The sequence below is a fragment of the Streptomyces sp. NBC_00086 genome (assembly GCF_026343255.1).
In the GTDB taxonomy this organism is placed as follows: domain Bacteria; phylum Actinomycetota; class Actinomycetes; order Streptomycetales; family Streptomycetaceae; genus Streptomyces.
Map to the genome: position 1 here is coordinate 4,338,256 of NZ_JAPELZ010000001.1, position 57,671 is coordinate 4,395,926.

Here is a 57,671-nt window from a genome sequence, read left to right on the forward strand (position 1 = left end):
CATCTGCTCGGCGTACGGCTCCCAGTCGGTCGCGCAGTGCAGGATCGCCCCGGGCGCCATGCGGGTGGCGGCCAGCGCGAGGAACTCCGGCTGGATCAGGCGCCGCTTGTGGTGGCGGGCCTTGGGCCAGGGGTCCGGGAAGTACACGCGGAGCCCGGCGAGGGAGTCCGGGGGCAGCATCTCGCGGAGCAGGATGATGGCGTCCCCGTTCGCGACGCGCACATTGGTCATGCCGCCCCGCTCGGCGAGGGCGAGCAGATTCCCCTGCCCGGGGGTGTGCACGTCGGCGGCGAGGATCCCGGTCCCCGGGTCGGCGGCGGCCATCTGCGCGGTGGCCTCGCCCATGCCGAAGCCGATCTCCAGGACGACGGGAAGCCCGTCGAACATCTCCTTGAGATCGATCACGTGATGCCCGTCGATGTCGAGCCCCCAGGTCCCCCAGAGCCGCTTCAGGGCTTCGCCCTGCCCGGTGGTCACCCGGCTGCGACGGGGCTGGAAGCTCCGGATCCGCCGCTCGTGGTGCGAACCGGCCGGATCGGGCGAGGGCCCGTCGGGAAACCGCGGCTCGGTGCGCCACTTCGGGGGCACGTAGCTGGAGGTCGCCTCCGGCGCGGGCTCGGCGGCGGGATTCTGGGGACTCAGAGACTCAGACACAATCCCCGGATTCTACGCGCGCCCGCTCCCACCGGCTGTGCGGCACCATCCCGGCCGGCGCTTGAGGCGCGGGGTCTGGGCACTTTCAGCCGTCCGGCGTTTGAGGGCCGGGGTCTGGGGCGGAGCCCCAGGGGCACTTCAGCCCGTCCGGCGTTTGAGGACCGGGTCAGGGCGGAGCCCTGGGAACGGTGGAAGGGCGGGGAGGGGACTTGCCCCGCAGGGCCGGGGTTCCGCTGCCGCGACCCGCGACCCGCGACCCGCGCTCCGCGACCCGCGCTCCGCGCCCGCGCAGCGGGGACCCGGGGCAGCCCCCGGGGGTCAGGCCGCCCGGAGCGACGCGAGCGCCCGCGCGGCAATCTCCCGCCCGATCGGCAGCGAAGCGGTAGCCGCAGGCGACGGCGCGTTCAGCACGTGCACCGCCCGCTCCCCCTCCCGGATCAGGAAGTCGTCCACCAGCGTCCCGTCCCGCAGCACGGCCTGCGCCCGCACCCCCGCCGCCGCAGGCACCAGATCCTCCCCGCGCACCGCGGGCAGCAGCCTCCGTACCGCCTCGACGAACGCCGCCTTCGACAGTGACCGCCGCACCTCGCCCGCTCCGTACCGCCAGTGCCGCGAGGCCATCCGCCAGGATCCCGGCCAGGCCAGCTCGTCCGCGAGGTCCCGCGGCCGGATCACGCCCCAGCCGTACCCCTCGCGCGCCAGCGCCGGCACGGCGTTCGGCCCGACGTGGACCCCGCCGCCGATGCCCCGGGTCAGGTGGACGCCGAGGAAGGGGAACGCCGGGTCCGGCACCGGATAGACCAGCCCGCGCACCAGCTCGGGCCGGGCCAGGTCGTAGTACTCGCCCCGGAAGGGCAGGATCCGCATCCCCGGGTCGTCTCCGGCCAGCCGCGCGATCCGGTCGCACTGCAGCCCCGCGCAGTTCACGAGCACCCGGGCGCGCACGACGAGCCCGTCGCTCGTCCGCACGGCGATGCCCGAGGCCCGCCGCGAGATCAGATCGACCGCGCCGCCGTAGACGATCTCGGCCCCCGAGGACTCCGCGAGCTGCCGGGCGACCCGTCCGTAGTCCACGATCCCCGTGGTCCCGACGTGGATCGCCGCGAGCCCGCGCACTTCGGGCTCGTACTCCGAGATCTGCGTCGGCCCCAGCTCCCGCACCGGGATGCCGTTCTCCCGGCCCCGCTGTACGAGCGCGTGCAGTCGCGGCAGCTCGTCCCGCTCGGTGGCGACGATGAGCTTGCCCGTCACCTCGTGCGGGATGCCGTGCTCCGCGCAGAACTTGACCATCTCGGCCGCGCCGCGCACCGCGAAGCGCGCCTTGAGCGAGCCCGGCTTGTAGTAGATCCCGCTGTGGATCACACCGCTGTTGCGGCCCGTCTGGTGCCGCGCGGGACCGTCCTCCTTCTCCAGGACGACCACCCGGGTCCCCGGAGCGAGCCCCGCGAGGGCATGCGCCGTCGACAGGCCTACGATCCCGCCGCCGATCACCAGCACATCGCAGTCCAGCCTGCCCATGCCGCCCACGCCGCCGCCCACACTGACACCTCCCACCCCTGCATAGTGCACCCCGCCACTGACAACGGGGCCACGCGGGGCCTATGCCGGGGTTACCAGCAGAGGCCTGGCCCGCTCGCGCAGTTCGGCGACGCGCGGTTCGTTCCCGTACGGTTCCAGCCGGTGCAGGAGGTCCCGTACGTACTCCGTCGTCCGCGCCGACGAGATCCGCCCCGCGACCTCCACCGCCCGGGTTCCCGCCGCGCACGCCGCGTCGAGGTTCCCGGACTCCAGCTCGGCCACCGCGCTCACGACGAGCCGCAGCCCGTGTGATCGTACGTACTCCTCCGTCGGCCGGGACAGTGCCTGTTCCGTGAAACGCCTTACCTGGCGCGGGAGTTTGAGGTCCCGGTAGCACTCGGCCGCGTCCGCCGCGAAGCGGTCGTACGAGTAGAAGCCCAGCCAGGTCGGATCGGCGTCGCCGTCCCGGGCCCGTTCCAGCCAGCCCTCGGAGGCCCGCAGCGCCGCCCCGGCGGCCGCCGAATCGCCCGCCTTCGCGTGCGCCCGGGCCTCGACGAGGCGGAAGAAGCTCATCGTCCGCGCCGTGGCCAGGCCCCGGTTGCGCTCGACCGCGGCCTGCGCGAGGTCCACGCCCTCGTCGGGGAAGTCCCGGTAGGTGGCCTGCAGGGACATCGACGCCAGCACATACCCGCCGAGCGGTACGTCCGCTGCGGCGCGGGCCAGGCGCAGCGCCTGGATGTAGTAGCGCTGGGCGGCTTCCTGCTGACCGGTGTCGAAGGCCATCCAGCCGGCCAGCCGCGTCAGTTCGGCGGTGGCGCCGAAGAGCGCGCGGCCCACCTCGTCGGTGTAGGAGCCGAGCAGCAGTGGCGCCGCGTCCACCCGCAGGCATTCGGGGACCATCGAGGAACGCCAGTCGCCGCCGCCGTACTTGGAGTCCCAGCGGCGGGCGTCCTCGGCGGCCTCGCGCAGCTTGGTCACATCGCTGTGGCCCACGCGCTGCGGGCCCCCGGCCTCGGGGGCGGGCGCAGCGGGCGCGGCCGGAGCGGGCGCCGGTGGCGTTTCACCCGAAGGCTGGGCGGGCACACCCCCGACATGGGCGCCGGGAGGCGCCGGTAGGCCTTCCGGCGGGGCCGCGCCCGGCACCGCTTCGCGTGCCACCGGTTCGCGTGCCACGGAGCTGTCGGCAGGAGATATCAGCCAGCGTGAGGCCGGCGTCGCGTACGCCGATACCGAGAAGGAGCCGGCGAGCGACTGCCAGATCCCGCCACCCCCGCGCCGGCCGGCGAGGTCGAGCCGGTAGAGGTCGGTGGCCGAGCGCACGGCCGCGCCGACGTCGCGCGGGAAGGCCAGCCCCACTTCGGGCGCCGGATCCGCGTCCGCGAGCCCGATCTCGTGCAGCGGCACGGGCCGGCCGAGCTTCGCGCCGATGGCGGACGCGATCAGGTGCGGGGCGGCGCCCTGCGGCACCATTCCCTTCGACACCCACCGGGCCACCGAGGTCTTGTCGTAGCGGAGGGTCAGACCGCGCTGAGCGCCGAGGTCATTGACCCGCCGGGCCAGCCCGGCGTTGCTGATGCCCGCGAGGGCGAGGACGGCGCCGAGCTTCTCATTGGGCTCGCGGAGCTCCCTGGACATGCGCCACCCCTCGTCACACGCGGAACGCAGACGCCGCCGGGGCATAGGCGCCCGGCATTTCGTAAACCCAGCGTAGTTCCCCGCCTCCCAAGCGTTAAGGCCCCCTGTTCCGTATGGCGGGATTGTTGTCCGTATGCACAGTCGGGCGCGGGCCCGGGGCCGGGGCGCACGTCTCGGCGCGTGCTCCACCCGTGTGGCCGTGCGCCCACCCGTGCGCTCTGGCCGCTGCGGGGGCCCGGCGATTCGATGTGCGGTGCGTGGGTCGGCCCACCGCGTGGACCGGGCGGGCCGGGGGATGCCGCTGCCTCAATCCCCGCGGGTGGCGGAACGGTCCGGGGGGTGGATACCGCCCTCCGGACCGCGCTCCGCGGGACGGACCCGGGCGGCGCGACCGCAGGGCGGCGCGCAGGCTCGGCGCCGGCTCCGCGCAGGGCCCTCAGTACGGCCGAAGAATGGCCGAAACCGACCTATGGGGCGGTCGGAACGGAACGCCAAATACCGCATGGCCGGGGCGTGTTCGTTTATACGTGCGCCCCCCTTACCCACTCCCGCACGCCTGTCTCGTGGCAGCATGGACCCCGAGCCACCCGGGGTCCCTCCGGCCGTGCCCAGAGCGCCGGCCGCACGGTTCGCACCCCGGTCAGGTGCCCACGGGCTGGGGAGGCGGCGGTGCGCTGGTTGGTGGGTTGGAGCAGTATCGCCGCGAGTTTCGGCACGGCCGGACGGGTCGCGGGGCACGGCGCTGCGCACGCCTACGACCAGGGCGGATACGGCTCGGGCGACTACGGATCGGCCGCGGGCAACGGCTCCGCGAACGGCTACGGCTACGGGAACGGCTCCGCGAACGGCTCCCGCCCCGACGGATGGGGCGACGGCCCGGTCCGCGGCGGGCTCGCCGACGCCGGCCACCCCGACGAACCGGGCGCCGCCGCGGCCGACCGCACCGTGGTCCCCGTCGGCGCCCAGCTCCTCTGGGGCGACCCCGACCCCCTGTGGGCCGTCGGCGACTGGCGCCCCGACGAGATCCGCACCCTCACCGCCGACCCCGCGGACCCCTTCACCCGCCTCGCCGTCCTCGGCTGCTGCGGCGCCACCGACGAGGAACTGCGCCGCGCGCTCTACGCCGCCCGCGGCGGCGCCCTGCGCCACCTCACCCAGTGGCCCGGCAGCTACACGGCCGTCGTCCAGGCCGGCCGCCGCATCACCGTCGTCGGCGACCTGGCCGGTGCGCGACCCGTCTTCTACACGCCCTGGGCGAGCGGGACCGCGTACGCCACCGCCGCCCTCCCGCTCGCCGACCTGATCGAGGCGCAGCTCGACATCGGCCATCTCGCCGCCCTGCTGGCCTGCCCCGACAGCCCGGAGGCGCTGGGCGACGGCACACCGTACGTCGGCGTACGCCGCATCCCGCCCGGCCACGCGCTGATCCTGCGCGAGGGCTCGCGGGAGATCACCGGGTACGAGCCGGTGGCCTCCCTCGCGGTGGCCGCCCCCACGGCCGACCCCGAGCTCGCGGTGGAGGGCGTACGGGAAGCTTTGGTCGACGCGGTGCGCGCCCGGCTCACGGCTCCGCGGCATGCTCCCGAGACGCTGCCCTACGACCCCGGGCCCGTCCCCGGAATGGGCCCGGCCGACCGCCGGGCCGCCCGCGGCGCCCCCGCGCCCGTCCCCGGAGTCGGCGCGGACCTCTCCGGAGGCAGCGCCTCCGCGACCCTCGCGCTGCTCGCGGCCGGCCTCCCGGGCGCACCCGGCGCCCTGCTCGGCCGCACCGGCGAACGCCTCCTCGCCGTCACCTTCAACGACCTGGCCACCCCCCAGGGCCGCGAACCCGAACTGGCACGCGCCCACGCCATCGCGTCCGACCCCCGCCTGCACCACGTGGTCGTGGCCGCCGCCGAGGAAGCCCTCCCCTACGCCGACCTCGACGGGCCGCTGACCGACGAACCGGGCCCCTCCCTGGTCTTCGCCGCCCGCGAACGCCGCCGCCTCGCGGCCGGCTCGGCGGACCACTTCACCGGCCACGGAGCCCGCCAGGTCCTCGACGCCCACCCCGCCCGGCTCGCCGACCTCCTGCTCGACCGACGCCGGCGCCACCTGCTGCGCCCCACCCTGGCCCTCGCCCGCTCCTCCCCGTCCGGGGGCGACTCCCTCCGCGTCCCCTTCCTGGTCCCCCTCACCGTGTACTCGGCGGCCCGCCGCCTGGCCCGTACGCCGTACCGCGCCGGCATGGAGGCGGCGGCGGCCCGGCTGCGCGACGGAGTCCCGGCCGCGGGACCCGGCTCCCCCGTGGACGCCTCGCTCGCGGCCCTGACCTGGTCCCGGCCCGGCCCGGCGGCGGCCTGGCTGACGGGGGAGGCCCTGGCCGAGGTATCGATCCGCCTCACCGTCGCCGCGGGCCGCCCGCCCCTCTCGCTGCGCCCCGGGGAGGCCCGGGCCCGCGCCGTCCTGGCCCGGCACGCCGCCGACCACCGGGTCTTCGAGCAGGCCGTGGAGGTCCGCAGCCAGCGGCTGCACGCCCCGTTCCTGGACAACCAGGTCGTACGGGCCGCCCGGGCCCTGCCCGAATCCCTCCGCGTGCAACCCGGCGCCCGGGCCGCGGTCCTGCGCGGTGTCCTGTCCTCGGCCGGGGTACGGGACCTCCCCCCGGGGTGGGGCGCGACGGCCCACGCCCCGAACGAATCGGCGACCCGCCTGGGACTGCGCGCGGCCCTCCCGCGACTCCTGACCCTCTTCACGTCCCCGCTCCTGGCGGACGCGGGCCTCATCGAAGCCCGGGTCGTGCGCCAGGCCCTCCTCGACGCGGCGGACGGCCGCCCGGTCCCGCTCGACGGAATCGCCGAACTCGTCTCGATGGAACTGTGGCTGACCCGCCTCCTGGCCCGCCGGGGCACCTGCTGGACCGGCACCTCCACCCCCCGCCGCAGAGCCGTCCCCACGGGAGTCCCCCTCCGCCGCCCGGCCCTGTCCTGACCGCTGGTCCCCGACCACTGGTCCGGGCCCTGAGCAACGCGGTGCGGCGACCGTGCAGTAGGGCGGGCAGCAGCCCCCGCAGTGCTACCCGCAGCTGCCGCGGCGGGCCGTCCCCGTGGCAGCAGCCTCAGCAGCCCCCGCGGTGCTACCCGCAGCTGCTGTGGCGGGCCGCCGTCCCCGTGGCAGCAGCATCGGCAGCCCCCGCGGTCCTACCCGCAACAGCCGCGCCGGGCCGCCGTCCCCTCGGCGCGCTGTCGCAGCGGCCCGCACGCCCGCCCTCGCCCGCCGGGAGCAGAGGCGCACCCATGCCGCCGCGCAGGGCACCAGCAGCGCCACCAAGATCCCTACCGAGCATCCCCGACCCGCCAGTCCTTTGGCCGCCCAAAGGCAGTCGGCCAAGGCCACGCCCCCGAACCTCCCCGACCCGCCAGGTGCCCACCGGTATCGCCCTGACGCGGGCCTGCCACATCGGCGAGCCCGTCGCCCTTGGCGCCGGTGGCCCCGCACCCGGCAGACATGCCCCGCGCACCGCGTACGAGCTCGCCCGTACCGAGGCGGGCGATCCCGCGCTGCTCCCGCAGCTCACCGCCGGGCGTCCGCCGAGTCCGTACGCGCCTCGCGGCCGCCCCTGTCCGGCCGCGCCGGGCAACCCACTCGCTCGCGGAAGGCACATCGGCACGGACGCACGCCGCCCCGCGCGGAACCGCGAGGCCTACGCACGCGGCGGGAGAACCGGAGCGCGTGGCACCCCCGGCCACCACCACCCACCCTCAGCGGCAGCTGATGACGGAGTCGGCCCAGCTGGCCAGCGTCGGCAGGCGGCCGCCCCCGGCGCGCTCCACGACCAGGCGCAGCGTCTTGTGCCCGGAGAGCGAGACGGACACGTTCGCCGCCGAGTCCTCGTAGCCCAGGGCCCGGGACTGCCACAGCCGCTGCCCGTCCGCGTACACGGAGAAGCGGACCGTGCCGTTCGTGAACACCGACATGCCGTCCACACCGGCCCGCGCGGAGAAGCTGACGCAGCTGCGGTTGAGGGTGATCTCCACGGAGGAACGGGAGTTGACCGTGATCCCGTGCGTGAAGTACTGCCCGCCGATCACCGGCGCCCAGCGCTGCCACACCCAGCTGCTGCGCCAGGTCTCGATCTCGGGGCCGTCGTGGTTCCCGTACGCGGACTGGCCCAGCGAGGACAGCCGGAACCCCTGCGGAGGCTTCGGCGCCGGCGGCTTCGGCTTGGGGGGCGGTACGGGACTCGGCGTGGGACTCGGCTTCGGACTCGGGGCCCGGCTGGGACTCGGAGCGGGCGAGGACCGCTCCGGGCTCCGCGAGGGCGTGGGCGCGGCCGGCGCCACGGACACCGGCGGCGCGGGCGTCTGCTTCTTCGGGGGCGGTACGGATGCTCGTGCCGCCGGCGGCTGCGCCCGCGACGGGCCGGGCTCCGGCGCGGCGGGGGCCGGACTCCGCGGCACCGGCACGGCCACGCCCGGCGCCGGGTTCGCACGGACCGTGGGAGCGGCGTCGTCACCGGCCAGCGCGAACACCACCCCGGCGGCCGCGGCCACCACGACCCCGGCGGCGATGGCCGCCTTGGCCGGCAACCCCAGCCCCTCCGAAGCCACGGCTCCGCCGACCCCACCGGCCCCACCTCCACCGGCGGCCCCGCCCGCGGCCCCGGCTCCGGCGGCTCCGGCACCAGCCGTAGACCCGCCCGCGGCTGCGGCAGCGGCCCCGGCACCACCCGCGGCGACGGCCCCGCCGGCCACCACTCCGGCCGCCTTGGCGGCGTACCCGGCGGCGAACCACCCGATGACGGCGACCGGCAGCAGCGCGGGAATGCCCGCATTGACGTCCTTGAGCTCCCCGGCGGCCAGCCGGCACCGGGCACACTCTTCGAGGTGCTTGCGCAGCCCCCGCTCGGCCCGCATCCGCAAGCCCCCGCGGGCATAGGCCCCCAGCCGGTCGGCGTACCGGGCGCAGTCCCCGCCGGAACTCAGCGCGGTGCTCACATGGGCCTGGAGGTACGCCTGCTTGAGGCCCTCGCGGGCCCGGCTGGCCAGTACCGCGGTGGCGTTCGCGCTCAGCCCGAAGAGCGGGGCGATCGCGCTCGGCGACGCCTCCTCGACGGTGGTGTGCCAGAGCACCGCCTGCCACCGCTCGGGCAGGCTCCGGAAGGCCTGCATCGCGAGGGTCTGCTCGGCCTCGTGCATGGCGCGCACATCGGCACCGAGTTCGAGGGTGTCGTCCCCGGCTCGTACGGGCAGCCCGCCCGCACCGTCGCCGGACCCGGAGGCCTGCTCCGCGAACAGCGCGAAGTCCTCGACCAGATGCTCCCGCTTGGCCGTCTTCGCCCAGGCGGCGGCGACCCGGCGCACGGTGGTCAGCAGGTAGGCGCGCACCGACTGGTCCGGACCCGCCCCGCCCCGTACGGCCTGGAGCGTCCGCGCGAACACCTCGGCCGTCAGATCGTCGGCGGTGTGCCCGTCGCGACAGCAGGTACGGGCATAGCGGCGCACGGCATCGGAGTGGCGGCGGAACAGTTCCTCGTAGGCCCCGTCGTCACCGCCGCGCATCCGGGCAATCAAGTCCCCGTCGGAAGGCGGGAGTTCCCCGCTCGCTCCGGCGGCGTGCCGGCCGCCCGGTTCGCGCTGCGCCGGGACCTGCCGCGCGGGCAGGCTGCCCGCCTCGACCTCGCCGCCGACGCCACCGTGTGGCTCTTCCCGCCCGTCAACGCTCATCGCGGAAGCCCTCGCACGACACACTCAACCGGTACACCGATCCAGCGTGTCACACGGCGGCTATGCGCCGAACCGGTCTCCACACCTTCCACCCGTCCGGGCAAGCCCCGACGAATCGCCGTACGGACCCTCACCCGTTCGAGCGAGAGCCCCCGGGAAGGAGCCGGTTGACGCCCACCACCGGAGCGAACCCTCCGACCTGCGCCGACCCGAGCCGACCTCCGACCCGAGCCGACCTGCGCCGCCCACCAACCCGGCCTGCGCGCCCCGGCCCTACACCGTCCGGGACCGCAGCCCTTCGAGCAGGATGTCGAGCAGCCGGGCGGAAGCCGCCGCCTGCTGCGCCGCGTCGGGCAGCGCGGGCGCGGCCGTCGCTATCACCAGCAGCACATCGGCCACCGTGACATCGGCGCGCAGCGCACCGGCCTCCCGGGCCCGGTCGACGAGGCGGCCGACGACCTCCAGCAGCTCGCCCGCGCCCGCGTCCTCCGAGGGCTCGTCGTCCAGGCCGGTCCGAGCGGCGCCGACGACCCGCAGATCGGGCGCACCGCCGGCCGCGACGACCTGACGCTGGTGCGGAACCCGCGCGGCCTCGCCGTCCGTCCCCTCGGCCCCGTCCTCACCGGGCCCGTCGACCCGCAGCACCTGCGGAGGCAGCAGCCGCCCGGCGCCCGAGGCGACGGAGGTGCGCAGGAAGCGCGACAGCGCCTGCCACGGCTCCTCCTCCTGGCCGAGAGCCGTGCGGGCCTGCTCGGTCAGTCGCGAGGTCTCCTCCTCGGCTATCCGCCGGACCAGGACGTCCTTGCTGGGGAACCGCCGGTACACGGTGCCGACGCCCACCCGTGCGCGTCGTGCGACGTCCTCCATCGGAGCCCCGTACCCGAGCTCGCCGAAGACCTCGCGCGCCGCGCGAAGTACGTGTTCGAGATTGCGCTGTGCGTCGACGCGCAACGGCGTGGAGCGGCCCACGCCGTGCGTGGTGGGACCGCCGGCCATCAGCCGCCCATGACCGTCGGTCGCGGAAGCGGCCGACGACAGAGCGGTGGCAGAAGCATGGAAATCGGAAATGTGCATATGTATCCCCCGGTAATCATTTGTCTCCCCCCGGAGACACTCCCCGCCTTCATGTCGAGGGGGGCCACGGTCATGAGGGCCCTGGTCCTACTCCTCGACGAGTTACGAACATAGTTGAGCCAGAGTCAATTCAGAAGAGGCAGCCCCGGACGGACCACCGCCCGATCGGAGCATTCACCCCCAATTTTCCGTTCGAAGCCCCCAGAATCACTCATTCCGTACCGTCTGACCTGCGCACCTTCCCCTCCATCCGCACCCCCCGACAACCTCGCCCCGCCGTCCCCTCCGGTCACACAATTTGTCGGGCCTGTGGACAAACTCCCAGCCACGTTGCGTCATGGGACGGTGAAGGCTGCTAACTCCCGGGGCACGGCCCCCGGTCCCCCGCCCCGTACGCGGATCCTCATCGTCGGCGGCGGCTACGTAGGCATGTACACGGCGCTCCGGCTCCAGCGAAAGCTGAGAGCCGACGAGGCCGAGGTCACGGTGGTCACTCCCGAGCCGTACATGACGTACCAGCCCTTCCTCCCCGAAGCGGCCGCCGGCTCCATTTCCCCGCGCCACGTCGTGGTCCCGCTCCGCCGCGTCCTGCCGAAATGCCGCATCGTCATCGGCGAAGCCCGGCACATCGACCACGCCGCCCGGACCGCGACCGTCACCACCCTCGCCACCGACGAGGAAGGCGAAGGCCCCGTGGAGATCGAGTACGACGAACTGGTCCTCGCCCCCGGCTCCGTCTCCCGCACGCTCCCCATTCCGGGACTCGCCGAATACGCCATCGGATTCAAGACCGTGGAAGAGGCCATCGGCCTGCGTAATCACGTCATCGAGCAGATGGACATCGCCTCCTCCACCCGCGATCCCGCCCTGCGCGACGCCGCCCTCACCTTCGTCTTCGTCGGCGGCGGCTACGCGGGCGTCGAGGCCCTCGGCGAGCTGGAGGACATGGCCCGCTACGCCGCCCGCTACTACCACAACGTCAAGCCCGAGGACATGAAGTGGGTGCTGGTCGAGGCCAGCGACCGGATCCTCCCCGAGGTCGGCCCGGAGATGGGCACCTACACGATCCGCGAACTGCGCCGCCGCGGCATCGACCTGCGCCTGGAGACCCGGCTCGAATCCTGCGAGAACCGGATCGCCGTCCTCAGCGACGGCGCCCGCTTCCCCACCCGCACCGTCGTGTGGACCGCCGGCGTCAAACCGCACCCGATCCTCGCCGCCAGCGACCTGCCCAAGACCGACCGCGGCCGCCTCGCCTGCACCTCCTTCCTCACGGTCGAAGGCGTCGAGCACGCCTGGGCCGCCGGGGACGCCGCATCCGTCCCCGACATCACCGCCCCGGAGAAGGGCGTCGCCTGCGCCCCCAACGCGCAGCACGCCGTCCGCCAGGCCAAGGTCCTCGCCGACAACCTCGTCTCGTCCCTGCGCGGCGGACTCCTCACCGAGTACGCCCACAAGTACGCGGGATCCGTGGCCTCCCTCGGACTCCACAAGGGCGTCGCCCACATCTACGGCCGCAAGCTCAAGGGCTACCCGGCCTGGCTCATGCACCGCGCCTACCACCTGAGCCGCGTCCCGACCCTGAACCGCAAGACGCGCGTGCTCGCCGAGTGGACGCTCTCCGGCCTCTTCAAGCGTGAGATCGTCTCGCTGGGATCCCTCGAACACCCCAGAGCAGAATTCGAACTCGCGGCGGGCGGAGGCCCCAAGGACCCTCCGAAGAAGAGCGAAGGCTGATGCTGTCAGTCCCGTCGGTCACACTGGACGTGTGACCATAGGTGGGCTCACACCTGCACAGAGTGACATCAGCGTGACATCCGAGTGCCACCCGATCGCCACCGAGTGACACAGCGACCACGAGCGACACCACGAGGCTTGAACGCAGTGAACTTCACGCGCTGGAGCGCCCGGTTCCCCGGAACGCAGCGTCGCGCCGCCGCCCGGTCCGAACACGCCGCCGCCCAGGCCAAACGGGGCGAGGGCTCGGTCCCGGCCGCCCGCGGCGCCGCCGGCCATTCCGCGACAGGCCAGGACGGCTGCCCCGCCGACCCCACGGTCCGCGGCACCGGTTCCGTCCCCGGCACCGGCTGCGCGCCGGCCGCCGCCGACGGTACGGCGACGCCCGCACCCTCCCTCGACGAGCTCTCCGTACGCGACGTCCTCGACCGCCTCCCGGCCCTCGTCGCCCTCGTGCACGGCCCCGAGCACCGCGTCGCCTACGTCAACGACGCCTACACCGCCGGCTTCGGCGCCCGCGCCCCCGGCTCCCCGGCGCACCTGGCCCTCCCCGAGCTGGGCGAGCTCGGACTGCTCCCGCTCCTCGACCAGGTCCAGCGCAGCGGCAAGCCCCGTACGGCCAAGAACCGCACCGCACCCGGCGGCACCAGCTCGTACACGGTCACCTGCACCCCGATCGAGTTCCCCAAGACCAAGGCCGACGCCGACGGGTCCCACGCGCGCACCCACACCCACACCGGCTCCGACGGCGAAGCGGAAGCCCACACCGGCACCGGCGTCCTGATCCACCTCGCCGACGTCACCGACCACGCCGAGGCCGTCGAACGGCTGCGCGCCAGCGAGCGCCGCCAGCGCGAGGCCGCCGTCACCCTCCAGCGCTCCCTGCTCCCCCAGGAGCTCGAACAGCCCGACGACCTGCGCGTCGCCGCCACCTACCAGCCCGGCGGCACCGAAGCCGCCGTCGGCGGCGACTGGTACGACGTCATCACCCTCGGCGCCGGCCGCACGGCGCTCGTCATCGGCGACGTCATGGGCCGCGGCGTCCGCGCCGCCGCCGTCATGGGCCAGCTCCGCACCGCGGTCCGCGCGTACGCCCGCCTCGACCTGCCGCCGCACGAGGTCCTGCAGCTCCTCGACGGACTGGCCGCCGAGATCGACGCCAGCCAGATCGCCACCTGCGTCTACGCCGTCCACGACCCCAACGAGGGCCTGCTCGCGTACGCCTCCGCCGGACACCTCCCGATCCTCGTCCGCGACGAGGACGGCACCGTCCGCCGCGCCGCCGACCCCACCGGCCCGCCGCTCGGCACCGGTGGCTGGCTGCACACCTCGGGCACGATCGCGCTGGGCCCCGGCTCCACCGCCGTCCTCTATACAGACGGCCTGGTCGAGCGCCGCGGCGAGGACATCGACGAAGGCGTCGCCGCTCTGGAACGCGCCTTCTCCGGCGCCCAGGGCAGCCCGGCCGTCATCTGCGACCGCCTGATGCGCGCCCTCGGGGTCGACGCCGACCACGACGACGACGTCGCCGTGATGGTCCTCCAGCAGCCCGCCCGCACCGGCGCCGACGCCGAGCTCTTCCACAACGCCGCCCTCGAACTCCTCGGCGGCATCGAGGCCGCCCCGCGCGCCCGCGCCTTCGCCCAGGGCGTCCTCGCCTCCTGGCGCTTCCCGGTGGAGCTCTGCGACCTCGGAGTCCTGGCCGCGAGCGAACTCGTCGCGAACTCCCTCCAGCACGGCACCCCGCCCATGCGCCTGCGCCTGCGCCGCACCGACCGCCGGCTGATCATCGAAGTCACCGACGGGGACGACCACCTCCCGCGCCGCCGCCGCGCCGAACCGGCCGACGAGACCGGCCGCGGCATCTCCATCGTCGCCACCATCGCCTCGGCCTGGGGCTCCCGCCGCACCCCGGGCGGCGGCAAGGCCGTCTGGTGCGAGTTCGCCCTCCCCGACAAGACCCCGTAGCCGCACACGCAGAAGGCCCCGGTCCACGGACCGGGGCCTTCTGCGTTCCACCTCTACCTCTACGCGGGCACGCGCTCGGCGTCCTGCACCCGCTTCACCACGACGGTGCTTCCGGCCAGCGACGGGTTGTCCTGCACCGGCGTCAGCTGCTTGCCGAGCCGCAGCGCCAGCCCGGCGATGCCGAGCGAGACCAGGACGAAGATCCCGATGTAGAGCATCGGCACACCCGCGGCCAGCGGCACGCCGAGCGGCCCGAGCGCCAGCGCCAGCTGCTTGACCAGTGCGAAGGCCGAGTTGTACTGGCCCACGGACCCCTCCGGCGCCAGATCGGCCACCAGCGGCGCCAGCGTCGGCGACAGCATGGCCTCGCCGATCCCGAAGAGGGCGTACGTGGTCACGAACGCGGCGGCGGCCATGACCGCGCTGCCGTGCCCCAGCCCGGAGAACGCGGCGATGATCCACGCCACGGTCCACAGCAGACCGACGAGCGCGATCACGCGGGACCGGCGGTGGTTCTCCACCAGCCGCAACACGACGAACTGGGCGAGCACGATCGCACCGGTGTTGGCGGCGAGCGCGAAACCGAGGGTGGACGGGGAGATCCCGGCGGCCTCGGTACCGAAGGCGGCGAGACCCGACTCGAACTGTCCGTAACAGGCGAAGAACAGAACGAACCCGAGCACGCAGAACTGCACCATCGCCTTGTGCTCCATCAGCCGCTTCCAGCCGCTGCCCGCCTGGGCGGCGTTCTTGGCCAGGGCGGTGCTGATGGCCGGCACCTGAGGCATCCGCACGGTGGCGATGACCCCGGCCAGCACCAGGAACATCACGGCCTCGATGCTGAAGAGCAGGGTGAAGCTGCCGGGACGGCTCTCGTCGACGATGAGCCCGCCGATCAGACCGCCGATGCCCAGACCCAGGTTCTGCATGAAGAACTGGAGGGCGAAGGCACGGGTCCGGGTGGACGGGGTGGAGCACCGCACGATCATCGTGGCCAGCGCCGGCTGCATGACGGCTTGGCCGGCACCCAGCGCGAGCGCGGAGAGCAGGATCGCGACCACGCTCGTGGAGAGCCCGAGCGACAGCGCGCCGAACGAGGCGACGACGGCCGCGCCGATGACGACGGGGACCGGACCGCGCCGGTCGATCACCCGCCCGGTGAAGGGCAGCGCGAGAAGCGCACCGAGGGCGAACGCCATGAACGTTCCCGTCGCCCACATGGGATCCAGTTCTCGCACCTTCGCCGCGTAGACGTAGAGGAACGGAACCGTGAATCCGATACCGAACGCGGTCAACGCGTTCCCGGCCTGGATCCTCCGCATCGCAGCGCCCATCACCTTGGTCACTTCTCACCACCTTGATTGCTGAAGCTTGAAGACTTCATACCTAAAGTTCGATGCTTAAGACTACACATCGAAGGAGTTAGACGCCAACGGGCTTCATGCGATACTTCGGACCATGGGTGACACCCCCGACGGCACTGCGCCCGTCCACGAGCCGAGCCTCGACGAACAGATCGCCGTCTATCAGCGCGAGTTCCAGGACCTCGACCCCCAGGTCGAGAAGGTCGTCTCGGCCCTCAGCCGCCTGAACCGCCGCATGAACGTCGCGTACGGCCGCCAGACGGCGGCCCTGGGCATCAGCAACGCGGAGTGGGAGGTCCTCAAGGCCCTCGTCCTCTCCGGAGACCCGTACCGGATGGGCCCGAGCGAGCTCGCGAAGCAGCTGGGCCTCACGCCGGCGGCGATGACCCACCGGATCGACCGCATGACGGCGGAAGGACTGGTCACGCGCGAGCGGGACGAGAACAACCGCGTCCGCGTGATCGTGGAACTCACCGCGGAAGGCCGCAGCAAGTGGCTGGACGCGATGCGCGCGGCGACGGTCTTCGAGGAGGACCTCCTCCAGGACCTCTCCACGGCGGAGCGGGGCGTACTGGGCGACATGCTCACCCGCCTCCTGGACCGCGTAGAGGACCTCCAGTCCCCGCACTGACCGCCCAACGGCCCGGCACCGACCTCCGGGTTGACACGGGCCCCGCGGATCCGTAAGGTTCTTCGAGTTGTCCCTGAGCCGAAAGGTTTCGGAGACGACGAATCCCGCCGCCTCGTTGCGGCACCCAACTCAGCAAGATCTCCCACTGGGAACGCATTCGGCATGCCCGAATTCATTCCTGAAGGCCGATTATGAATCGCCTGGGAAATCCACTAGAGTTCGGGAGTCGGAAGGGCCCAACAGCCCCGAAGACAAACCCCGCTGACTGGGAGTCAGGCCCGAAAGAGTCTGATAGAGTCGGAGACACAAGAACGAAGGAAGCGCCCGGAGGAAAGCCCGAGAGGGTGAGTACAAAGGAAGCGTCCGTTCCTTGAGAACTCAACAGCGTGCCAAAAATCAACGCCAAAAAGTTGATACCCCGTCCATTTCGGTGGATGAGGTTCCTTTGAAAAAGACCTGTGAGGTCGCGGCTTCGGCCCTGACACTTGCAGGCAATTACACAGCGAGGACGCAGTGGACGGTCGGTCTTATTCCGACATGACTGTCCCGCTCTAAGTGCGTGTGCACCGGATTACCGGTAAACATTCATGGAGAGTTTGATCCTGGCTCAGGACGAACGCTGGCGGCGTGCTTAACACATGCAAGTCGAACGATGAAGCCCTTCGGGGTGGATTAGTGGCGAACGGGTGAGTAACACGTGGGCAATCTGCCCTTCACTCTGGGACAAGCCCTGGAAACGGGGTCTAATACCGGATAACACTCCTGCCTGCATGGGCGGGGGTTAAAAGCTCCGGCGGTGAAGGATGAGCCCGCGGCCTATCAGCTTGTTGGTGGGGTAATGGCCCACCAAGGCGACGACGGGTAGCCGGCCTGAGAGGGCGACCGGCCACACTGGGACTGAGACACGGCCCAGACTCCTACGGGAGGCAGCAGTGGGGAATATTGCACAATGGGCGAAAGCCTGATGCAGCGACGCCGCGTGAGGGATGACGGCCTTCGGGTTGTAAACCTCTTTCAGCAGGGAAGAAGCGAAAGTGACGGTACCTGCAGAAGAAGCGCCGGCTAACTACGTGCCAGCAGCCGCGGTAATACGTAGGGCGCAAGCGTTGTCCGGAATTATTGGGCGTAAAGAGCTCGTAGGCGGCTTGTCACGTCGGATGTGAAAGCCCGAGGCTTAACCTCGGGTCTGCATTCGATACGGGCTAGCTAGAGTGTGGTAGGGGAGATCGGAATTCCTGGTGTAGCGGTGAAATGCGCAGATATCAGGAGGAACACCGGTGGCGAAGGCGGATCTCTGGGCCATTACTGACGCTGAGGAGCGAAAGCGTGGGGAGCGAACAGGATTAGATACCCTGGTAGTCCACGCCGTAAACGTTGGGAACTAGGTGTTGGCGACATTCCACGTCGTCGGTGCCGCAGCTAACGCATTAAGTTCCCCGCCTGGGGAGTACGGCCGCAAGGCTAAAACTCAAAGGAATTGACGGGGGCCCGCACAAGCAGCGGAGCATGTGGCTTAATTCGACGCAACGCGAAGAACCTTACCAAGGCTTGACATATACCGGAAAGCATTAGAGATAGTGCCCCCCTTGTGGTCGGTATACAGGTGGTGCATGGCTGTCGTCAGCTCGTGTCGTGAGATGTTGGGTTAAGTCCCGCAACGAGCGCAACCCTTGTCCTGTGTTGCCAGCATGCCCTTCGGGGTGATGGGGACTCACAGGAGACCGCCGGGGTCAACTCGGAGGAAGGTGGGGACGACGTCAAGTCATCATGCCCCTTATGTCTTGGGCTGCACACGTGCTACAATGGCCGGTACAATGAGCTGCGATACCGTGAGGTGGAGCGAATCTCAAAAAGCCGGTCTCAGTTCGGATTGGGGTCTGCAACTCGACCCCATGAAGTCGGAGTTGCTAGTAATCGCAGATCAGCATTGCTGCGGTGAATACGTTCCCGGGCCTTGTACACACCGCCCGTCACGTCACGAAAGTCGGTAACACCCGAAGCCGGTGGCCCAACCCGTAAGGGAGGGAGCTGTCGAAGGTGGGACTGGCGATTGGGACGAAGTCGTAACAAGGTAGCCGTACCGGAAGGTGCGGCTGGATCACCTCCTTTCTAAGGAGCACAGTACCGATTGCAGACAAACGTTCTGCACGGTCAGCTCAGGGTGGAACGTTGATTAGTTGGCACCAGATGATCTGATGATTCTCAAGTACTGCTTCGGCGTGGAAAGAGGATTCGGAAGAGGTCTGGTGCTTGGCACGTTGTTGGGTATCTGAGGGTACGGCCGAAAGGTCTTATCTTCGCGATGCCGGCCCCAGTGAACTTCGCCTTATGGGTGAGGGTGATGGGTGACTGGTCGTTGCTTGAGAACTACACAGTGGACGCGAGCATCTGTAGGCCAAGTTTTTAAGGGCGCACGGTGGATGCCTTGGCACCAGGAACCGATGAAGGACGTGAGAGGCCGCGATAGGCCCCGGGGAGCTGCCAACTGAGCTTTGATCCGGGGGTGTCCGAATGGGGAAACCCGGCAGTCGTCATGGGCTGTCACCCACTGCTGAACACATAGGCAGTGTGGAGGGAACGCGGGGAAGTGAAACATCTCAGTACCCGCAGGAAGAGAAAACAACCGTGATTCCGGGAGTAGTGGCGAGCGAAACCGGATGAGGCCAAACCGTATGCGTGTGATACCCGGCAGGGGTTGCGCATGCGGGGTTGTGGGAATTCTTTTGATCGGTCTGCCGGCCGGTCGGCGAGTCAGAAACCGTTGATGTAGTCGAAGGACATGCGAAAGGTCCGGCGTAGAGGGTAAGACCCCCGTAGACGAAACATCAGCGGCTTGCTTAAGAATCTCCCAAGTAGCACGGGGCCCGAGAAATCCCGTGTGAATCTGGCGGGACCACCCGCTAAGCCTAAATATTCCCTGGTGACCGATAGCGGATAGTACCGTGAGGGAATGGTGAAAAGTACCGCGGGAGCGGAGTGAAATAGTACCTGAAACCGTGTGCCTACAAGCCGTGGGAGCGTCGCTGTATGTGCTTGCACATACAGTCGTGACTGCGTGCCTTTTGAAGAATGAGCCTGCGAGTTAGCGGTGTGTAGCGAGGTTAACCCGTGTGGGGAAGCCGTAGCGAAAGCGAGTCCGAATAGGGCGATTGAGTTGCACGCTCTAGACCCGAAGCGGAGTGATCTAGCCATGGGCAGGTTGAAGCGGAGGTAAGACTTCGTGGAGGACCGAACCCACCAGGGTTGAAAACCTGGGGGATGACCTGTGGTTAGGGGTGAAAGGCCAATCAAACTCCGTGATAGCTGGTTCTCCCCGAAATGCATTTAGGTGCAGCGTCACGTGTTTCTTGCCGGAGGTAGAGCACTGGATAGGCGATGGGCCCTACCGGGTTACTGACCTTAGCCAAACTCCGAATGCCGGTAAGTGAGAGCGTGGCAGTGAGACTGTGGGGGATAAGCTCCATGGTCGAGAGGGAAACAGCCCAGAGCATCGACTAAGGCCCCTAAGCGTACGCTAAGTGGGAAAGGATGTGGAGTCGCAGAGACAACCAGGAGGTTGGCTTAGAAGCAGCCACCCTTGAAAGAGTGCGTAATAGCTCACTGGTCAAGTGATTCCGCGCCGACAATGTAGCGGGGCTCAAGCGTACCGCCGAAGTCGTGTCATTGCAGCAATAGGGCCAACGCCCGCTGTGATGGGTAGGGGAGCGTCGTGTGCCGGGTGAAGCAGCAGCGGAAGCTAGTTGTGGACGGTTCACGAGTGAGAATGCAGGCATGAGTAGCGATACACACGTGAGAAACGTGTGCGCCGATTGACTAAGGGTTCCTGGGTCAAGCTGATCTGCCCAGGGTAAGTCGGGACCTAAGGCGAGGCCGACAGGCGTAGTCGATGGACAACCGGTTGATATTCCGGTACCCGCTTTGAAACGCCCAATATCGAATCAGGCGATGCTAAGCCCGTGAAGCCGTTCCGGACCCTTCGGGGAAAGGAAAGTGGTGGAGCCGGTGACCCAGACTTGTAGTAGGTAAGCGATGGGGTGACGCAGGAAGGTAGTCCAGCCCGGGCGGTGGTAGTCCCGGGGTAAGGGTGTAGGCCGAGGGGTAGGCAAATCCGTCCCTCATATAAGGCTGAGACCTGATGCCGAGCCGATTGTGGTGAAGTGGATGATCCTATGCTGTCGAGAAAAGCCTCTAGCGAGTTTCATGGCGGCCCGTACCCTAAACCGACTCAGGTGGTCAGGTAGAGAATACCGAGGCGTTCGGGTGAACTATGGTTAAGGAACTCGGCAAAATGCCCCCGTAACTTCGGGAGAAGGGGGCCATCACTGGTGATCGGATTTACTCCGTGAGCTGGGGGTGGCCGCAGAGACCAGCGAGAAGCGACTGTTTACTAAAAACACAGGTCCGTGCGAAGCCGTAAGGCGATGTATACGGACTGACGCCTGCCCGGTGCTGGAACGTTAAGGGGACCGGTTAGTCACATTTCGGTGTGGCGAAGCTGAGAACTTAAGCGCCAGTAAACGGCGGTGGTAACTATAACCATCCTAAGGTAGCGAAATTCCTTGTCGGGTAAGTTCCGACCTGCACGAATGGCGTAACGACTTCTCGACTGTCTCAACCATAGGCCCGGTGAAATTGCACTACGAGTAAAGATGCTCGTTTCGCGCAGCAGGACGGAAAGACCCCGGGACCTTTACTATAGTTTGATATTGGTGTTCGGTTCGGCTTGTGTAGGATAGGTGGGAGACTTTGAAGCGGCCACGCCAGTGGTTGTGGAGTCGTCGTTGAAATACCACTCTGGTCGTGCTGGATGTCTAACCTCGGTCCGTGATCCGGATCAGGGACAGTGTCTGATGGGTAGTTTAACTGGGGCGGTTGCCTCCCAAAAAGTAACGGAGGCGCCCAAAGGTTCCCTCAGCCTGGTTGGCAATCAGGTGTTGAGTGTAAGTGCACAAGGGAGCTTGACTGTGAGACCGACGGGTCGAGCAGGGACGAAAGTCGGGACTAGTGATCCGGCGGTGGCTTGTGGAAGCGCCGTCGCTCAACGGATAAAAGGTACCCCGGGGATAACAGGCTGATCTTCCCCAAGAGTCCATATCGACGGGATGGTTTGGCACCTCGATGTCGGCTCGTCGCATCCTGGGGCTGGAGTCGGTCCCAAGGGTTGGGCTGTTCGCCCATTAAAGCGGTACGCGAGCTGGGTTTAGAACGTCGTGAGACAGTTCGGTCCCTATCCGCTGTGCGCGTAGGAATATTGAGAAGGGCTGTCCCTAGTACGAGAGGACCGGGACGGACGAACCTCTGGTGTGCCAGTTGTCCTGCCAAGGGCATGGCTGGTTGGCTACGTTCGGGAGGGATAACCGCTGAAAGCATCTAAGCGGGAAGCCTGCTTCAAGATGAGTATTCCCACCTCCTTGAGAGGGTAAGGCTCCCAGTAGACGACTGGGTTGATAGGCCAGATGTGGAAGCCCGGTAACGGGTGGAGCTGACTGGTACTAATAGGCCGAGGGCTTGTCCTCAGTTGCTCGCGTCCACTGTGTTAGTTCTGAAGTAACGAACTGTGTCATATCCGGTTTGGTTAACTTCATAGTGTTTCGGTGGTCATAGCGTTAGGGAAACGCCCGGTTTACATTCCGAACCCGGAAGCTAAGCCTTTCAGCGCCGATGGTACTGCAGGGGGGACCCTGTGGGAGAGTAGGACGCCGCCGAACAATCATTGTAGAAAGCCCCGTACCGGGTAACCGGTACGGGGCTTTTCTGCGTTTACGGACCGGTGCACCGGCTCCTGCAGAGGCGCGGCGATGCCCCGATCCATCCCTAATCCCGGGGCTGCCAGACGTAGCGGATATCGGGCTCGTGCTCCTCATTGCGCAGCCCGTCGGTACGCTCGACCGCGATGAATCCGTGCCGCTCGTAGAACCGTTGCGCCGGGCCGTTGACCTGGAACGTCCACAGTCCGAGCCCCGCCGGCCGCCGCTGCTTGGCCAGAGCCATGAGCCGGTCGCCCAGGCCCTGCCCACGGCACGACGGCTCCAGGTAGAGCTGTTCCAGTTCCTCGCCGTCGAGTACGAGGAGTCCCGCCACGGTGCCGCCGGCGACCGCTATCCAGGTCTCGTACCGCGGCACGACCACGGAAGAGAACCAGTCCCGCACCTCTTGGTCGCTGTGCGCAAGACGCACGGTCGGCAGCGCGGTCCTGAAGGAACGCAGCCACGTGTCGGCCAAGGCGGCGGCATCGGAGTGGACCGCACGCCGCAATACAAGATCAGCACTGTTCACAGCGCGGGACTATGGCAGATGAACGGCCCCTGCCGCACCCGGATTTGAGGTCGGGCCCCGCCGTCGCTCCCCCCTCTTGTTGTTCATGATCCGGGGGGTGGTGTCACCGGGCCCGGAGGCATCGACGGACCGCTGATGAGGGGCTTGAGCATGGCTTCACCCGAGCCGGAAGGGCTCTCCGTAACGTGGGTGTGGCAGCTCGGTGCCGAGGCAAGCACGGACGAAAGCGTGAGCGGAGGGGCTCGCACGTGATCGACACGAGTGACATCGACGTCTTCCTCGGCCCGGACGTCGGCAAGGGCGAACACCATGCCACCGCCGTCACACCGGCCGGGAAAAAGGCTTTCGACAAGCGACTGCCCACCACCGAACCCAAGCTCCGCGAGCTCTTCGCGAAACTCCAGGCCGAGCACGGAACCGTGCTCGTCGTGGTCGACCAGCCGGCCTCGATCGGCGCCCTGCCGCTAGCCGTGGCCCGGGACATGGGATGCCCGGTGGCCTACCTGCCGGGGATGACGATGCGGCGGATCGCCGACCTCTACCCGGGCGAGGCCAAGACGGACGCGAAGGACCGTTCATCATCGCCGACGCGGCCCGAGCGATCCGCACACCCTGCGGGCGATTGACGGCGAGGACGAGACGATCGCCGAGCTGGAGATGATCGTCGGCTTCGACGACGACCTGGCCGGCGAAGCGACACGCGTCGCGAACCGGCTGCGCGGCCTGCTGACCCAGATCCATCCGTCGCTGGAGCGGGTGCTGGGACCGCGGTTGCAGCACCCGGCCGTCCTCGCCCTGCTGGAGCGGTTCGGCTCTCCGGACCAGATCCGCAAGGCCGACCGGCGCCGCCTGGTCACGCTGTTACGGCCGAAGGCCCCGCGGATGGCCGAGCGGCTGATCGAGGACATCTTCGCCGCCCTGGACGAGCAGACCGTGACCGTCCCGGGGACCGAGGCGGCCGCACTGATCGTCCCAAGCCTGGCCGGATCCCTGACCGCCGTCCTTGACCAGCGCAAAAGCTGGCCGGGCGGATCGAAGAACTCTTGGACGCCCACCCTCTTTCGAAGGTCCTGACGTCGATGCCGGGCATCGGAGTCAGGACCGGAGCCCGCATCCTGATCGAGGTCGGCGACGGCAGCACCTTCCCGACCGCCGGCCACCTCGCCGCCTACGCCGGACTCGCGCCCGCCACCCGGAGTTCGGGCTCATCGATCCGCGGCGAACAGCCCTCCAGACGGGGAAACAAGCAGCTCAAGAGGGCCTTCTTCCTCTCCGCGTTCGCGGCCCTGGCCGACCCCGCATCGCGGACCTACTACGACAAGAAGATCGCCCAGGGCAAGCACCACACCCAGGCCCTGCTCTGCCTCGCCAGACGCCGGGCCGATGTCCTCTTCGCCATGCTCCGCGACGGAACCTTCTATGAGCCCCGGCCAGCCTCAGCCGGCTGATCCTCAGCGGCCTCGCCGCACACGGGGCAGTCCCGCTCGTCGACCGAGTCCATCACGACCGGATGACCACAAAAGTCGCACGGCCGTGTGCTCTCGCCCGCCGACTCTCGAACAGGCACGTCATCACTCATGACAGCCACACTGCCACCCGACCACCTTGACCAAAGACATAGGGGCACACCCCCCGCTTCCCCTATCTATCGGTGCTCTTGTGGGGGCGTGCTGTCCTTGCTGGGCAGGAGGGATGATGCCTCCGTGGCGACCAACCTTGAGCTCTTCGCGGACTACTTCCAGATCCACGTCCTGGACGAGGGATCCGAAGGCGATTTCAGCGGCGTGTGGACCAAACAGACCGTCGCGGACGGGCTCGGCGTCCTAGAAGATGCCCTGGCCATCGGCACCGCCGTCAACGACACGGTGGCAGTCACTGTCCATGCTCTCGCAGATGAGCCGCACGACGACAGCGACGACTTTGACCACGTCGTCGAGGCGAGCTTCCACGCGCCTTCGGGACGGCTCATCGTGATGGGCTGCACCGATTACCTCGACGACGCGGCACGATTCGAAGTCCCCGCGGGCTGGACCCGAGCCCGCGCGTCCCGGCGGAACCTCGCCGCTGCCGTCCGCTGGCTCGAGTCGGACGAGGAGCCCGAGGCGGCCGAGGAGGTCCGGCTGCAGACCTGGCCCGCTCCGTTCTCGGCACCGCACGTCGTGAAGCGATGGACCCGAGCGGAGTAGCCTCCGACTCAGCCTCCCAGACGGACGTCTCTACCGTGCCTGTCGCGAAGCCGCTCGCTCCTACTCGTACAGAACGCCGCTCAACAGATGCGGCCCCTGGCGGACGCCGAAGCCGCTATGAGATGCCACGAAGCCGTCAGTCACGGTCTCGTTTCAGCCGCGCTTGCGGAACAGCCACCCACGGCGGCGGACCGCAGGCTGCACTAGCGCGATGGAGATCGCGGAACTCGTACTGAAGTTCGTGGACACGCTGGCATGGCCCCTCGTCGCCCTGGGCCTCGCGTGGGCCTGGCGCACGAACATCGGGCGGGCGATCGGCCGAATGACCAGAGTCGAAACACCAGCCGGGGCACTTGAGTTCGCCGCCGAGGTGGCCGACATCCGGCGCGAGGCCCAGTACGTAATACCCGCGGCGGCAACCCTGCCCGAGCAGGCCGCCGAAGCAGAACCACGCGACGAAGACCAAGAAGCTGACGACTCGCCTGACACGCCCAGCCCGGATACCCACGTGTGGCGACTAGGAGCAGTACCTGCCCCTCGTCCAGCGCCAGGCGGGTACGGCCACCCAGCGGCGGGGGCTCCCGCAATGGCGGCTGGACCCAGCCTTCAACGAGTCGCGTTCCCACTCGGCGAGGTGCCTGCGATGAGCGGGGCATACCGCGAGATCAGCCGGCATCCAGGTCAGGCCATGAACACCGCATGGGAGCAGCTGATCAACCTGGGCGCGTCGACACTCCACGTCCTGCCGATCATGCCGCCGCGACTGATGGCCCAGGAGCTGGGGCTTTCACTCCACCTGACGCCGGAAGCCGTGCAGCTGATGCTGGACTTGGAGCGTCTGCACAACCGCAGCCGGCAGCAGTCGACTCAGGTGAATGCCGAGGCCGCCCAGGGCTTCGTGGAGATGTGCGAGCTCGTGTACTGGCTTCTTGCCGGTAGTCCCATCCCCTCCGGCACATAGCGGTGACCCCAGGCGGATCGGCCCGTACGGATCAGCCTTGCCCAACGCCTGGAGGACGTTCCCTTCTTCGTGACCGGCTCGGGATACGTGCCGTGGTTCTCCGTGAAGACCGTCTGGGAGGCCCCGTACGACCGGAGCGCCACCGACCGGGGCCATGGGGCCTGGCTCGCCGGCGATGCCGTCGTTCGCAGCCGGTAGGACGCGGTGACCGGTTTCGACATCAGGTCGGGCGCGAAGCGCCTGCCGGGCGAGGGCTGTGCCACAGTCGCCGCGCTCGACCCCACCAACGGCCGGGATCTGTGGCAGACCTCCCGCGCAGCGGCCGTCGCCCTACCTCGCCTTCGGCGCTGACGGCCGCCTCCAGGCGCGGATCGACGAGGGTGGTGGTCACGGCGACATCAAGCAGGCGACCGTTGCCGAGGGGCGGCGGCTGGCGATCGCCGCGTACGTCGGCAATCAGCGGGCCGTCGAACGTGAACCGGCCCGCGGAGGTGTCGCGGTTCAGGCCCGGCTTCCGGTCAGCAGGGGGTGGATCTCCCTGGCAAGGGCGTCTACGTCGACGGGGCGGCTGGTGTCGACGGTTCGGAGGTGGCCGCCCAGGCCGAGGGGGCCCGGGCGGGATGCCCAGGCCGTGACGCGTTCGTGGAGCTGTTCGCTGGTGAGGTCCTGGTCGAGGTGTCCGGGGTGGCGCTTGCGGGTGCTGAATCGTTCGGCGACGAGTTGGGTGTCGCAGTCGCAGAAGACCTCGACCAGGCGGGCGCCGAGTTGGTGGAGGCGGCCGGGGGCGGTGTCGTGGTGCCACCAGTTCACGAGTACGGCCCGCCCGGCATCGGCGGCCAGGGCGAACAGGATCTCGTCGCCGGCCCGGCTCAGCCGGTGGCGCCAGGCTTGGTCACCGATGCCGAGGGAGTCGTAGAGCGACTCGAGGATCACGTCCTTGTCGATGACCGGCAGGCTGAGTTCCGCGGCGAGCCGGCGGGCCAGCGTGCTCTTGCCGCTGGCCGGCAAGCCGGTGACGATCACGAAGGCGTTGTCGGTCACGGCGGTCAGTCTGCCGCAGCCGGAACGGAGGGACCGTTGCGGCCGCCGCCGCAGTCGAGACCGGCCGGACAGCAGCGCCCCTACACCGAGGAGGGCCACCCTGTCGCGGCGATTTTGACGGTGCAGGGGGCGTGATGTAGAGTCAAACGGTTGCCTGGAACTGGACAAGTTCGGCAGCCAGCCCCCAAAGAAGCAATTCGGAGTGGGCACCCTCGACTCCTCATCCAGGAATCCGAAGCCGGGAAATCCGGTGGAAAACTTCTGATAGAGTCGGTCTCGCCGGAAAGGGAAACGCGAAAGCGAAGAACTGGAAAGCGAATCCCGCTGACTGGGAATCGGACACGAAAGAGTCTGATAGAGTCGGAGACACAAGAACGAAGGAAGCGCCCGGAGGAAAGCCCGAGAGGGTGAGTACAAAGGAAGCGTCCGTTCCTTGAGAACTCAACAGCGTGCCAAAAATCAACGCCAAAAAGTTGATACCCCGTCCATTTCGGTGGATGAGGTTCCTTTGAAAAAGACCTGTGAGGTCGCGGCTTCGGCCCTGACACTTGCAGGCAATTACACAGCGAGGACGCAGTGGACGGTCGGTCTTATTCCGACATGACTGTCCCGCTCTAAGTGCGTGTGCACCGGATTACCGGTAAACATTCATGGAGAGTTTGATCCTGGCTCAGGACGAACGCTGGCGGCGTGCTTAACACATGCAAGTCGAACGATGAAGCCCTTCGGGGTGGATTAGTGGCGAACGGGTGAGTAACACGTGGGCAATCTGCCCTTCACTCTGGGACAAGCCCTGGAAACGGGGTCTAATACCGGATAACACTCCTGCCTGCATGGGCGGGGGTTAAAAGCTCCGGCGGTGAAGGATGAGCCCGCGGCCTATCAGCTTGTTGGTGGGGTAATGGCCCACCAAGGCGACGACGGGTAGCCGGCCTGAGAGGGCGACCGGCCACACTGGGACTGAGACACGGCCCAGACTCCTACGGGAGGCAGCAGTGGGGAATATTGCACAATGGGCGAAAGCCTGATGCAGCGACGCCGCGTGAGGGATGACGGCCTTCGGGTTGTAAACCTCTTTCAGCAGGGAAGAAGCGAAAGTGACGGTACCTGCAGAAGAAGCGCCGGCTAACTACGTGCCAGCAGCCGCGGTAATACGTAGGGCGCAAGCGTTGTCCGGAATTATTGGGCGTAAAGAGCTCGTAGGCGGCTTGTCACGTCGGATGTGAAAGCCCGAGGCTTAACCTCGGGTCTGCATTCGATACGGGCTAGCTAGAGTGTGGTAGGGGAGATCGGAATTCCTGGTGTAGCGGTGAAATGCGCAGATATCAGGAGGAACACCGGTGGCGAAGGCGGATCTCTGGGCCATTACTGACGCTGAGGAGCGAAAGCGTGGGGAGCGAACAGGATTAGATACCCTGGTAGTCCACGCCGTAAACGTTGGGAACTAGGTGTTGGCGACATTCCACGTCGTCGGTGCCGCAGCTAACGCATTAAGTTCCCCGCCTGGGGAGTACGGCCGCAAGGCTAAAACTCAAAGGAATTGACGGGGGCCCGCACAAGCAGCGGAGCATGTGGCTTAATTCGACGCAACGCGAAGAACCTTACCAAGGCTTGACATATACCGGAAAGCATTAGAGATAGTGCCCCCCTTGTGGTCGGTATACAGGTGGTGCATGGCTGTCGTCAGCTCGTGTCGTGAGATGTTGGGTTAAGTCCCGCAACGAGCGCAACCCTTGTCCTGTGTTGCCAGCATGCCCTTCGGGGTGATGGGGACTCACAGGAGACCGCCGGGGTCAACTCGGAGGAAGGTGGGGACGACGTCAAGTCATCATGCCCCTTATGTCTTGGGCTGCACACGTGCTACAATGGCCGGTACAATGAGCTGCGATACCGTGAGGTGGAGCGAATCTCAAAAAGCCGGTCTCAGTTCGGATTGGGGTCTGCAACTCGACCCCATGAAGTCGGAGTTGCTAGTAATCGCAGATCAGCATTGCTGCGGTGAATACGTTCCCGGGCCTTGTACACACCGCCCGTCACGTCACGAAAGTCGGTAACACCCGAAGCCGGTGGCCCAACCCGTAAGGGAGGGAGCTGTCGAAGGTGGGACTGGCGATTGGGACGAAGTCGTAACAAGGTAGCCGTACCGGAAGGTGCGGCTGGATCACCTCCTTTCTAAGGAGCACAGTACCGATTGCAGACAAACGTTCTGCACGGTCAGCTCAGGGTGGAACGTTGATTAGTTGGCACGGTTTCCAAAACCTTCTGTGAGTACTGCTTCGGCGTGGAAAACGGTTTGAGTGGCGGGGATCGTGCTTGGCACGTTGTTGGGTATCTGAGGGTACGGCCGAAAGGTCTTATCTTCGCGATGCCGGCCCCAGTGAACTTCGCCTTATGGGTGAGGGTGATGGGTGACTGGTCGTTGCTTGAGAACTACACAGTGGACGCGAGCATCTGTAGGCCAAGTTTTTAAGGGCGCACGGTGGATGCCTTGGCACCAGGAACCGATGAAGGACGTGAGAGGCCGCGATAGGCCCCGGGGAGCTGCCAACTGAGCTTTGATCCGGGGGTGTCCGAATGGGGAAACCCGGCAGTCGTCATGGGCTGTCACCCACTGCTGAACACATAGGCAGTGTGGAGGGAACGCGGGGAAGTGAAACATCTCAGTACCCGCAGGAAGAGAAAACAACCGTGATTCCGGGAGTAGTGGCGAGCGAAACCGGATGAGGCCAAACCGTATGCGTGTGATACCCGGCAGGGGTTGCGCATGCGGGGTTGTGGGAATTCTTTTGATCGGTCTGCCGGCCGGTCGGCGAGTCAGAAACCGTTGATGTAGTCGAAGGACATGCGAAAGGTCCGGCGTAGAGGGTAAGACCCCCGTAGACGAAACATCAGCGGCTTGCTTAAGAATCTCCCAAGTAGCACGGGGCCCGAGAAATCCCGTGTGAATCTGGCGGGACCACCCGCTAAGCCTAAATATTCCCTGGTGACCGATAGCGGATAGTACCGTGAGGGAATGGTGAAAAGTACCGCGGGAGCGGAGTGAAATAGTACCTGAAACCGTGTGCCTACAAGCCGTGGGAGCGTCGCTGTATGTGCTTGCACATACAGTCGTGACTGCGTGCCTTTTGAAGAATGAGCCTGCGAGTTAGCGGTGTGTAGCGAGGTTAACCCGTGTGGGGAAGCCGTAGCGAAAGCGAGTCCGAATAGGGCGATTGAGTTGCACGCTCTAGACCCGAAGCGGAGTGATCTAGCCATGGGCAGGTTGAAGCGGAGGTAAGACTTCGTGGAGGACCGAACCCACCAGGGTTGAAAACCTGGGGGATGACCTGTGGTTAGGGGTGAAAGGCCAATCAAACTCCGTGATAGCTGGTTCTCCCCGAAATGCATTTAGGTGCAGCGTCACGTGTTTCTTGCCGGAGGTAGAGCACTGGATAGGCGATGGGCCCTACCGGGTTACTGACCTTAGCCAAACTCCGAATGCCGGTAAGTGAGAGCGTGGCAGTGAGACTGTGGGGGATAAGCTCCATGGTCGAGAGGGAAACAGCCCAGAGCATCGACTAAGGCCCCTAAGCGTACGCTAAGTGGGAAAGGATGTGGAGTCGCAGAGACAACCAGGAGGTTGGCTTAGAAGCAGCCACCCTTGAAAGAGTGCGTAATAGCTCACTGGTCAAGTGATTCCGCGCCGACAATGTAGCGGGGCTCAAGCGTACCGCCGAAGTCGTGTCATTGCAGCAATAGGGCCAACGCCCGCTGTGATGGGTAGGGGAGCGTCGTGTGCCGGGTGAAGCAGCAGCGGAAGCTAGTTGTGGACGGTTCACGAGTGAGAATGCAGGCATGAGTAGCGATACACACGTGAGAAACGTGTGCGCCGATTGACTAAGGGTTCCTGGGTCAAGCTGATCTGCCCAGGGTAAGTCGGGACCTAAGGCGAGGCCGACAGGCGTAGTCGATGGACAACCGGTTGATATTCCGGTACCCGCTTTGAAACGCCCAATATCGAATCAGGCGATGCTAAGCCCGTGAAGCCGTTCCGGACCCTTCGGGGAAAGGAAAGTGGTGGAGCCGGTGACCCAGACTTGTAGTAGGTAAGCGATGGGGTGACGCAGGAAGGTAGTCCAGCCCGGGCGGTGGTAGTCCCGGGGTAAGGGTGTAGGCCGAGGGGTAGGCAAATCCGTCCCTCATATAAGGCTGAGACCTGATGCCGAGCCGATTGTGGTGAAGTGGATGATCCTATGCTGTCGAGAAAAGCCTCTAGCGAGTTTCATGGCGGCCCGTACCCTAAACCGACTCAGGTGGTCAGGTAGAGAATACCGAGGCGTTCGGGTGAACTATGGTTAAGGAACTCGGCAAAATGCCCCCGTAACTTCGGGAGAAGGGGGCCATCACTGGTGATCGGATTTACTCCGTGAGCTGGGGGTGGCCGCAGAGACCAGCGAGAAGCGACTGTTTACTAAAAACACAGGTCCGTGCGAAGCCGTAAGGCGATGTATACGGACTGACGCCTGCCCGGTGCTGGAACGTTAAGGGGACCGGTTAGTCACATTTCGGTGTGGCGAAGCTGAGAACTTAAGCGCCAGTAAACGGCGGTGGTAACTATAACCATCCTAAGGTAGCGAAATTCCTTGTCGGGTAAGTTCCGACCTGCACGAATGGCGTAACGACTTCTCGACTGTCTCAACCATAGGCCCGGTGAAATTGCACTACGAGTAAAGATGCTCGTTTCGCGCAGCAGGACGGAAAGACCCCGGGACCTTTACTATAGTTTGATATTGGTGTTCGGTTCGGCTTGTGTAGGATAGGTGGGAGACTTTGAAGCGGCCACGCCAGTGGTTGTGGAGTCGTCGTTGAAATACCACTCTGGTCGTGCTGGATGTCTAACCTCGGTCCGTGATCCGGATCAGGGACAGTGTCTGATGGGTAGTTTAACTGGGGCGGTTGCCTCCCAAAAAGTAACGGAGGCGCCCAAAGGTTCCCTCAGCCTGGTTGGCAATCAGGTGTTGAGTGTAAGTGCACAAGGGAGCTTGACTGTGAGACCGACGGGTCGAGCAGGGACGAAAGTCGGGACTAGTGATCCGGCGGTGGCTTGTGGAAGCGCCGTCGCTCAACGGATAAAAGGTACCCCGGGGATAACAGGCTGATCTTCCCCAAGAGTCCATATCGACGGGATGGTTTGGCACCTCGATGTCGGCTCGTCGCATCCTGGGGCTGGAGTCGGTCCCAAGGGTTGGGCTGTTCGCCCATTAAAGCGGTACGCGAGCTGGGTTTAGAACGTCGTGAGACAGTTCGGTCCCTATCCGCTGTGCGCGTAGGAATATTGAGAAGGGCTGTCCCTAGTACGAGAGGACCGGGACGGACGAACCTCTGGTGTGCCAGTTGTCCTGCCAAGGGCATGGCTGGTTGGCTACGTTCGGGAGGGATAACCGCTGAAAGCATCTAAGCGGGAAGCCTGCTTCAAGATGAGTATTCCCACCTCCTTGAGAGGGTAAGGCTCCCAGTAGACGACTGGGTTGATAGGCCAGATGTGGAAGCCCGGTAACGGGTGGAGCTGACTGGTACTAATAGGCCGAGGGCTTGTCCTCAGTTGCTCGCGTCCACTGTGTTAGTTCTGAAGTAACGAACTGTGTCATATCCGGTTTGGTTAACTTCATAGTGTTTCGGTGGTCATAGCGTTAGGGAAACGCCCGGTTTACATTCCGAACCCGGAAGCTAAGCCTTTCAGCGCCGATGGTACTGCAGGGGGGACCCTGTGGGAGAGTAGGACGCCGCCGAACAATCATTGTAGAAAGCCCCGTACCGGGTAACCGGTACGGGGCTTTTCTGCGTTTACGGGGACTTTGGGTTTTCGAGTTTGGGGTGGGGAAACTCGGGTGAAGGTGGGGCGGCCGGCTCATTAGGATCCCGAGGTATGAACGAGTACGTGATACGTCCTGTACGGGCCGAAGAGTGGGACAAGGTGAAGGAGCTGCGGATCGCGGCTCTGCGGGATCCGGCCGCGCCGGTGGCCTTTCTGGAAACCCTCGAGCAGGGTGAGGGAAGGAGCGACGAGTTCTGGCAGGAGAGGGCTGCCGGGGCCGCTGCGGGGCGGGGCATACGGCAGTTCGTGGCCGAGGGGCCTGATGGGGTGTGGGCCGGGTCGGTGAGCGTCCTCGTCGAGGAGGCCGGCACGACCGACATCTTCGACGGAGAGATCGAGCAGGCCCAGGCGCACCTCGTGGGCGTGTTCGTCCGGACCGGGCACCGGGGAACCGGGCTGACCGAGGAGCTGTTCGCCGCCGCGCTGGAGTGGGCCTGGGGGTTGGAGGAGCCGGTGCTGGCGCGCGTACGGCTCTTCGTGCACGAGGAGAACGCGCGGGCCGGGGCGTTCTACCGGCGGTTCGGGTTCGTGCACAGCGGGAAGGTCGTGCCGATGCCGACCGACCCGTCCGCGAAGGAGCTTGAGTACGTGTTCCCGCGGCCTGCCTAGCGGGCGGCTACGGGGAGGTCCGCCTCCGGCCAGCGGGAGCGGGCCTGTTCGCGGCTGCGGCACAGGGCGAGGAGCGGGAGCGTCGTGTCCTGGAGCAGCTGCGGCAGTTGGGGGATCGGGGCCACGGCGGCGACGTCCTCGAAGACCAGGGTCAGTGGTGGGTCGAGCCGACCGTCGGATGACCGTGCGGCCATGCGGCGGCCGTGCTCGACCACGCTCGAGGCGAGTGCGGTCAGCAGCGGCATCGCACCCGGGTGGGCACGAGGGTCTTCCAGGGGTTCGCCCACCACGTAGAGGGTGCCCCCTTCGGAGACGAACGATGCCAGGGCGAGCGAATCGCTTCGGTTCGGGGTGCAGGATTCCCGGATGTGGATCGAGGAGAGGGCCGTCAGGGCCCGGGCCGTGAGGTGTTGGGCCTGTTCGCGGCGGTCGGGGTGGGCGGTGAGGGCGCTCTCCAGCTCACCGGCCGCGCCGGGGGCGGCTGTTGCCGCCTGGGGGTGGGTGCGCAGGATGCGGACCGGCTCTTGGGCGTTGGTGCCCTGGGCCCAGCGGTGCAGCTGCTTGAAGGGGCGGTTGTCCAGGGCGGCGGCCTGGAGCCAGCTGCGCAGGAGCGTTTCCGCGGTGTCCGCGAGTGCGGAGTCCATGCGGGCCTGGGGGCGGACCGGGGCGAGCAGCGCGATGGCGCGGGCGGCGGCGGTGTCGCGGTCCGCGCAGCCTTCTGTGGGGTTCCAGTGGATGCGGGCCGGGGTGTCGCAGAGGTGGGAGGGGTCGTAGAGGAGGACGGGGCCCAGCTTGGAGCGGGCGTCCTTGGTGTCCGACCAGAGGGTGGGGGAGGACGTGATCACGAGGATGGCGCCTTGGGCTGCCGCGATGGCTGCTTCGGCGGCCGTGGTTCGGACCTCCGGTGGGGCGTAGGTCATGCGGTGGCTTTGGGGTGGGGTTGCGGGTGGGGCCGGGGTCGGGGCGTAGCCGAAGCCGTAGCGGTACGCCTCGTCCGTGGGGGAGGGGGCGGCGCTGGTGCCTGGGGCTCTGGCCCCGGGCCCCCGCGCCTCAAACGCCGGCGGGGCTGGGATTGGCTGCGATGCCTGTGCCTGTGCCGACGGGGCGGGGATGGGGTGGGGCTTGGTGGGGATGGGGACCGTGGCGGGGTGCGGCGCCGTTGCCGGGGGCCAGCCCCCGGGCCCCCGCGCCTCAATCGCCGGCGGGGCTGGGATTGGCTGTGGACCCGTGGTCGGGTGCGGCGCCGTTGCCGGGGGCCAGCCCCCGGGCCCCCGCTCCTCAAACGCCGGAGGGGCTGGATTGGGCTTCGGTCGGCCTGGAGGGTGCGGCGCCGTTGTCCTCCGGGCCTTGGTGCGGGCGACGATGCCCAGGGTGAAGATGGCCAGGACCAGGAGGATCAGGAGCTGGCTGATGAACAGGCCCCAGAAGAGGCCCCAGTTGGAGAGGGCCTCGGGGGGTGTGTCCGGCCAGGCTGCCGGGATGTTCTGGGGTTGAGCTATCAGCGAGCGGACCGCGGTCGGGGTGCGGGTGAAGGTGACCTTGTCCGGCCAGGCGCCCTTCGCGAAGAGGGCTGCCAGGCCGGTGGACGTCCAGGTGAGGACGGCCAGGCCGAGGAGGAAGGCCAGGAGGCCTACCAGGAGGCCGTCCGGGATGCCGCCCTGGGGGCGCTGGTCCGTGCTGTTGGGCATGTCAGGCCACCGTGGTCGCCGAGCCGCCGGCGTTGCGGTGGCGTTCCATCAGGAGTGCGCGCTCCTCTGTCTCCAGTTCGGCGGCGAGGAGGTCGTCGGGCAGGCGGTGCTGGACCGAGGATTCGGTCATGGCGCGGTCGGTGAAGACCAGGGGGCGTTCGGCTTCCGTGATCAGGTGTTTGACGACCTGGACGTTGCCGTTCACGTCCCAGACCGCGATGCCGGGGGTGAGGGTGGGGATGATTTCCACCGCCCAGCGGGGGAGGCCCAGGACGCGGCCCGTGGCGCGGGCCTCGTCCGCCTTCTGGGCGTAGATCGTGCGGGTCGAGGCCATTTTGAGGATGGCCGCGGCTTCGCGGGCCGCCGCGCCGTCCACTACGTCCGAGAGGTGGTGGACGACTGCCACGAAGGACAGGCCCAGGCGTCGGCCGAACTTCAGGAGGCGCTGGAAGAGCTGCGCCACGAAGGGGCTGTTGATGATGTGCCAGGCCTCTTCGACCAGGAAGATGCGCTTCTTGCGGTCCGGCCGGATCCAGGTGTGTTCGAGCCATACGCCGACGATCGCCATCAGGATCGGCATGGCGATGGAATTGCGGTCGATGTGGGAGAGGTCGAAGACGATGAGGGGGGCATCGAGGTCGATGCCTACCGTGGTCGGGCCGTCGAACATGCCTCGGAGGTCGCCGTCGACCAGGCGGTCGATGACGAGCGCGACGTCCAGGCCCCAGGCGCGGACATCGTCTATGGCCACGTTCATCGAGAGCGCCGATTCGGGCTCGGGGTGGCGCAGTTGCTCGACGATGTCCATCAGGACCGGCTGGCGGTCCGTGATGGTTTCCACCACGTAGGCGTGGGCGACCTTCAGGGCGAAGCCGGAGCGCTCGTCCAGGCCGTGGCCCATGGCGACTTCGATGATCGTGCGGAGCAGCGCGAGCTGGCCCGTCGCGGTGATCGCCGGGTCGAGGGGGTTGAGGCGGATCCCGTCGTTGTTCGCGGCGATGGGGTCCAGGCGGATGGGGGTTATTCCCAGCTGCTGGGCGATGAGGTTCCACTCGCCGACGCCGTCCTCGCCCTGGGCGTCCAGAACGACGACCTGGCGGTCCCGGAAGCGGAGTTGGCGTAGGACGTAGGTCTTCTCGAGGGCGGACTTGCCGTTGCCCGACTCGCCTAGGACCAGCCAGTGGGGGGCCGGCAGCTGCTGGCCGTAGAGCTGGAAGGGGTCGTAGATGTACCCCTTGCCGCTGTAGACCTCACGGCCGATGATGACGCCCGAGTCGCCGAGTCCGGGGGCGGCGGTGGGGAGGTAGACCGCTTGGGCCTGGCCCGTGGACGTGCGGACGGGGAGTCTGGTGGTTTCGACCTTGCCGAAGAGGAAGCTGGTGAAGGCGTCCGTCAGGGCGGACATGGGATCTCGCATGGGCGGCCATTCCCTCCAGCTAGCGTCGGATGCCGGTGGCGAACGGCAAGGTGTTGACGAAGGCGCGGTGGTGCTCGCGGTCACACCATTCGAGCTTCAGGTAGGACTTGCCCGCCGAGGCGCGGATGGTGCGCTTGTCGCGGGCGAGGGCTTCGGGGGAGCGGGAGGAGACCGTGATGTACCCGACCAGGTTGACCCCGGCGGCGCCGCTCGCGAGGTCTTCGCCGCGCTGGTCGAGCCGGCCGTGCGCGGCGATGTCGCGGGGGTCGACGGTGCGGTTCATCTTGGCGGCGCGGCTGGCGTCGGCCTCGTCGTTCGTCTTCTCCGTGAGCATGCGCTCGATGGCGATCTCGGTGGGTTCCAGGTCCATGGTGACGGCGACCGTGCGGATCACGTCGGGGGTGTGGACGAGGAGCGGGGCGAGGAAGTTCACGCCGACCGGGGTCATCGGCCACTCCTTGACCCAGGCCGTGGCGTGGCACCAGGGGGCGCGGGTGGAGGACTCGCGGGTCTTGGCCTGGAGATAGGTCGGTTCGACGGCGTCCAGTTCGGCGGGCCAGGCGTTGCGCTTGGTCATGGCCTGGATGTGGTCGATGGGGTGGTCCGGGTCGTACATGGAGTGCACGAGGGAGGAGAGGCGGCCCTGGCCCAGCGGCTGGCGGACGCGGATGTCGGCCTCGGCGAGGCGGGCGCAGATGTCGGTGAGCTCGCGGGCCATGACGATGGCGAGGCCGGCGTCGCGGTCGACCCTGCGGCCCTTGTGGGGGGTCGCGGCGCGGGCGATGGTGTGGGCCTCGGCGGCGAGTTCGCGGGTGAAGTGGATGCAGGCGACGAGGTACGCGCGGTGCTGCTCGGAGGAGGTCGACACCATCGACTGGAGCTGGTCGTACGAATCGCGCAGCCAGACCGGGGCGTTGGTGTCGCCGCGGGCGGCCACGTCCTTGTCGTGGGCCTCCGGGTCGGCGGGCAGGGTGCGTACGAGCATCTGGAGGCGGGTGACGAAGCCGTCGCCGTTGGCCACGTGCTTGAGGAGGGTGCCGAAGCGGTCCACGAGGGCCTCTTGGTCCTCGCTGTCGCGCAGGCCGACGCCGGGGCCCTCGATCTCGATGGCGGCGGTGACGGTTCTGCGGTCCGCGTGGAGCAGGACGGCGATCTCGTCGGGGCCGAAGGGGGCGGCGAGCCAGTTGATGCGGCCGATGCCGGGGGGCGGGCCCACCTCGACCTCGCGGCCGTCGCCGGCGCGGATGCCGGCCTCCATGGCGCCGGAGCGGAACGTCGTGCCGCGGCGCAGGGTGCGCTTGTAGCTGCGGTTGATTTCGAACCAGCGGTAGAAGGTGCGGCCGCGGTAGGGGACGTAGACGGCGGCGAGGGCGAGCATCGGGAATCCGGCGAGGGAGACGATGCGCAGGGTGAGGGCGGGGACGAGCAGGCCGCTCATCATGCCGAGGAACGCGCCGACGATGATCAGGGCGATCTCGCCGGTCTCGCGGTTCTTGCCGACGATCGCGTTCGGCCGGGCCCGGCCGATGAGATACGTGCGGCGGGGCGTGACCGGGTGGAGCTGGTGCGACTGGGTCGTCACCGCCCGTCACCTCCTGTGTTCCTCGTGCTGGAGCCCGTACGGGGCGGGGGTGCGGCGGCGGGGGCGCCGCTGTTCCCGCCGCCGGAGCCGCGGCTGCTGTGGGCGGCCATGCCTCCGGAGATCTGGTTGTCGCCGCCGGCGCGGTGGGCGCCGCCGCCGCTGTTTCCGCCGCCGCCGCCGCCGCGGCTGCTGTGGGTCTTGATGCCCTGGGAGACGAGGGAGGCCGGGGAGCTGATGACGGCGGCTGCCTGGGCGCCGTCGGTGGCCTTGCTGCGGTTGGTGCGGGCGGAGGCGATCTCGTCGCCGAAGCCGGGGACGAAGCGGTAGATCATCGCGGAGGCGAAGATCGCCAGCAGGATGATGGCGAGGCCGGAGACGACGGCGGAGAAGGCGTTCGGGCCCTTGTCGCCCGCCAGGGCTCCGGCGAGGCCGAGGACGATGACGATGACCGGCTTCACGAGGATGACGGCGATCATGATGCCCGCCCAGCGGCGGACGTGGCCCCAGAGGTTGCGGTCGACGAGGCCGGCGTAGACGACGGTGCCGAGCAGGGCGCCGACGTAGAGGAGCGCGGCGCGGATGACCAGTTCCAGGCAGAGGATGCCTGCGGCGAGCACGGTGACGAGGGCGACGACGATCAGCATGATCGGGCCGCCGCCGATGTCGTCGCCCTTTTTGAGGGCCTCGGCGAAGGAGCCGAAGAAGACGTCCGTCTGGCCGCCGGTGGCGGAGGCGATGACCTCGGTGACGCCGTCGGTGGCGGAGACGACGGTGTAGAGGATCAGGGGGGTGAAGGCGGAGGCGAGGACGGTGAGCCAGAGGAAGCCGATGGCTTCGGACATGGCGGTGGTGAAGGGGACGCCGCGGATGGCTCGTTTGGCTACGGCGAAGAGCCAGAGGACGAGCGTGAGGATGGTGGAGGCGGCGAAGACGATGGCGTACTGCTTGAGGAAGGCGCCGTTGGTGAAGTCGACGTTGGCGGTGCCGTTGACCGCTTTGCTGAGTTCGCCGACGATCCAGGCTGCGGCGTCGGCGCAGCCCTTCGCGAGGGAGGAGAGGGGGTTGAGGGCGTCGGCGGGGTCGCTGGGGGCGAGGCCTGCGCCGGGGCCGTTGGGGCTGGTGCCTTCTCGGTTGCAGTACTGCTTCGCCGGTCCGATCAGCAGGTCGCACGGATCGTCGCTGGGCAGTCGCGACGGGGTTGGCGTGGGGCTCGGGGCGGCGTAGGCACGGGTCGCCAGGCCTGCGATGGCCAGTTGGGCGGAGGTGACCAGGCCGACCCGGAGCCTGAGGCTAGCGGGCATAGGTGAAGCCTCCGAACTCCTTGACGGCCTTGCTGATGTCCTCGGAGGGCGACGCGACCGCGTCACCGGGAACCGGTGCCGGACCGTCCTGCTGGGAGTCGGAGACGACCTTCCAGTCTCCGCTCGACCAGACCAGTTCGAACGTCCAGGTCTTCCATGTGGTGCGTACCGGGTCGGTGGACTTCGGACCGGACATGCCGATGAGGCCGGTGTACCAGACGGAGACCGTCGCGCTCGTGGGCGCGTAACTGTCGACTCGGGTGCCGACGGGGACGGCGCGGGTGACGAAGGAGCTGCCCTGGGGAGGGTTGCCGTTCGCGTCGAGTCCGAGCTTCGCGAGGAACGGAGCGGAGTACGCCTCGTCCTGAGGAGCTCTCATCTTCGACGCGACGTCAGGGATGTAGATCCCGTCCACGAGCGCGTGCCGGGTGTTCTTTCTGAACATCCCGTCAGAGCCCAGCGCCACCGCGTAGTTCGCCGCCGCGGACTGGGCGCCCTGTTCGGTCTGGGCGAAGCCCTTCGGGATGCCTGCCGACTTGCCGTCCACCGGGGCCACGCCCGTGGCCGCCGTCGGGTTGGTGGCGGTGGGGGCCTTGTCGGCGGTCGGGGGGGTGTCCGGGGTGCGGGACTGGTTGGCGAAGGCGATGGCTGCGATGAGGAGGACCACCACGCCGACGACCGTGACCAGGCCTCTGGAGGTGCGGCGCGGTGGGGCGTACGGGTCCGAGGGCTCGGCGAAGCGGGTACGGGTCTGGCCGGTGCCGCCGACCTCGCCGCCACCGTATTGGTCGTCGGTGCTCATTCGGTGTTCGCCCCCTCCGCGTCGTACGACGGTAGCGCTGGTATCCGCGCAGGCGCGGCGTGGTGAGTCCTCATCAGGGCTCGGGCTAGACGGCCATTCCGTAGACGATCGTGAAGAGGGTGCCCAGTGAGCCGATGATGAAGACGCCCGTCAGGCCGGCCACGATGAGGCCCTTGCCCTGTTCCGCGCTGAAGGTGTCGCGCAGTGCGGTCGCGCCGATGCGCTGCTTGGCCGCGCCCCAGATGGCGATGCCCAGGCAGAGCAGGATCGCTACGGCCATGACCACTTCGATCATGATCTTCGCCTCGTTGCCGAGACTGCCGAACGGCCCCCAGTTCGGGGCGATTCCGCCGATGATGGTGGTGATGTCGCCCTTTTCGGCTGCCAGGATCATGTAACTCACCGCCCCTGTATGGGTAGTTCCGGTAGCCCGTGCCCGGACGGCAGGGGTCACGCTCTATCTTCCCTGATGAAACCGCCGTCGGATGTCGACTTGACTGCTCTCTTTACCCGATCTGTCGCCCCGGGTGTCGTTCGTATGTCCTGACCTGGGGTCGGGCGGCGTGTGGGGGAAAGAACGTATGGTCACTCTGTGTATCACGCGGGGTGACTGCGGGCAATGATTGTCGTCCCGGTGGGCTGGGTGGCTCCCGTGGGGGCGCCGTTTGGCGCAACGGGTCGCGGTCCGGTCGACCGTACCGATGGCGTTCTCCGACATTCCGTCAGCCGTCGCGCCTGGTCGTTGGTTGCGGGCGCGGTGCCTGCGGGGGTGTCCGGGGCCGGGTTGCGGGTGGATGCGCCGGGGGCGCACGCGTGTCCGGTGTGCGCCGTCCGGCGTCGAGCCGGTTGTCGGGGCCGGCCTGCAGCCGCCTTACGGGAGCCAGTGCGCGGGGCGGGTCAGGGAGGGCGGGATGCGGGTCGCGGGGTTGCCCCGGGCCGCGTTCAGCTGGGGCTGCGTGAGGAAGAGGGCGTCCGTGAGGTCGGCGTCGCGCAGGTCGGTGTCGCGGAAGTCCGCGCCGATCAGGTCGGCCGTGCGCAGGTCGGCGCCGCTGAGGTCGGCGGCGATCAGGTAGGCGCCGCGGAGGTTGGCGCCGCGCAGGTCGGCTCCGGGGAGGCGGGCGCCCATCAGGTCGGCGCCGCGGTGGTTCTTCTTGCGGCCCGCGACCTTGGCCCGTACGAGCTCGCTGGTCTTGAGGAGCAGGGTGTTCACCTGTTGGCGCAGCGGGGTGATGTCGAAGTCGGCGAGGGCCTCGGGGGTCGCCGCGGTCCACCGGGTGGTGTCGGTCAGGGTGGTGCGCAGGTCGGCGTGGAGCGGGCGGGCCGCAGGGAGGGTGAGGGCCTCGATGAGGTAGGAGAGCAGCTCGTGCAGGTTCCGCATCACCGGGAGGACCGCGAACATCGCGCCGGCGGTGTCGGGGTGGGAGCGCCAGTCGCGGCCGCCGAAGGTGACCTGGGAGACCTGCTGGCCGGCGCCGAAGCAGTCGAAGACGGTGCAGCCCTGGAAGCCCTGGTCGCGCAGCTTGGTGTGGATGCCGCAGCGGAAGTCCTGCCGGAGGTTCTTGCAGGGGGTGCCGGCGGGCTTGTTCACGGCGAAGTCGGTGGACTTGGAGAAGGGCAGGGCCACGCAGCAGAGCGCGAAGCACTGGGAGCAGTCCGCTTGCAGGAGGGGGAGCGGAGCGGGGGCGGCGGGGCGGGCGGGGCCGGAGGGGGGAGGCGTGGGCACGTCCTCATTGTCTCCCCGTGGGGGACTTGGGTGGCCGTCGGGTGTCCGTGACGCGGAAAGCTCTTGATCGCCGCGGGCGGGTCCGGGGAGCATCGCCGTATGACCGAAGTGATCGCAGTAGCCGTCATCACCTTCCTCGCCGTCATCAGTCCCGGCGCGGACTTCGCCATGGTCGTGCGCAACAGCTACCTCTACGGGCGGCCCACCGGGCTGTTCGCGGCCGCGGGGGTCGCGGCCGGGGTGCTGGTCCACGTCTCCTACACGATGCTCGGGGTCGGTCTGCTGATCGCCTCGTCCGCCGAACTGTTCACGGTGATCAAGCTCGCGGGCGCCGCGTACCTGGTGTGGATCGGGATACGGACCTTCCGGGCGCGCACCGAGGTGGCCGTGGACCTGGAGGAGAAGGGCGGGCTGACGCCGCTCGGGGCGCTCCGGAGCGGGTTCCTGACCAACGTGCTCAACCCGAAGACCACGCTGTTCGTCGTGTCGACCTTCACGCAGGTGGTGGGGCCGGGGACCCCGGTGTGGCAGCAGGCCGGGTACGGGCTGTTCATGTCGGCGGCGCACCTGGGGTGGTTCGGGGCGGTCGCGCTGTTCTTCTCCAACTCCCGGCTGCGCGACCGGATGCTGAAGGCGCAGAAGGCGCTGAACCGGGCCATCGGCTCGGTCCTGGTGGGGCTCGGGGTGGGGCTGGGCTTCGCCCGCTGATCCTTTGGGATGGGGCTGGCGGGCCCTGATTACCAGTCGGTAGCGTGGCGCTCATGGGTGCCGAGAGTGGTGTCAGCGATCTGAGTGATGTCAGCGACGTCAGCGATGTCAGCGATGTTGAGGGGTTCTACGAGCGGATCGACGCGGGGCGGTTCCTGGCGACCGGCTACACGCGCGGCCCGTGGGATCCGGGTTCGCAGCACGCCGGACCGCCGGCCGCGCTGCTCGGGCGGGCGATCGAGGAACGGCCCGGCGGGCGCACCGACATGCGGATCGCCCGGATCACCTACGAGATCCTGCGCCCGGTGCCGATCGGCCCGCTGGAGCTGACGACCAGTGTGCTGCGGGCCGGTCGCGGTACCGAGGTGGTCGAGGCGGCGCTCGCCCCCGCCGGGGCCGCGCCCGTGATGCTGGCGCGGGCGCTGCGGATCCGGGTGGCGGGGGAGTCCGTACCGTCCGTGGTGCCCGGGCCGGAGCTGCCGCCGCCGGGGGAGGTGGGGCCGACGCCGTTCTTCCCGGTGCCGTGGGAGAAGGGCTACCACTCGGCGATGGAGACGCGCTTCACGCGGGGCGCGTTCGTCGAACTCGGTCCCGGAACCTGCTGGATGCGGATGAGGGTGCCGCTCGTCGCCGGGGAGGAGGCGCGGCCGCTGGACCGGGTCCTGGTCGCGGCGGATTCGGGGAACGGCATCAGCGCCGTGGTGGACTTCGGGCGGTACCTCTTCGTCAACGGCGACCTCACCGTGCACCTGCACCGCCATCCGGCCGGTGAATGGGTGGGCGTGGAGGCCCGTACGAGCGTGGACGCGGCGGGCATCGGGCTGGCGGACGCACGGTTGCACGACGAGAAGGGGCCGATCGGGCGGAGCGCGCAGAGCCTGTTCGTGGCGCCCCGGGGCTAGGCCGTCTCTTCCGGATCTTGCCTGGCCCGCGCCGCCCGGCACCGCGCCTCGCCGCCTTGGCGGAACGCCAAGTACGTCCAGTACTCCGGCGCCCCGCCAAGGCGCCGATGCACGGCACCGGACGACGCGGGCTCAACCGGCAAGATCCGAAAGAGACGGCCTGGGTGCAGAGTGCGGGTCGGTGGCGCCAAATAGGTCGTATCGTCCTATGAGTTCACTCGTCTGCCGGGATCCGTGCTCCAAGTGCCCCGGGTGGGGCGGTTCCTGCGGCGGTCCCCCGGCGGGATGATTCGACACGGGGTGGTGGGAGCCCCGGGAAAAGCCGTTCGATGGGGGAAGGTTGGCGGGTGCGCAGACTCTGGGTGGTCGGTGGAATCAGCTTCGGGGCATGCCTGTGCTTTCTCGCCCTGCTCGTGGTCGGTACGTACTCGGCGGCCGCGGGCATCGCCGGCGTGGGCGGGCGGGCCGGCGGGCTCGCGAAGGGTGCCGTGCCGGGGAAGTACCAGCCCCTCGTGCAGAAGTGGGGGAACCTCTGCCCGACGCTCAGCCCGGCGCTGCTGGCGGCCCAGCTGTACTCGGAGAGCGGCTGGAACCCGAGCGCGGTGAGCCCGGCCGACGCGCGGGGCATCGCGCAGTTCATCCCGGGGACCTGGGCGACGCACGGCATCGACGGGGACGGCGACGGCGACCGTGACATCTGGGACCCGAACGACGCGATCCCGTCCGCGGCTTCGTACGACTGCGAGCTGGCGCGCTACGTGTCCAAGGTGCCCGGGGATCCGGTGAAGAACATGCTGGCCGCCTACAACGCGGGTCCCGGCGCGGTGAAGCAGTACGGGGGCGTCCCGCCGTACCGGGAGACCGAGGGGTACGTGAAGACCATCACGAACCTCGCCAAGAGCTTCGAGGCCCCCGTCGGGCGGGTGGCGCCCTCGCAGCAGGCCGCCGGGGCCATCTACTTCGCGCAGAAGCAGCTGGGGACCCCGTACCTGTGGGGCGGGAACGGGACGCCCGAGCAGGGCGGGCGGTTCGACTGCTCGGGGCTGACCAAGGCCGCGTACGAGTCGGTGGGGATCGATCTGCCGCGCGTGGCGAACGACCAGTACAACGCCGGTCCGCATCCCTCGCGCGCGGAACTGCTGCCGGGGGACCTGGTGTTCTTCTCCGACGATCTGACGAACTCGCGGGAGATCCGGCACGTCGGGCTCTACGTGGGCGGCGGCTACATGATCAACGCTCCGTTCACCGGAGCCGTGATCCGCTTCGACAAGATCGACACGCCCGACTACTTCGGCGCGACGCGCGTGACGAAGGACGGGGCGGAGGCCCTGCCCCGGCACGAGGTCGTTGGCAACGCAGCGTGAAGCGAAGGCCCTGAGCTGCAACGATGAGTCACTCTTCGATAACGTTGGGGTGATCATTCGGTGGAGAGTGGAACGCAGCCGTCAGAACGGGCGTTCCATGGTCACCGGGGGCGGGACGAGCGGAAGCGCCGGATGGATCACCGGGGGCGAAGGGCCGCACATCGGCGTGCGGCCGTACGGGTACCAAGGCAAGGGCAAGGGGCCGCATCACCATGGCTGGACTCACAACAGGTGGGCCGAACGTGGATGTAAGCCTGCTGTACGAGATCAACGGACTGGCGCGGCAAGCCCCGGGCTGGCTGGACCGGACGGTCGCGGTCCTCGGCGAGTACGGGATCCTGCTGGCCCTCCTGCTCCTGGTGCTGTGGTGCTGGCGCGGAGCGCGCCGGCAGGACGAGCCCGCCGCCGTCGAATCCTTCGCGGCGCTCGTGTGGGCCCCGCTCGCCGCCGGGGCCGCACTCCTCCTGAACGTTCCGCTGCGGGAGTTCGTGGGCCGGCCGCGGCCAGCCGCGCAGCACGGCGGGGTCGAGGTGCTGGAATCCGGCGCCGGGCTCGGCCCCGGCGCCTTCTCCTTCGTCAGCGACCACGCGACGCTCGCGATGGCGCTCGGCGTCGGCCTGTTCGTCGCCCACCGCAGGCTCGGCTCCATCGGGATCGGACTGGCCCTGCTGGAGGGGTTCACGCGGGTCTACATGGGCCTGCACTATCCGACCGACGTCATCGGCGGGCTCGCCCTGGGCACCGCGGTGGTGCTGCTGCTCGCGCCGCTCGCGATGGCGCTGCTGACCCCGGCGGTGCGGGCGGTGGCCCGGTCCCCGCGGCTCGGCGTACTGGTCCGGTCGCGCGACCGCGTGGTGGCCCGGCCGGTGGGCCTCGCGGCGACGGAGCCGGCGGGGCGCGGGCACGAGAGCGACCTCGCCGCCTGACGCGCTGACCCGGGCGGTGCCCGGCGCGTCAGCCGATGCGGTACGAGTCCCAGACGCTCAGCACCACGGCCGCCAGCAGGCACAGCGCCGCGACCGCGAAGCAGACGCGGACCGCCGCCGGACGGGAGCGCGGGGGCGGGGTCACCGGTCGCCGCCGGGCTCCGCGGCGTCGGCATGCGCCTCGGCGTCGGCGCGCCGGTAGCGGGAGCGCAGCCACAGGCCGGTCGCGGCGGCCGCGGTGGTGGTGACTCCGATGGCCAGGGCGATGTCGCCGGGCCCGTCCGCCGTGCCCACGGGGCTGGCCCCGGCCGGGGTGGCGGGGACGAACGCGATCAGCAGGGCCCAGATGAGGGCGGCGAGTCGGGGCGCGGGTCCGGGCATGAGTCAAGGGCAACCGGTCCCGGGCGCGTCGGCCAGCCGGGCCGTCCGATCGGGCGACCCAGTCGGCGGCCAGGGGCGCGGTCGGGGGTTCGGCCAGGTCCGGACCGGCGGTGTGCCGGAGCCGGGCCCTTCGCGGGAAGCCCCGGGCTACTGCGGGGCGTGGCCGGTGGCGTCCTTGCGGGCCAGGTCGCGGGAGCGGCGGGCCGGGCCGCGCCAGCCGCACGTACAGGCGGCCAGGCTGAAGGAGCCCCGTTCGGAGGTGCTCGTGGCGTGGTCGGCGGATGGCGTCGGCGCCGGGTCAGTGCCGGGACCGGGGGTGCGGGGCAGCGGCACTGCGGCAAGCGGAGGGACGAGAGTCGCTTCGGTGTGCGGTTCCACTCCACCAAGGTACCGGGCCGGGGGCGGGCGGGGCACTGGCCCGGCGCGAGGGGGTCGTGGCCGTGACGGGAGGCCCGGGACCTCGTTAAGCGGAGCGGGTGGGGGCCTCGGGCAAACAGCGGTCACGCGTTGGGGGTTGGCAGGCGATGGTGGTGGACCAGCACAGGCGGAGGCGGGGTCGCGCGGGTCGGGCTGCGGCCGCGGTCGGCCTGGCCCTGACGGTGGCGGCGTTGAGCGGATGCGGTGGCGACGCCGTGGCGGGCGACGACGCCCGGCCCGCCGACGACCCCGCGGCGACGGTCCGCGCAGCCGCCGACGCGCTGCTCAGGACCGGGAGCGCGCAGACCCGTACGGCCATGGAGATGGCGACCGGCGGCACCCGGGTCACGATCCGGGGCGAGGGCGGGGTCGACTTCAAGAACCGGATGGGGCAGCTGCTGGTCATGCTCCCCGACGACGCCAAGGGCAAGGCGGAACACCGGCCCATCACGGAGCTGCTCGTACCGGGCGCGCTCTACATGAAGAACCGGGGCGCGGGCGTCCCCGACGACAAGTGGGTCCGGGTCGACACGACGGCCCTCGCCGACGGGAACCTCGTCACCGGCGGGGCCACCGACCCGATGGCCGCCGCGGAGCTGCTGCGCGGGGCGCAGGAGGTGACGTACGTGGGCGAGACCGAGGTGGCCGGGACCAAGGTGCGGCACTACCGGGGTACGACGGACATCGGGCGGGCCGCGGCGCAGGCCTCACCGGCGGTGAAGGGGGCGCTGGAGGCGGCGGCGAAAGGGTTCAGCAAGGGTGCGGTGCCCTTCGACGCCTACCTCGACTCCGAGGGGCTGCTGCGCAAGGTCCGCCATCGCTTCACGTACGTCAACAACGGCGTGATCGATGTGTCCTCCACCACGCTGCTCTACGGCTTCGGGACCCCGGTCACCGTCGTCCTGCCGGACGAGGGGGACATTTACGCCGGGAAGATCGCCGATTAGCCGGCCGGAGCCCCCGGCGGAGGCGGGATCGGGCCATGGCCGGCCGTCCGCCCGGTGTGGGGGGGCCGGAAATGGTCCATCCGTGTCATGTGCGCCGCGCCGCGCGCTCCCTACGCTGAGAAGCCGAGCGCCGGCGACCGGACGACGGCAGATTGAGGTGACGCGCGTGACTCCCGCAGGCGGTTCGACGGTGCAGGACCTCGTGGCTCTGGCCGAGATCGAACTGTGCGGAGAGCTGATCATCGCGGCGTCGGCCGTGGCCGAGGAGAGACTCAGCCAGGACCGGATCGACGAGGTGCTGATGGGCGTGTGGTCCGGCTGACCCCCGTTCCCCCGGTCAGGTGCGCAGCAGCCTGGCGATCGCCTTCGTCGCTTCCTCGACCTTGGCGTCGATCTCTCCCCCGCCCTTGACGGCCGCGTCGGCGACGCAGTGCCGCAGGTGCTCCTCCAGCAGCTGGAGCGCGAAGGACTGGAGCGCCTTCGTGCTCGCCGAGACCTGGGTGAGTATGTCGATGCAGTAGACGTCCTCGTCGACGAGGCGCTGGAGGCCCCGGATCTGGCCCTCGATCCGGCGCAGGCGCTTGAGGTGCTCGTCCTTCTGGTGGTGGTAGCCGTGGACCGTGCCGGGGCCCGTGTCCGCGGTCGTACCCGTGTCGGCGCCCGTGGCCGTGTCCGCGGCCGTGGTGGCTCCGGAGCCCTCCGCCTGGATGGCAGTCATGCGTCCTCCCGTGGTCCGGAATGGGGGACCTATACCCCTCATGGGTATAGGGTACCGGCCCTCGGCCGCAGGGGCAGGGGCTCGTGGTCCTCACTCTGCCTGATGGAGGACACTGGGGAACGGCCGGTTAGCCGTGGCCGGGGGATGCGCCTAGCATCAGCCTGACCGAATCCAATGCACCCCGAGGACCTCACGTGCGATTTCGTCTGACCCCCAGGGAGACGAGCTTCTACGACATGTTCGCCGCATCCGCGGACAACATCGTCACGGGCTCCAAGCTCCTCATGGAACTGCTCGGAGCGGACATGTCCGCCCGGGCCGAGATCGCGGAGCGGATGCGGGCAGCGGAGCACGCGGGAGACGACGCGACCCACGCGATCTTCCACCAGCTCAACTCCTCCTTCATCACGCCGTTCGACCGCGAGGACATCTACAACCTGGCGTCCTGCCTCGACGACATCATGGACTTCATGGAAGAGGCGGTCGACCTGGTCGTCCTCTACAACGTGGAGGAGCTGCCCAAGGGTGTCGAGCAGCAGATCGAGGTACTGGCGCGCGCGGCCGAGCTGACCGCCGAGGCCATGCCCCACCTGCGGACCATGACCAACCTGACCGAGTACTGGATCGAGGTCAACCGCCTGGAGAACCAGGCCGACCAGATCCACCGCAAGCTGCTCGCCCAGCTCTTCAACGGCAAGTACGACGCCATCGAGGTGCTGAAGCTCAAGCAGATCGTCGACGTGCTCGAAGAGGCGGCCGACGCGTTCGAGCACGTCGCGAACACGGTGGAGACCATCGCGGTCAAGGAGTCCTGAACCTCGTGGACACCTTCGCTCTGGTCGTGACCATCGGTGTCGCGCTCGGCTTTACGTATACGAATGGTTTTCACGACTCCGCGAACGCGATCGCGACCTCGGTCTCGACGCGTGCGCTGACCCCGCGCGCCGCGCTCGCGATGGCCGCGGTCATGAACCTCGCCGGCGCCTTCCTCGGCAGCGGGGTCGCCAAGACGGTCAGCGAGGGCCTGATCGAGACGCCCCACGGCAACCGGGGCATGTGGATCCTCTTCGCGGCGCTCGTCGGCGCGATCGTGTGGAACCTGATCACCTGGTACTTCGGCCTGCCCTCGTCCTCCTCGCACGCCCTGTTCGGCGGCATGGTGGGCGCGGCGCTGGCGGGCGGCACCGAGGTGCTCTGGTCGGGTGTGGTCGACAAGGTCGTCATCCCGATGTTCATCTCGCCGGTCGTCGGCCTCGTGGTCGGTTACCTGGTGATGGTCGCCATCATGTGGATGTTCCGCCGTGCCAACCCGCACAAGGCGAAGCGCGGCTTCCGCATCGCGCAGACGGTCTCGGCGGCCGGGATGGCGCTCGGCCACGGTCTGCAGGACGCGCAGAAGACCATGGGCATCGTGATGATGGCCCTGGTCATCGCCGACGTGCAGAACGCGGGCGACTCGATCCCGGTCTGGGTCAAGATCGCGTGTGCCGTGATGCTCTCGCTGGGTACGTACGCGGGCGGCTGGCGCATCATGCGCACCCTCGGCCGCAAGATCATCGAGCTGGACCCGCCGCAGGGCTTCGCGGCGGAGACCACCGGTGCCTCGATCATGTTCGGCTCGGCGTTCCTCTTCCACGCGCCGATCTCCACCACCCACGTGATCACCTCGGCGATCATGGGTGTGGGCGCGACCAAGCGGGTGAACGCGGTCCGCTGGGGCGTCGCCAAGAACATCATCCTGGGCTGGTTCATCACCATGCCGGCCGCGGCGCTCGTCGCGGCACTCAGCTTCTGGGTGGTCAACCTCGCCTTCGTGTGACCGGTCCGGCCGTACGGACACCAGTGAGCCCCGCCGGATCGGCTGATCCGGCGGGGCTTTCTGATCCGGCGGGGCCTTTCCCGCCACCGTGCGGGGCCGGGAAAAGAAGCGGGCCGGCTCCCCCCACCCAGGGGGAGCCGGCCCTTTCGCCTTGCGGTGGCACCGCCATGCAGCACCGCAGGACGCTCGTGAACATCTCGGTTTAGCCGAAGCGGCCCGAGATGTAGTCCTCGGTCGCCTGCACGGACGGGTTCGAGAAGATCCGGTCCGTGTCGTCGAGCTCGATCAGCTTGCCGGGCTGGCCGACCGCGGAGAGGTTGAAGAAGGCCGTGCGGTCGGAGACGCGCGCCGCCTGCTGCATGTTGTGCGTCACGATGACGATCGTGAAGCGCTCCTTGAGCTCGCCGATCAGGTCCTCGATGGCGAGGGTGGAGATCGGGTCGAGGGCCGAGCAGGGCTCGTCCATCAGCAGGACCTGGGGCTCGACCGCGATGGCGCGGGCGATGCACAGGCGCTGCTGCTGGCCGCCGGAGAGGCCGGAGCCGGGCTTGTTCAGGCGGTCCTTGACCTCGTTCCAGAGGTTGGCGCCCTGGAGGGACTTCTCGACGATGTCCGAGAGCTCGGACTTCCTGAAGGAGCCGTTCAGACGCAGGCCCGCCGCCACGTTGTCGAAGATCGACATGGTGGGGAAGGGGTTCGGGCGCTGGAAGACCATGCCGACCGTGCGGCGGACCGCGACCGGGTCCACGCCGGGGCCGTACAGGTTCTCGTCGTCCAGCAGCACCTTGCCCTCGACGCGGCCACCGGGGGTGACCTCGTGCATGCGGTTCAGGGTGCGCAGGAAGGTGGACTTGCCGCAGCCGGAGGGGCCGATGAAGGCCGTCACGGAGCGGGGCTCCACGGTCATCGAGATGTCGTCGATGGCCTTGTGGCTGCCGTAGAAGGCGGACAGTCCGCTGACGTCGATTCGCTTTGCCATGGTGGTCACTTCGCTTTCATTGATCGCGTCAGCGACCGGTCTTGGGGGCCTTCCAGCGGGCGATGCCGCGAGCCACCAGATTGAGGATCATGACGAAGGCGATCAGGACGAGCGCTGCGCCCCATGCCCGGTCGTAGGAGGCTTCACTACCGACCTTGTACTGCTCCCAGATGTACAGGGGGAGCGAGGACTGGGCGCCTTCGAAGGGGTTGTTGTTGATCAGCTGGGTGCCGAAGACCAGCAGCATGATCGGCGCGGTCTCACCCGCGATGCGGGCGACGGCCAGCATCACGCCGGTGGCGATGCCGCCGATGGCGGTGGGGAGCACGACCTTGAGGATCACGCGCCACTTCGGCACGCCGAGGGCCAGGGCGGCCTCGCGCAGCTCGTTGGGGACGAGCTTGAGCATTTCCTCGGTGGAGCGGACCACGACGGGCATCATCAGGATCGACAGGGCCAGCGCGCCGGCGAAGCCGGAGGGGCCGAAGCCGAGCATCAGGGTCCACGTCGTCAGGACGAACAGACCCGCGACGATGGAGGGGATGCCGGTCATGACGTCGACGAAGAAGGTGACGGCCTTGGCGAGCGAGCCCTTGCCGTACTCGACCAGGTAGACGGCGGTCAGCAGGCCGATGGGGGCCGAGATCGCGGTGGCCAGGGCGACCTGCTCGATGGTGCCGAGCAGGGCGTGGTAGACGCCGCCGCCGGGCTCGAAGCTGGTCACGCCGTTCATCGAGTGGCCGAGGAAGTCTCCGTCGAGGACCTTCGCGCCGCGGCTGATGGTCGTCCACAGCAGCGAGAGCAGCGGGACGAGGGCGAGGACGAAGCAGACCCAGACGACGGAGGTCGCGACCCGGTCCTTGGCCTGGCGGCGGTTCTCGACGATCGAGCTGGCCGTGTACGTGATGACCACGAACAGGGCGGCCGCGAGCAGACCCCACTGGATCTTGCTGTGGAGCCCGAAGAGGGCGCCGAGGCCGGAGCCGAGGGCGACCGAGAGGACGGCGATGCCGGCCGGGGCCCAGCGGGGCAGGTGGCCCTGCGTCAGGCTGCCGGGGGCGACGGACCGGGCGGCCCGGGAGGGGCGCGGGTCCTGGAGTGCGTGGCTCATCAGGCGTTCGCCCCCGAGAAGTCCTTGCGACGGGCGATGATCAGCCGGGCTGCGCCGTTGACCAGCAGGGTGAGCAGGAAGAGCACGAGACCGGAGGCGATCAGGGCGTCGCGGCCGAACTCGTTGGCCTCGTCGAACTTCGCGGCGATGTTCTGCGCGAACGTGCCGCCGCCCGGGTCCAGGATGTGGCCGGAGATCAGGAAGCTCGGGGAGAGGACGGTCGCGACGGCCATCGTCTCGCCGAGCGCGCGGCCGAGGCCGAGCATCGAGGCGGAGATGACTCCGGAGCGGCCGAAGGGCAGTACCGACATGCGGATGACTTCCCAGCGGGTCGCGCCGAGGGCCAGTGCGGCCTCCTCGTTCATGCGCGGGACCTGCAGGAAGACCTCGCGGCTGACGCTGGTCACGATCGGCAGGATCATGATCGCGAGCAGGATGCCGACGGTGAAGAGCGAGCGCGCGACGCCGACCTGGGTCTTGTCGAAGACGTAGGTCCAGCCCATGTACTGGTCGAGCCAGAGGTTCAGCCCGGCGAGCTGCGGGACGAGGAAGAGGGCTCCCCAGATGCCGTAGATGATCGACGGCACGGCGGCCAGCAGGTCGATCACGTAGGCGAGGGGGGCGGCCAGCTTGCGCGGCGCGTAGTGCGAGATGAAGAGGGCGATGCCGACGGCGATCGGAACCGCGATGGCCATCGCGATGATCGAGCTGACGACGGTGCCGAAGAGCAGGACGGCGATGCCGAAGACGGGGGGCTTGGCCGACGCGTTCCAGTCGAACGTGGTGAGGAAGTTGCCCTCGTTGTCGGCCAGCGCGATGGAGGCGCGGTAGGTGAGGAAGACGGCGATCGACGCCATGATCACCAGGAGCAGGATGCCGGAGCCCTTGGAGAGGCCCGCGAAGATCTTGTCACCGGCGCGGCCGGTGGACCTTCGGCTCTTGGAGACGGGCGGAGCCGTGTCTATCTGGGTGGGTGTGGTGGAAGCCATGATCTTTCCGGTCTGGATGGGGGGCAGGCCCCCTGGCGGCGGTGCACCGGATCCCCTGGGTGGAGGGGAGGGTCCCCGGGCCGGTCCGCCCCCCGGACGGGGGAGCGGACCGGTGGTCCCGAGGGTCTGTATTAGGCGAGCTTCGCGATGACTTCGCGGACCTTGGCGTTGATCTCGGCCGGGATCGGGGCGTAGCCGTTCTCGGTCAGGACCTTCTGGCCCGCGTCGGACGCGGTGTAGTTCAGGAAGGACTTCACGGTCGGGAGCGTCTCGGCCTTGTTGCCCTTGTCGCAGACGACCTCGTAGGTCACCAGGACGATCGGGTAGGCGCCCTCGGCCTTGGTGGCGTAGTCGAGCTTCAGCGCCAGGTCGTTGCCGGTGCCGGAGATCTTGGCGGCGGCGATGGCCTTGGAGGCGTTCTCGCCGGTGGCCTTGACCGGAGTGGCCGCGCCGGTGGCGACGTCCACGGTCTTGATGCTCTGCGCGGAGGCGTAGGAGAGCTCGAAGTAGCCGATCGCACCGTCAACGGCCTTGACCTGCGAGGCGACACCGGAGGAGCCGGAGGCGCCGAGGCCACCCGGGGCCGGCCACTTCTTCGCGGCCTCGTACGTCCAGGCCTCGGGGGCGGCGGTCTTGAGGTACTTGCCGAGGTTCTCGGTGGTGCCCGAGTCCTCGGAGCGGTGGAGCGCCTGGATCGCGGTGGAGGGAAGCGTGACGCCGGGGTTCAGCTTCTTGATCGCCTCGTCGTCCCACTTCTTGATCTTGTCGTTGAAGATGTTGGCGATCGTGGGGGCGTCGAGGACCAGCTTGTCGACGCCGGCGACGTTGAAGCCGATGGCGATGGGGCCGCCGACCATCGGCAGGTCGATGCCCTGGCCGCCGGTGCAGATCTTCTTCGACTCCTCGACGGCGTCGGGCTTCAGCGCGGAGTCCGAACCGGCGAAGCCGACGGTGCCCTGGTTGAAGGCGACGATGCCCTCACCGGAGGAGGAGGACTTGTAGTTCACCTCGACGCCGGGGCAGGCGGCCATGTAGTTCTTCACCCACAGGTCGATCGCGTTCTTCTGCGCGGAGGAGCCCGAGGCGAGGAGCTTGCCCTTGGCGCCCTCGCACTTGATGTCGCCCACGGCAGCGGAAGGCTTGCCCGAGGCACCGGCGTCGTTCTTGGTGTTGTCGTCCGAGCCGCACGCCGTGAGGACCAGGGCGCCGGACACGACGAGCGCCCCGAGGGCGGAGGCACGAAGCATGTTCTTGCGCTGAAGCTTCACTTTCGGGTGTTTCCTTCCAGAAGCCGCCGGCCGCTTTCTGTATCGGGGCGGCGTGCGAAGAGGACTACGTCGGTTGCCCGGAGGAATCGTCCGTGTTCGCGGCGACTCGCTCCCTGCTCCTACGAAGTTAGGCAGATCAGGTGAAGCGGCCGACCGGGGTAAGTGAACGGATGGTGAACCGTGGCGGACGGAGTGGTGTGTCTGGACGGGGTCGGCATCCGGCGTCATCTCCCGTTATCCCGCCGTTACCGTTGCGTGACCTGCCTCGGGTGTGCGCGGCGCGGGTCGGCGGGGCCGGCGGGGTCAGACGCCGGCGTGGCTGGAATCAGCCGGCTGCCAGATGTGCTGGAAGGTGGCGCGGGAGGCTTCCACCTCGTGGCGCTGGTCCGCGTGCAGGACGCCCAGGGCGTACGCCGTCGCCGGGGCGATGCGGGGGGTGCGGGCCGCGGTGGCCGAGGCGGCGGCCGCTTCCGCGGCGTCCCGGTGGCGGGTCAGGGCCTCGCCGGCGGTCGTCAGGCGGGCCACGTCGCCGCCCAGGGCTTCCTGGGCGTAGCGGTGGACGCGCAGCAGGCGGCGCACCTCGTTCCAGGAGCCGTCGTGGTCCGCGTCGTACGGGTGCGAGGGCGAGGGGGCGGGGAGGGAGTGCACGGCGGTGGACAGGCGGGAATGAGCCACGTCGGCGAGGGGGACCAGGACGTCGTCCACCCGGCCGCCCGCCGCCACCGGGTCCAGCGGGACCTCGGAGGCCAGTACCGCCACGGCGTCCGCGACCGCGTGGAAGCGGGAGGAGCCGAGCGCGTGCAGGGTCGCGGAGTGGGCCCGGGTACGGGCCAGGGTGAGCTGGCGCTCCAGCAGGGCGCCCGCGCGGGCCGAGCCCACGGTCAGCGCCCCCGCCGTACCCCTGGGCGCCGGAACCTCGGGGCTCCCCGACAGCCGCTGCAGGGCGTCCATCAGCCGTGACAGCCGGGCCGCGTACGCGTGCTCGTCGGCCAGGGTCGCCGAGAGCCAGACCAGCTCGGTGCGCAGCGAATCGGCCCAGGAGGAATCGGCCACCGCCCTGAAGGTGGACAGGGAGCAGGAGATCCGGCGTGCAGCCCCCCGCAGGCTGCGCGCCGCCTCGCCGCCCTCGGCGGCGCCGCTCGCGGCGCCCTCCTCGTGCAGGCGCAGGCCCCGTAGGAATGCGGTGGCCTGCGCCCGCAGGTACGTACCGAGTACGGTGCCTGCCGTCGTCGCGGTCAGGTCATGGTTTGGCTGAGCCACGCCGGCGCCTCCGGGCGTCAATGAGCATCTCCTGAACGTGCCGCAGCGGCTGGCCCTCGCTGTCCGTGCTGTGCCGGGTCCATTCGCCGTCCGGGCCCAGGTGCCAGGAGGTGGTGAGGTCGGACATGCCGGTTTCCAGCAGCCTGTCCAGTGCCGCGCGGTGGGCCGGGTCGGCGACCCTGACCAGTGCCTCGATACGGCGGTCGAGGTTGCGGTGCATCATGTCGGCGCTGCCTATGTACACCTCGGGTTCGCCGCCGTTGCCGAAGGCGAAGACCCGGGAGTGCTCCAGGAAGCGGCCGAGGATCGAGCGGACCCGGATGTTGTCCGAGAGCCCGGGGACACCGGGGCGGATCGCGCAGATGCCGCGGACCCAGATGTCGATGGGCACGCCCGCCTGCGAGGCCCGGTAGAGGGAGTCGATGAGCGCCTCGTCGACGATCGAGTTCATCTTGAGGCGGACGTACGCGGGCCGGCCCGCCTTGTGGTGGGCGGCCTCCTTGTCGATCCGGGAGATCAGGCCGTCGCGCAGCGAGCGCGGGGCCACCAGCAGCCGGCGGTAGGTCTCGCGGCGCGAGTAGCCGGACAGCCGGTTGAAGAGGTCGGAGAGGTCCGCGCCGACCTGGGAGTCGGCGGTGAGCAGGCCGAGGTCCTCGTAGAGCCGGGCCGTCTTGGGGTGGTAGTTGCCGGTGCCGACGTGGGAGTAGCGGCGCAGCGTGTCGCCCTCCTGGCGGACGACGAGCGACAGCTTGCAGTGGGTCTTGAGGCCGACGAGCCCGTAGACGACGTGGCAGCCGGACTCTTCGAGCTTGCGGGCCCACTTGATGTTGGCCTGCTCGTCGAAGCGGGCCTTGATCTCGACGAGTACGAGGACCTGCTTGCCGGATTCGGCGGCGTCGATCAGGGCGTCCACGATCGGGGAGTCGCCGGAGGTCCGGTACAGCGTCTGCTTGATCGCCAGGACGTCCGGGTCGGCGGCGGCCTGCTCCAGGAAGGCCTGCACGGAGGTGGAGAAGGAGTCGTACGGGTGGTGCAGGAGCACGTCCCGCTCGCGCAGCGCGGCGAAGATGTCGGGCGCGGACGCGGACTCGACCTCGGCAAGGTCGCGGTGCGTGCCGGCGACGAACTTCGGGAACTTCAGCTCCGGGCGGTCCAGGGAGGCGATCCCGAACAGGGCGGTGAGGTCGAGGGGACCGGGGAGCGGGTACACCTCGGACGGGTTGACCTTCAGCTCCTGCACGAGCAGGTCCAGGACCCCGGGGTCGATGGACTCCTCGACCTCCAGGCGCACCGGCGGGCCGAAGCGGCGCCGCATCAGTTCCTTTTCGAGGGCCTGGAGGAGGTTCTCCGCGTCGTCCTCTTCCACTTCGAGGTCTTCGTTGCGGGTCACGCGGAACATGTGGTGCGCGAGCACCTCCATGCCGGGGAACAGCTCCTCCAGGTGCGCGGCGATCACGTCCTCCAGCGGGACGTAGCGCTGCGGGGAGGCCTCCAGGAAGCGGGAGAGGAGCGGGGGCACCTTGACCCGGGCGAAGTGGCGGTGGCCGCTCACGGGATTGCGTACGACCACGGCCAGGTTCAGGGACAGGCCGGAGATGTACGGGAACGGGTGCGCGGGGTCCACGGCCAGCGGGGTGAGCACCGGGAAGATCTGGTTGCGGAACAGGGTGAAGAGGCGCGCCTGCTCCTTCTCCGTGAGGTCCGGCCACCGGATGAGGTGGACGCCCTCCTCGGCCAGCTGCGGGGAGATGTCCTGCTGGAAGCAGGCGGCGTGGCGGGCCATGAGCTCGCGGGAGCGGGTCCAGATGAGGTCGAGGACCTCACGGGGCTGCAGGCCTGAGGCCGAACGGGTGGCGACGCCGGTCGCGATGCGGCGCTTGAGGCCGGCGACGCGGACCATGAAGAACTCGTCGAGGTTGCTGGCGAAGATCGCCAGGAAGTTCGCGCGCTCCAGGAGCGGCGTGGCGGGGTCCTCGGCGAGCTCCAGGACGCGCTCGTTGAAGGCGAGCCAGCTGCGCTCCCGGTCGAGGAAGCGGCCCGGGGGCAGCTCTCCGGTGTCCTTCTCGTCGTAGGCGTCCAGGTCCGCGTCGAGATCCGGTTCCAGGTCCACGTGCGGGCGGTGGGCGGCTATCGAGCCCAGGCGGGCGTGGGCGCCG

40 protein-coding genes, 6 rRNA genes and 1 pseudogene (2 of these 47 only partly in view) are annotated in these 57,671 nt (G+C 68.7%); 23 read left to right on the forward strand and 24 right to left on the reverse strand.

Annotated elements, in window-relative coordinates:
• From trmB to OG276_RS19480, 3 genes are all read right to left on the reverse strand, one after another.
• A protein-coding gene (trmB, locus tag OG276_RS19470) for a tRNA (guanosine(46)-N7)-methyltransferase TrmB (protein WP_266907197.1) crosses the window boundary here: on the reverse strand, positions 1 to 654 show its 5' portion. 168 nt of this gene lie to the left of the window's left edge; the window shows 654 of its 822 coding nt (coding positions 1-654); its start codon is at positions 652 to 654; its stop codon lies beyond the left edge, outside the window.
• A 318-nt stretch (positions 655 to 972) separates the two neighbouring features.
• Complete coding sequence (gene lhgO, locus OG276_RS19475) at positions 973 to 2,172, reverse strand: L-2-hydroxyglutarate oxidase (protein ID WP_266912932.1); 1,200 nt, start codon at positions 2,170 to 2,172, stop codon at positions 973 to 975.
• Positions 2,173 to 2,253: 81 nt separating this feature from the next.
• Positions 2,254 to 3,807: a sporulation protein gene (locus tag OG276_RS19480; protein WP_266907199.1), complete on the reverse strand. Its 1,554-nt coding sequence runs from the start codon at positions 3,805 to 3,807 to the stop codon at positions 2,254 to 2,256.
• A gap of 669 nt (positions 3,808 to 4,476) precedes the next feature.
• On the opposite strand from OG276_RS19480, the gene OG276_RS19485 reads away from it, so the two are divergent.
• Entirely contained in the window at positions 4,477 to 6,777 is a 2,301-nt protein-coding gene (locus OG276_RS19485) for an asparagine synthase-related protein (protein WP_266907201.1), read from the forward strand.
• 770 nt (positions 6,778 to 7,547) lie between these two features.
• Here the strand turns inward: OG276_RS19485 and OG276_RS19490 are convergent.
• Both OG276_RS19490 and OG276_RS19495 read right to left on the reverse strand, forming a co-directional pair.
• Entirely contained in the window at positions 7,548 to 9,512 is a 1,965-nt protein-coding gene (locus OG276_RS19490) for a sigma-70 family RNA polymerase sigma factor (RefSeq protein ID WP_266907203.1), read from the reverse strand.
• A 273-nt stretch (positions 9,513 to 9,785) separates the two neighbouring features.
• Complete coding sequence (locus tag OG276_RS19495) at positions 9,786 to 10,586, reverse strand: TetR/AcrR family transcriptional regulator (RefSeq protein ID WP_266907205.1); 801 nt, start codon at positions 10,584 to 10,586, stop codon at positions 9,786 to 9,788.
• 345 nt (positions 10,587 to 10,931) lie between these two features.
• Here OG276_RS19495 and OG276_RS19500 point away from each other — a divergent pair, with 345 nt between their 5' ends.
• Positions 10,932 to 12,323, forward strand: a complete 1,392-nt coding sequence (locus OG276_RS19500) for an NAD(P)/FAD-dependent oxidoreductase (protein ID WP_266907207.1) — start codon at positions 10,932 to 10,934, stop codon at positions 12,321 to 12,323.
• 147 nt (positions 12,324 to 12,470) lie between these two features.
• Positions 12,471 to 14,291, forward strand: coding sequence for an ATP-binding SpoIIE family protein phosphatase (locus OG276_RS19505; RefSeq protein WP_266912934.1), 1,821 nt, complete (start codon positions 12,471 to 12,473; stop codon positions 14,289 to 14,291).
• A gap of 59 nt (positions 14,292 to 14,350) precedes the next feature.
• Here the strand turns inward: OG276_RS19505 and OG276_RS19510 are convergent, their stop codons facing one another.
• Positions 14,351 to 15,637, reverse strand: coding sequence for an MFS transporter (locus tag OG276_RS19510; protein WP_266907209.1), 1,287 nt, complete (start codon positions 15,635 to 15,637; stop codon positions 14,351 to 14,353).
• Positions 15,638 to 15,749: 112 nt separating this feature from the next.
• Between OG276_RS19510 and OG276_RS19515 the strand changes: the two genes are divergently transcribed.
• The 4 genes from OG276_RS19515 to rrf (OG276_RS19530) all read left to right on the forward strand — a co-directional run bounded on the left by OG276_RS19515 (position 15,750) and on the right by rrf (OG276_RS19530) (position 21,994).
• Complete coding sequence (locus OG276_RS19515; protein WP_266907211.1) at positions 15,750 to 16,286, forward strand: MarR family winged helix-turn-helix transcriptional regulator; 537 nt, start codon at positions 15,750 to 15,752, stop codon at positions 16,284 to 16,286.
• 584 nt (positions 16,287 to 16,870) lie between these two features.
• A 16S ribosomal RNA gene (locus tag OG276_RS19520) occupies positions 16,871 to 18,395 on the forward strand.
• A gap of 284 nt (positions 18,396 to 18,679) precedes the next feature.
• Positions 18,680 to 21,802: ribosomal RNA gene (locus OG276_RS19525) — 23S ribosomal RNA — on the forward strand.
• A gap of 74 nt (positions 21,803 to 21,876) precedes the next feature.
• Positions 21,877 to 21,994: ribosomal RNA gene (rrf, locus tag OG276_RS19530) — 5S ribosomal RNA — on the forward strand.
• Together the 16S, 23S and 5S rRNA genes form the textbook arrangement of a ribosomal RNA operon.
• 106 nt (positions 21,995 to 22,100) lie before the next feature.
• Here the strand turns inward: rrf (OG276_RS19530) and OG276_RS19535 are convergent.
• Positions 22,101 to 22,562, reverse strand: a complete 462-nt coding sequence (locus OG276_RS19535) for a GNAT family N-acetyltransferase (RefSeq protein WP_266907213.1) — start codon at positions 22,560 to 22,562, stop codon at positions 22,101 to 22,103.
• A gap of 248 nt (positions 22,563 to 22,810) precedes the next feature.
• Here OG276_RS19535 and OG276_RS19540 point away from each other — a divergent pair.
• The 4 genes and pseudogenes from OG276_RS19540 (at position 22,811) to OG276_RS19555 (ending at position 25,907) form a co-directional block, all read left to right on the forward strand.
• Positions 22,811 to 24,010, forward strand: a pseudogene (locus tag OG276_RS19540) (IS110 family transposase).
• A 255-nt stretch (positions 24,011 to 24,265) separates the two neighbouring features.
• Entirely contained in the window at positions 24,266 to 24,748 is a 483-nt protein-coding gene (locus OG276_RS19545; RefSeq protein WP_266907215.1) for a hypothetical protein, read from the forward strand.
• Positions 24,749 to 24,959: 211 nt separating this feature from the next.
• Positions 24,960 to 25,709 (forward strand): hypothetical protein, encoded by a 750-nt coding sequence (locus OG276_RS19550; RefSeq protein ID WP_266907217.1) that lies wholly within the window; start codon positions 24,960 to 24,962, stop codon positions 25,707 to 25,709.
• Positions 25,710 to 25,778: 69 nt separating this feature from the next.
• Positions 25,779 to 25,907 (forward strand): hypothetical protein, encoded by a 129-nt coding sequence (locus tag OG276_RS19555; RefSeq protein ID WP_266907219.1) that lies wholly within the window; start codon positions 25,779 to 25,781, stop codon positions 25,905 to 25,907.
• 303 nt (positions 25,908 to 26,210) lie between these two features.
• On the opposite strand, the gene OG276_RS19560 is transcribed toward OG276_RS19555, so the two are convergent.
• A complete protein-coding gene (locus tag OG276_RS19560; protein WP_266907221.1) occupies positions 26,211 to 26,750 on the reverse strand; it encodes an AAA family ATPase in 540 nt (179 codons plus the stop codon).
• Positions 26,751 to 27,397: 647 nt separating this feature from the next.
• Between OG276_RS19560 and OG276_RS19565 the strand changes: the two genes are divergently transcribed.
• The 4 genes from OG276_RS19565 (at position 27,398) to OG276_RS19580 (ending at position 33,213) form a co-directional block, all read left to right on the forward strand.
• A 16S ribosomal RNA gene (locus OG276_RS19565) occupies positions 27,398 to 28,922 on the forward strand.
• Positions 28,923 to 29,206: 284 nt separating this feature from the next.
• Positions 29,207 to 32,329, forward strand: a 23S ribosomal RNA gene (locus OG276_RS19570).
• A 74-nt stretch (positions 32,330 to 32,403) separates the two neighbouring features.
• Positions 32,404 to 32,521: ribosomal RNA gene (gene rrf / locus OG276_RS19575) — 5S ribosomal RNA — on the forward strand.
• Between the two features lie 134 nt (positions 32,522 to 32,655).
• A complete protein-coding gene (locus OG276_RS19580) occupies positions 32,656 to 33,213 on the forward strand; it encodes a GNAT family N-acetyltransferase (protein ID WP_266907223.1) in 558 nt (185 codons plus the stop codon).
• On the opposite strand, the gene OG276_RS19585 is transcribed toward OG276_RS19580, so the two are convergent.
• The 7 genes from OG276_RS19585 to OG276_RS19615 form a co-directional block, all read right to left on the reverse strand.
• Positions 33,210 to 34,901 (reverse strand): type VI secretion protein, encoded by a 1,692-nt coding sequence (locus OG276_RS19585; RefSeq protein ID WP_266907225.1) that lies wholly within the window; start codon positions 34,899 to 34,901, stop codon positions 33,210 to 33,212. The two genes, OG276_RS19580 and OG276_RS19585, sit on opposite strands and share 4 nt — an antisense overlap.
• Before the next feature lies 1 nt (position 34,902).
• Positions 34,903 to 36,318, reverse strand: coding sequence for an ATP-binding protein (locus OG276_RS19590; protein ID WP_266907227.1), 1,416 nt, complete (start codon positions 36,316 to 36,318; stop codon positions 34,903 to 34,905).
• Positions 36,319 to 36,337: 19 nt separating this feature from the next.
• Positions 36,338 to 37,900: an SCO6880 family protein gene (locus OG276_RS19595; RefSeq protein ID WP_266907229.1), complete on the reverse strand. Its 1,563-nt coding sequence runs from the start codon at positions 37,898 to 37,900 to the stop codon at positions 36,338 to 36,340.
• Positions 37,897 to 39,201 (reverse strand): hypothetical protein, encoded by a 1,305-nt coding sequence (locus OG276_RS19600; protein WP_266907231.1) that lies wholly within the window; start codon positions 39,199 to 39,201, stop codon positions 37,897 to 37,899. The genes OG276_RS19595 and OG276_RS19600 overlap by 4 nt, the downstream gene beginning before the upstream one ends.
• Positions 39,191 to 40,003: a hypothetical protein gene (locus OG276_RS19605; protein WP_266907233.1), complete on the reverse strand. Its 813-nt coding sequence runs from the start codon at positions 40,001 to 40,003 to the stop codon at positions 39,191 to 39,193. Before OG276_RS19605 ends, OG276_RS19600 begins: the two co-directional genes overlap by 11 nt.
• Before the next feature lie 85 nt (positions 40,004 to 40,088).
• Positions 40,089 to 40,397, reverse strand: coding sequence for a hypothetical protein (locus tag OG276_RS19610; RefSeq protein WP_031145169.1), 309 nt, complete (start codon positions 40,395 to 40,397; stop codon positions 40,089 to 40,091).
• Positions 40,398 to 40,874: 477 nt separating this feature from the next.
• Positions 40,875 to 41,726: a pentapeptide repeat-containing protein gene (locus OG276_RS19615; RefSeq protein ID WP_266907235.1), complete on the reverse strand. Its 852-nt coding sequence runs from the start codon at positions 41,724 to 41,726 to the stop codon at positions 40,875 to 40,877.
• Between the two features lie 99 nt (positions 41,727 to 41,825).
• Between OG276_RS19615 and OG276_RS19620 the strand changes: the two genes are divergently transcribed.
• The 4 genes from OG276_RS19620 (at position 41,826) to OG276_RS19635 (ending at position 45,626) form a co-directional block, all read left to right on the forward strand.
• Complete coding sequence (locus OG276_RS19620; protein ID WP_266907237.1) at positions 41,826 to 42,434, forward strand: LysE family translocator; 609 nt, start codon at positions 41,826 to 41,828, stop codon at positions 42,432 to 42,434.
• Positions 42,435 to 42,487: 53 nt separating this feature from the next.
• The gene (locus OG276_RS19625; RefSeq protein WP_266907239.1) at positions 42,488 to 43,336 is read left to right on the forward strand and encodes a thioesterase family protein; all 849 of its coding nucleotides are present in this window, start codon (positions 42,488 to 42,490) and stop codon (positions 43,334 to 43,336) included.
• Positions 43,337 to 43,683: 347 nt separating this feature from the next.
• The gene (locus OG276_RS19630; protein ID WP_323182347.1) at positions 43,684 to 44,700 is read left to right on the forward strand and encodes a bifunctional lytic transglycosylase/C40 family peptidase; all 1,017 of its coding nucleotides are present in this window, start codon (positions 43,684 to 43,686) and stop codon (positions 44,698 to 44,700) included.
• Between the two features lie 212 nt (positions 44,701 to 44,912).
• A complete protein-coding gene (locus tag OG276_RS19635) occupies positions 44,913 to 45,626 on the forward strand; it encodes a phosphatase PAP2 family protein (RefSeq protein ID WP_266907244.1) in 714 nt (237 codons plus the stop codon).
• 141 nt (positions 45,627 to 45,767) lie between these two features.
• On the opposite strand, the gene OG276_RS19640 is transcribed toward OG276_RS19635, so the two are convergent.
• Together OG276_RS19640 and OG276_RS19645 are read right to left on the reverse strand one after the other, a co-directional pair.
• Positions 45,768 to 46,007, reverse strand: a complete 240-nt coding sequence (locus tag OG276_RS19640) for a hypothetical protein (RefSeq protein WP_266907246.1) — start codon at positions 46,005 to 46,007, stop codon at positions 45,768 to 45,770.
• Positions 46,008 to 46,154: 147 nt separating this feature from the next.
• A complete protein-coding gene (locus OG276_RS19645) occupies positions 46,155 to 46,340 on the reverse strand; it encodes a hypothetical protein (protein ID WP_266912937.1) in 186 nt (61 codons plus the stop codon).
• 191 nt (positions 46,341 to 46,531) lie between these two features.
• On the opposite strand from OG276_RS19645, the gene OG276_RS19650 reads away from it, so the two are divergent.
• Both OG276_RS19650 and OG276_RS19655 read left to right on the forward strand, forming a co-directional pair.
• Complete coding sequence (locus OG276_RS19650) at positions 46,532 to 47,371, forward strand: hypothetical protein (protein WP_266907248.1); 840 nt, start codon at positions 46,532 to 46,534, stop codon at positions 47,369 to 47,371.
• A gap of 166 nt (positions 47,372 to 47,537) precedes the next feature.
• Positions 47,538 to 47,693: a hypothetical protein gene (locus tag OG276_RS19655; RefSeq protein ID WP_250744641.1), complete on the forward strand. Its 156-nt coding sequence runs from the start codon at positions 47,538 to 47,540 to the stop codon at positions 47,691 to 47,693.
• A 15-nt stretch (positions 47,694 to 47,708) separates the two neighbouring features.
• On the opposite strand, the gene OG276_RS19660 is transcribed toward OG276_RS19655, so the two are convergent.
• Positions 47,709 to 48,089, reverse strand: coding sequence for a metal-sensitive transcriptional regulator (locus OG276_RS19660; protein ID WP_266907250.1), 381 nt, complete (start codon positions 48,087 to 48,089; stop codon positions 47,709 to 47,711).
• 194 nt (positions 48,090 to 48,283) lie between these two features.
• Here OG276_RS19660 and OG276_RS19665 point away from each other — a divergent pair, with 194 nt between their 5' ends.
• Both OG276_RS19665 and OG276_RS19670 read left to right on the forward strand, forming a co-directional pair.
• Entirely contained in the window at positions 48,284 to 48,904 is a 621-nt protein-coding gene (locus tag OG276_RS19665) for a DUF47 domain-containing protein (RefSeq protein WP_266907252.1), read from the forward strand.
• A gap of 5 nt (positions 48,905 to 48,909) precedes the next feature.
• Entirely contained in the window at positions 48,910 to 49,908 is a 999-nt protein-coding gene (locus OG276_RS19670) for an inorganic phosphate transporter (RefSeq protein WP_266907254.1), read from the forward strand.
• Between the two features lie 202 nt (positions 49,909 to 50,110).
• Here the strand turns inward: OG276_RS19670 and pstB are convergent, their stop codons facing one another.
• The 6 genes from pstB to OG276_RS19700 all read right to left on the reverse strand — a co-directional run.
• The gene (gene pstB, locus OG276_RS19675) at positions 50,111 to 50,887 is read right to left on the reverse strand and encodes a phosphate ABC transporter ATP-binding protein PstB (protein WP_266907256.1); all 777 of its coding nucleotides are present in this window, start codon (positions 50,885 to 50,887) and stop codon (positions 50,111 to 50,113) included.
• A gap of 28 nt (positions 50,888 to 50,915) precedes the next feature.
• Positions 50,916 to 51,998, reverse strand: a complete 1,083-nt coding sequence (gene pstA / locus OG276_RS19680) for a phosphate ABC transporter permease PstA (RefSeq protein WP_266907258.1) — start codon at positions 51,996 to 51,998, stop codon at positions 50,916 to 50,918.
• A complete protein-coding gene (gene pstC, locus OG276_RS19685; RefSeq protein ID WP_266907260.1) occupies positions 51,998 to 52,987 on the reverse strand; it encodes a phosphate ABC transporter permease subunit PstC in 990 nt (329 codons plus the stop codon). The genes pstA and pstC overlap by 1 nt, the downstream gene beginning before the upstream one ends.
• Positions 52,988 to 53,118: 131 nt before the next feature.
• A complete protein-coding gene (gene pstS / locus OG276_RS19690) occupies positions 53,119 to 54,255 on the reverse strand; it encodes a phosphate ABC transporter substrate-binding protein PstS (protein ID WP_266907262.1) in 1,137 nt (378 codons plus the stop codon).
• Positions 54,256 to 54,558: 303 nt separating this feature from the next.
• Positions 54,559 to 55,515, reverse strand: a complete 957-nt coding sequence (locus tag OG276_RS19695; protein WP_266907264.1) for a CHAD domain-containing protein — start codon at positions 55,513 to 55,515, stop codon at positions 54,559 to 54,561.
• Positions 55,496 to 57,671, reverse strand: partial view of an RNA degradosome polyphosphate kinase gene (locus OG276_RS19700; RefSeq protein WP_266907266.1) — the 3' portion only. Its footprint extends 155 nt past the window's final position; only the last 2,176 of its 2,331 coding nucleotides appear in the window; its start codon lies beyond the right edge, outside the window; it ends in the stop codon at positions 55,496 to 55,498. The genes OG276_RS19695 and OG276_RS19700 overlap by 20 nt, the downstream gene beginning before the upstream one ends.

What these genes read in the sequence shown, in the direction of transcription:
- OG276_RS19660 (WP_266907250.1), bottom strand. Translation starts at nt 48,089, where the DNA reads ATGACTGCCATCCAGGCGGAGGGCTCCGGAGCCACCACGGCCGCGGAC.
- lhgO (WP_266912932.1), bottom strand. Translation starts at nt 2,172, where the DNA reads ATGGGCAGGCTGGACTGCGATGTGCTGGTGATCGGCGGCGGGATCGTA.
- OG276_RS19480 (WP_266907199.1), bottom strand. Translation starts at nt 3,807, where the DNA reads ATGTCCAGGGAGCTCCGCGAGCCCAATGAGAAGCTCGGCGCCGTCCTC.
- OG276_RS19550 (WP_266907217.1), top strand. Translation starts at nt 24,960, where the DNA reads ATGGAGATCGCGGAACTCGTACTGAAGTTCGTGGACACGCTGGCATGG.
- pstB (WP_266907256.1), bottom strand. Translation starts at nt 50,887, where the DNA reads ATGGCAAAGCGAATCGACGTCAGCGGACTGTCCGCCTTCTACGGCAGC.
- OG276_RS19600 (WP_266907231.1), bottom strand. Translation starts at nt 39,201, where the DNA reads ATGCCCGCTAGCCTCAGGCTCCGGGTCGGCCTGGTCACCTCCGCCCAA.
- OG276_RS19580 (WP_266907223.1), top strand. Translation starts at nt 32,656, where the DNA reads ATGAACGAGTACGTGATACGTCCTGTACGGGCCGAAGAGTGGGACAAG.
- OG276_RS19650 (WP_266907248.1), top strand. Translation starts at nt 46,532, where the DNA reads ATGGTGGTGGACCAGCACAGGCGGAGGCGGGGTCGCGCGGGTCGGGCT.
- OG276_RS19605 (WP_266907233.1), bottom strand. Translation starts at nt 40,003, where the DNA reads ATGAGCACCGACGACCAATACGGTGGCGGCGAGGTCGGCGGCACCGGC.
- OG276_RS19515 (WP_266907211.1), top strand. Translation starts at nt 15,750, where the DNA reads ATGGGTGACACCCCCGACGGCACTGCGCCCGTCCACGAGCCGAGCCTC.
- pstC (WP_266907260.1), bottom strand. Translation starts at nt 52,987, where the DNA reads ATGGCTTCCACCACACCCACCCAGATAGACACGGCTCCGCCCGTCTCC.
- OG276_RS19495 (WP_266907205.1), bottom strand. Translation starts at nt 10,586, where the DNA reads ATGCACATTTCCGATTTCCATGCTTCTGCCACCGCTCTGTCGTCGGCC.
- pstA (WP_266907258.1), bottom strand. Translation starts at nt 51,998, where the DNA reads ATGAGCCACGCACTCCAGGACCCGCGCCCCTCCCGGGCCGCCCGGTCC.
- OG276_RS19590 (WP_266907227.1), bottom strand. Translation starts at nt 36,318, where the DNA reads ATGCGAGATCCCATGTCCGCCCTGACGGACGCCTTCACCAGCTTCCTC.
- OG276_RS19620 (WP_266907237.1), top strand. Translation starts at nt 41,826, where the DNA reads ATGACCGAAGTGATCGCAGTAGCCGTCATCACCTTCCTCGCCGTCATC.
- OG276_RS19585 (WP_266907225.1), bottom strand. Translation starts at nt 34,901, where the DNA reads ATGCCCAACAGCACGGACCAGCGCCCCCAGGGCGGCATCCCGGACGGC.
- OG276_RS19490 (WP_266907203.1), bottom strand. Translation starts at nt 9,512, where the DNA reads ATGAGCGTTGACGGGCGGGAAGAGCCACACGGTGGCGTCGGCGGCGAG.
- OG276_RS19610 (WP_031145169.1), bottom strand. Translation starts at nt 40,397, where the DNA reads ATGATCCTGGCAGCCGAAAAGGGCGACATCACCACCATCATCGGCGGA.
- OG276_RS19640 (WP_266907246.1), bottom strand. Translation starts at nt 46,007, where the DNA reads ATGCCCGGACCCGCGCCCCGACTCGCCGCCCTCATCTGGGCCCTGCTG.
- OG276_RS19635 (WP_266907244.1), top strand. Translation starts at nt 44,913, where the DNA reads ATGGCTGGACTCACAACAGGTGGGCCGAACGTGGATGTAAGCCTGCTG.
- OG276_RS19625 (WP_266907239.1), top strand. Translation starts at nt 42,488, where the DNA reads ATGGGTGCCGAGAGTGGTGTCAGCGATCTGAGTGATGTCAGCGACGTC.